The 57671-nt window shown below is 69.6% G+C and carries 45 protein-coding genes and 1 riboswitch (2 of these 46 cut by a window edge); of the genes, 33 read left to right on the forward strand and 12 right to left on the reverse strand.

All coding sequences use genetic code 11. The annotated features are described in order from the left end of the window. The 4 genes from ACWDZ6_RS13900 to ACWDZ6_RS13915 form a co-directional block, all read left to right on the forward strand. Positions 1–831 carry the 3' portion of an IucA/IucC family protein gene (locus ACWDZ6_RS13900; RefSeq protein ID WP_451503007.1) on the forward strand. Its footprint begins 1071 nt before the window's first position, so only the last 831 of its 1902 coding nucleotides appear in the window; its start codon lies off the left edge, out of view; the stop codon is at positions 829–831. A 41-nt stretch (positions 832–872) separates the two neighbouring features. Then, the gene (locus tag ACWDZ6_RS13905; protein ID WP_451503008.1) at positions 873–1604 is read left to right on the forward strand and encodes a GNAT family N-acetyltransferase; all 732 of its coding nucleotides are present in this window, start codon (positions 873–875) and stop codon (positions 1602–1604) included. Positions 1605–1666: 62 nt separating this feature from the next. Next, complete coding sequence (locus tag ACWDZ6_RS13910; RefSeq protein ID WP_451503140.1) at positions 1667–3472, forward strand: IucA/IucC family protein; 1806 nt, start codon at positions 1667–1669, stop codon at positions 3470–3472. A 52-nt stretch (positions 3473–3524) separates the two neighbouring features. Further along, entirely contained in the window at positions 3525–5495 is a 1971-nt protein-coding gene (locus ACWDZ6_RS13915; RefSeq protein WP_451503009.1) for an ATP-dependent DNA helicase, read from the forward strand. A 120-nt stretch (positions 5496–5615) separates the two neighbouring features. Here the strand turns inward: ACWDZ6_RS13915 and lexA are convergent, their stop codons facing one another. Next, on the reverse strand, positions 5616–6401 hold the full coding sequence (gene lexA / locus ACWDZ6_RS13920) for a transcriptional repressor LexA (RefSeq protein ID WP_326653047.1): 786 nt from the start codon (positions 6399–6401) through the stop codon (positions 5616–5618). Between the two features lie 565 nt (positions 6402–6966). Between lexA and nrdR the strand changes: the two genes are divergently transcribed. Together nrdR and ACWDZ6_RS13930 are read left to right on the forward strand one after the other, a co-directional pair. After that, entirely contained in the window at positions 6967–7479 is a 513-nt protein-coding gene (gene nrdR, locus ACWDZ6_RS13925) for a transcriptional regulator NrdR (RefSeq protein WP_366730263.1), read from the forward strand. Positions 7480–7650: 171 nt separating this feature from the next. Beyond that, on the forward strand, positions 7651–10536 hold the full coding sequence (locus tag ACWDZ6_RS13930; protein ID WP_451503010.1) for a vitamin B12-dependent ribonucleotide reductase: 2886 nt from the start codon (positions 7651–7653) through the stop codon (positions 10534–10536). A gap of 185 nt (positions 10537–10721) precedes the next feature. Here ACWDZ6_RS13930 and ACWDZ6_RS13935 read toward each other — a convergent pair whose 3' ends face one another. Continuing rightward, entirely contained in the window at positions 10722–11252 is a 531-nt protein-coding gene (locus ACWDZ6_RS13935; RefSeq protein ID WP_451503011.1) for a TerD family protein, read from the reverse strand. A 459-nt stretch (positions 11253–11711) separates the two neighbouring features. Between ACWDZ6_RS13935 and ACWDZ6_RS13940 the strand changes: the two genes are divergently transcribed. From ACWDZ6_RS13940 to ACWDZ6_RS13965, 6 genes are all read left to right on the forward strand, one after another. After that, complete coding sequence (locus ACWDZ6_RS13940; protein WP_451503012.1) at positions 11712–12554, forward strand: arylamine N-acetyltransferase family protein; 843 nt, start codon at positions 11712–11714, stop codon at positions 12552–12554. Further along, the gene (locus ACWDZ6_RS13945) at positions 12551–13393 is read left to right on the forward strand and encodes an arylamine N-acetyltransferase family protein (RefSeq protein ID WP_451503013.1); all 843 of its coding nucleotides are present in this window, start codon (positions 12551–12553) and stop codon (positions 13391–13393) included. Before ACWDZ6_RS13940 ends, ACWDZ6_RS13945 begins: the two co-directional genes overlap by 4 nt. A gap of 33 nt (positions 13394–13426) precedes the next feature. Then, complete coding sequence (locus ACWDZ6_RS13950) at positions 13427–14032, forward strand: YdbC family protein (RefSeq protein ID WP_351447300.1); 606 nt, start codon at positions 13427–13429, stop codon at positions 14030–14032. A gap of 91 nt (positions 14033–14123) precedes the next feature. Further along, the gene (locus ACWDZ6_RS13955) at positions 14124–14780 is read left to right on the forward strand and encodes a histidine phosphatase family protein (protein WP_366730270.1); all 657 of its coding nucleotides are present in this window, start codon (positions 14124–14126) and stop codon (positions 14778–14780) included. A 12-nt stretch (positions 14781–14792) separates the two neighbouring features. After that, a complete protein-coding gene (locus ACWDZ6_RS13960; RefSeq protein WP_451503014.1) occupies positions 14793–15701 on the forward strand; it encodes an ADP-ribosylglycohydrolase family protein in 909 nt (302 codons plus the stop codon). A gap of 167 nt (positions 15702–15868) precedes the next feature. Beyond that, complete coding sequence (locus tag ACWDZ6_RS13965) at positions 15869–17596, forward strand: DUF4153 domain-containing protein (protein ID WP_451503141.1); 1728 nt, start codon at positions 15869–15871, stop codon at positions 17594–17596. A gap of 77 nt (positions 17597–17673) precedes the next feature. Here the strand turns inward: ACWDZ6_RS13965 and ACWDZ6_RS13970 are convergent, their stop codons facing one another. Continuing rightward, the gene (locus tag ACWDZ6_RS13970) at positions 17674–19227 is read right to left on the reverse strand and encodes an MFS transporter (RefSeq protein WP_451503142.1); all 1554 of its coding nucleotides are present in this window, start codon (positions 19225–19227) and stop codon (positions 17674–17676) included. Between the two features lie 120 nt (positions 19228–19347). On the opposite strand from ACWDZ6_RS13970, the gene ACWDZ6_RS13975 reads away from it, so the two are divergent. The 3 genes from ACWDZ6_RS13975 (at position 19348) to ACWDZ6_RS13985 (ending at position 21453) form a co-directional block, all read left to right on the forward strand. Beyond that, a complete protein-coding gene (locus tag ACWDZ6_RS13975) occupies positions 19348–19974 on the forward strand; it encodes a TetR/AcrR family transcriptional regulator (RefSeq protein ID WP_451503015.1) in 627 nt (208 codons plus the stop codon). 74 nt (positions 19975–20048) lie between these two features. Further along, positions 20049–20750 (forward strand): ribonuclease HII, encoded by a 702-nt coding sequence (locus tag ACWDZ6_RS13980; RefSeq protein ID WP_451503016.1) that lies wholly within the window; start codon positions 20049–20051, stop codon positions 20748–20750. 82 nt (positions 20751–20832) lie between these two features. Further along, positions 20833–21453: a hypothetical protein gene (locus ACWDZ6_RS13985; RefSeq protein ID WP_451503017.1), complete on the forward strand. Its 621-nt coding sequence runs from the start codon at positions 20833–20835 to the stop codon at positions 21451–21453. 78 nt (positions 21454–21531) lie between these two features. On the opposite strand, the gene ACWDZ6_RS13990 is transcribed toward ACWDZ6_RS13985, so the two are convergent. Together ACWDZ6_RS13990 and ACWDZ6_RS13995 are read right to left on the reverse strand one after the other, a co-directional pair. Next, on the reverse strand, positions 21532–22161 hold the full coding sequence (locus ACWDZ6_RS13990) for a hypothetical protein (RefSeq protein WP_366730276.1): 630 nt from the start codon (positions 22159–22161) through the stop codon (positions 21532–21534). A 218-nt stretch (positions 22162–22379) separates the two neighbouring features. Further along, positions 22380–24551 (reverse strand): RecQ family ATP-dependent DNA helicase, encoded by a 2172-nt coding sequence (locus ACWDZ6_RS13995; RefSeq protein WP_451503018.1) that lies wholly within the window; start codon positions 24549–24551, stop codon positions 22380–22382. 110 nt (positions 24552–24661) lie between these two features. On the opposite strand from ACWDZ6_RS13995, the gene ACWDZ6_RS14000 reads away from it, so the two are divergent. The 6 genes from ACWDZ6_RS14000 (at position 24662) to ACWDZ6_RS14025 (ending at position 32682) form a co-directional block, all read left to right on the forward strand. Beyond that, a complete protein-coding gene (locus ACWDZ6_RS14000; RefSeq protein WP_451503019.1) occupies positions 24662–25984 on the forward strand; it encodes a DUF4192 domain-containing protein in 1323 nt (440 codons plus the stop codon). Positions 25985–26148: 164 nt separating this feature from the next. Further along, positions 26149–26913 (forward strand): NUDIX hydrolase, encoded by a 765-nt coding sequence (locus ACWDZ6_RS14005; protein WP_326653064.1) that lies wholly within the window; start codon positions 26149–26151, stop codon positions 26911–26913. Between the two features lie 113 nt (positions 26914–27026). Beyond that, positions 27027–28787, forward strand: coding sequence for an ATP-binding cassette domain-containing protein (locus ACWDZ6_RS14010; protein ID WP_451503020.1), 1761 nt, complete (start codon positions 27027–27029; stop codon positions 28785–28787). 159 nt (positions 28788–28946) lie between these two features. Further along, positions 28947–29834, forward strand: a complete 888-nt coding sequence (locus ACWDZ6_RS14015) for a FadR/GntR family transcriptional regulator (protein ID WP_326653066.1) — start codon at positions 28947–28949, stop codon at positions 29832–29834. Between the two features lie 339 nt (positions 29835–30173). Then, entirely contained in the window at positions 30174–31724 is a 1551-nt protein-coding gene (locus ACWDZ6_RS14020) for an RNA polymerase sigma factor (protein WP_451503021.1), read from the forward strand. Positions 31725–31863: 139 nt separating this feature from the next. Beyond that, the gene (locus tag ACWDZ6_RS14025) at positions 31864–32682 is read left to right on the forward strand and encodes a serine protease (RefSeq protein ID WP_389182028.1); all 819 of its coding nucleotides are present in this window, start codon (positions 31864–31866) and stop codon (positions 32680–32682) included. 132 nt (positions 32683–32814) lie between these two features. On the opposite strand, the gene ACWDZ6_RS14030 is transcribed toward ACWDZ6_RS14025, so the two are convergent. Continuing rightward, positions 32815–33045, reverse strand: a complete 231-nt coding sequence (locus ACWDZ6_RS14030; RefSeq protein WP_326653069.1) for a DUF7455 domain-containing protein — start codon at positions 33043–33045, stop codon at positions 32815–32817. A 432-nt stretch (positions 33046–33477) separates the two neighbouring features. On the opposite strand from ACWDZ6_RS14030, the gene ACWDZ6_RS14035 reads away from it, so the two are divergent. The 5 genes from ACWDZ6_RS14035 (at position 33478) to ACWDZ6_RS14055 (ending at position 39718) form a co-directional block, all read left to right on the forward strand. After that, positions 33478–35595 (forward strand): DNA gyrase/topoisomerase IV subunit B, encoded by a 2118-nt coding sequence (locus ACWDZ6_RS14035; protein WP_366730283.1) that lies wholly within the window; start codon positions 33478–33480, stop codon positions 35593–35595. A gap of 105 nt (positions 35596–35700) precedes the next feature. Beyond that, positions 35701–36861, forward strand: coding sequence for a sensor histidine kinase (locus tag ACWDZ6_RS14040; RefSeq protein WP_451503022.1), 1161 nt, complete (start codon positions 35701–35703; stop codon positions 36859–36861). Next, a complete protein-coding gene (locus ACWDZ6_RS14045; RefSeq protein WP_451503023.1) occupies positions 36858–37532 on the forward strand; it encodes a response regulator in 675 nt (224 codons plus the stop codon). The genes ACWDZ6_RS14040 and ACWDZ6_RS14045 overlap by 4 nt, the downstream gene beginning before the upstream one ends. Positions 37533–37631: 99 nt before the next feature. Next, complete coding sequence (locus tag ACWDZ6_RS14050; RefSeq protein ID WP_451503024.1) at positions 37632–38129, forward strand: DUF485 domain-containing protein; 498 nt, start codon at positions 37632–37634, stop codon at positions 38127–38129. After that, the gene (locus ACWDZ6_RS14055) at positions 38126–39718 is read left to right on the forward strand and encodes a solute symporter family protein (RefSeq protein WP_451503025.1); all 1593 of its coding nucleotides are present in this window, start codon (positions 38126–38128) and stop codon (positions 39716–39718) included. Before ACWDZ6_RS14050 ends, ACWDZ6_RS14055 begins: the two co-directional genes overlap by 4 nt. A 50-nt stretch (positions 39719–39768) precedes the next feature. Here the strand turns inward: ACWDZ6_RS14055 and ACWDZ6_RS14060 are convergent, their stop codons facing one another. The 3 genes from ACWDZ6_RS14060 to ACWDZ6_RS14070 all read right to left on the reverse strand — a co-directional run bounded on the left by ACWDZ6_RS14060 (position 39769) and on the right by ACWDZ6_RS14070 (position 43574). Then, a complete protein-coding gene (locus ACWDZ6_RS14060; RefSeq protein ID WP_451503026.1) occupies positions 39769–40497 on the reverse strand; it encodes a response regulator in 729 nt (242 codons plus the stop codon). Beyond that, positions 40494–42137, reverse strand: a complete 1644-nt coding sequence (locus ACWDZ6_RS14065) for a sensor histidine kinase (protein WP_451503027.1) — start codon at positions 42135–42137, stop codon at positions 40494–40496. The genes ACWDZ6_RS14060 and ACWDZ6_RS14065 overlap by 4 nt, the downstream gene beginning before the upstream one ends. 201 nt (positions 42138–42338) lie before the next feature. Next, complete coding sequence (locus tag ACWDZ6_RS14070) at positions 42339–43574, reverse strand: citrate synthase (protein WP_451503028.1); 1236 nt, start codon at positions 43572–43574, stop codon at positions 42339–42341. Between the two features lie 87 nt (positions 43575–43661). Here ACWDZ6_RS14070 and ACWDZ6_RS14075 point away from each other — a divergent pair, with 87 nt between their 5' ends. After that, positions 43662–44825, forward strand: coding sequence for a citrate synthase/methylcitrate synthase (locus ACWDZ6_RS14075; RefSeq protein ID WP_389182179.1), 1164 nt, complete (start codon positions 43662–43664; stop codon positions 44823–44825). Positions 44826–44954: 129 nt separating this feature from the next. Here the strand turns inward: ACWDZ6_RS14075 and ACWDZ6_RS14080 are convergent, their stop codons facing one another. Further along, a complete protein-coding gene (locus tag ACWDZ6_RS14080; RefSeq protein WP_451503029.1) occupies positions 44955–45632 on the reverse strand; it encodes a DUF6082 family protein in 678 nt (225 codons plus the stop codon). Positions 45633–45745: 113 nt separating this feature from the next. Between ACWDZ6_RS14080 and ACWDZ6_RS14085 the strand changes: the two genes are divergently transcribed. Next, positions 45746–46834 (forward strand): CobW family GTP-binding protein, encoded by a 1089-nt coding sequence (locus tag ACWDZ6_RS14085; RefSeq protein ID WP_451503030.1) that lies wholly within the window; start codon positions 45746–45748, stop codon positions 46832–46834. On the opposite strand, the gene ACWDZ6_RS14090 is transcribed toward ACWDZ6_RS14085, so the two are convergent. Then, the gene (locus ACWDZ6_RS14090) at positions 46831–49278 is read right to left on the reverse strand and encodes a DNA gyrase/topoisomerase IV subunit A (RefSeq protein ID WP_451503031.1); all 2448 of its coding nucleotides are present in this window, start codon (positions 49276–49278) and stop codon (positions 46831–46833) included. The two genes, ACWDZ6_RS14085 and ACWDZ6_RS14090, sit on opposite strands and share 4 nt — an antisense overlap. A gap of 202 nt (positions 49279–49480) precedes the next feature. Between ACWDZ6_RS14090 and ACWDZ6_RS14095 the strand changes: the two genes are divergently transcribed. The 4 genes from ACWDZ6_RS14095 (at position 49481) to ACWDZ6_RS14110 (ending at position 54271) form a co-directional block, all read left to right on the forward strand. Then, positions 49481–50836, forward strand: coding sequence for a M16 family metallopeptidase (locus ACWDZ6_RS14095; RefSeq protein WP_451503143.1), 1356 nt, complete (start codon positions 49481–49483; stop codon positions 50834–50836). Between the two features lie 17 nt (positions 50837–50853). Then, complete coding sequence (locus tag ACWDZ6_RS14100; protein WP_451503144.1) at positions 50854–52221, forward strand: M16 family metallopeptidase; 1368 nt, start codon at positions 50854–50856, stop codon at positions 52219–52221. 213 nt (positions 52222–52434) lie between these two features. Next, positions 52435–52596, forward strand: a riboswitch (cyclic di-AMP (ydaO/yuaA leader). Positions 52597–52609: 13 nt separating this feature from the next. Then, a complete protein-coding gene (locus ACWDZ6_RS14105; RefSeq protein WP_451503032.1) occupies positions 52610–53380 on the forward strand; it encodes a M23 family metallopeptidase in 771 nt (256 codons plus the stop codon). Positions 53381–53593: 213 nt separating this feature from the next. Beyond that, the gene (locus ACWDZ6_RS14110; RefSeq protein WP_389181998.1) at positions 53594–54271 is read left to right on the forward strand and encodes a GntR family transcriptional regulator; all 678 of its coding nucleotides are present in this window, start codon (positions 53594–53596) and stop codon (positions 54269–54271) included. Between the two features lie 176 nt (positions 54272–54447). On the opposite strand, the gene ACWDZ6_RS14115 is transcribed toward ACWDZ6_RS14110, so the two are convergent. Then, positions 54448–54729 carry an HPr family phosphocarrier protein gene (locus ACWDZ6_RS14115; RefSeq protein ID WP_351447237.1) on the reverse strand — a complete coding sequence of 94 codons (282 nt, stop codon included), beginning with the start codon at positions 54727–54729 and terminating at the stop codon, positions 54448–54450. 162 nt (positions 54730–54891) lie between these two features. On the opposite strand from ACWDZ6_RS14115, the gene ACWDZ6_RS14120 reads away from it, so the two are divergent. Next, positions 54892–57671: the 5' portion of a bifunctional acetate--CoA ligase family protein/GNAT family N-acetyltransferase gene (locus ACWDZ6_RS14120; RefSeq protein WP_451503033.1), read on the forward strand. Its footprint extends 106 nt past the window's final position; 2780 of the gene's 2886 nt are visible here — the first part of the coding sequence; the start codon lies at positions 54892–54894; its stop codon lies off the right edge, out of view.

A 57671-nucleotide genomic window follows, 5' to 3' on the forward strand; every position in this document is an offset into this window, starting at 1 on the left:
GTGCACCGGCTGCTCCGCACCGGCCTCGCCGAGCAGTGGCAAGCCGCCCACCCCGGCTTCGACATCGTGCGAGACCCCGCATGGCTCGCGGTCGACGCCGCCGACGTCGAAGCCGTACCCGGCCTCGACGTCATGCTGCGCCACAATCCCTTCGGCTTCGGCGACGACGCCGTCTGCATCGCGGGACTGACGTCACCCCGCCCTTGGCCGGACCGCCCCGGAATGCACTCGCGCCTCGCCGACGTGGTGGAACGGCTCGCCGCGCGCACCGGCCGGCCCACCGGCGCGGTCGCCGCCGAGTGGTTCCTGCGCTACCTCGACCACGTCGTTCGACCGGTGCTCTGGCTGGACGCCACGGCCGGCATCGCTCTCGAGGCCCACCAGCAGAACACGCTCGTGATCCTCGACCCCAAGGGCTGGCCCGTCGGCGGCCGCTACCGAGACAACCAGGGCTACTACTTCCGCGAGTCCCACCGTGCCCAGCTCGAGCGCCGCCTTCCCGGCATCGGCACCGCCAGCGACACCTTCGTCTCCGACGACGTCACCGACGAGCGCTTCGCCTACTACCTCGGCATCAACAATGTCTTCGGGCTGATCGGAGCCTTCGGCGCTCAACGCCTCGCCGACGAGCGCGTACTCATTGCCGCTTTCCGACAGTTCCTCACCGCGAACGCCGGCTTGGGATCGCCGCTGCCCGCCCAGCTTCTCGATGCCCCCACCCTGCGGTCCAAAGCCAATCTGCTCACGCGGCTGCGCGGCCTCGACGAACTCGTCGGTCCTGTCGACACCCAGTCCGTGTACGTCACCATCACCAACCCCCTTCGCCCTTGAGAGAACACAAACCGACCGCACTGCGAGAGGAGAGCGTGGCCGTGTCTCCCACCGATGCGAGCACCGACACCGGAGCCGGGCCGGTACCTCTGCTCGGCGGAGGCGCCGAGGACACCTTGGACCTGCGGCTTCCCGAGGAGCTCTTCGCGCTGTTCCGCGAGGACGAAATGACCCTCGTTCCCCAGCCCGCGGACGACGACGGCCACTTGCTGGACACCCCCGCCGGCTGGGGGCCGGCCACCACTCCGCTCGGGCACTTCCAGCTCGTCCCCGTCCGGATCGAACGCGATCTGGGGCTGGTCAGCCGGTGGATGAACGACCCTGCCGTGGCCGAGTTCTGGGAGCTGGCGGGACCCGAGTCGGTCACCGCCGGCCATCTGCGTGCCCAGCTCGACGGCGACGGACGCAGCGTTCCCTGTCTCGGCGTGCTCGGCGGCACCCCCATGAGCTACTTCGAGATCTACCGGGCCGACCTCGACCCACTGGCGCGGCACTACCCGGCTCGTCCTCATGACACCGGAATCCACCTCCTCATCGGCGGTGTCGCCGACCGCGGCCGCGGTGTCGGCTCCACCCTTCTCAGAGCCGTCGCCGACCTCGCTCTCGACAACCGACCTCGCTGTGCACGAGTCATCGCGGAACCAGACCTGCGCAACACCCCGTCCGTATCCGCCTTTCTGAGCGCCGGCTTCCGCTTCTCTGCCGAAATCGACCTCCCTGACAAGCGAGCTGCCCTCATGGTCCGCGACCGCGCCCTTCGCAACCTGCTGTGAACGACCCGCTGCCTTACTTACACCGCTCGACCCGCATCGGTTCCACTCGAGGAGTCCCCGTGCTGAAGTCCGCCGCCACCCATGACTCCGCGGAGCCGAGCGCGTTCCCGTTCACCCCGCCCGGGCTGAACCCACAGGGCTGGGACCGTGCGGCCGGCCGCCTCCTCGCCAAGATGCTCGGCGAGTTCTCCTACGAAGAGATCATCGAGCCGGTCCCCGGCGGGGGCGACCACTACACACTCGTGCTCGACGACGCCGGCAGCCTGTCCTTCCATGCCCGACGCGGGGCGTACGGAAGCTGGCGAGTCGATCCGCACTCCATCCAGCACGAGGGCCGGCGCTTCACCGATCCGCTTGCCTTCCTCGCCCGCGCCCGACGAATCCTCGCCCTCGACGGAGCCACCCTCGGGCATCTCCTCCGCGAGCTGTCCACCACCCTCGCCTCCGACACCAGACTCGATCAGACGGCGCTGACCTCGGCCGAGCTCGCCGATCTCGGCTATGCGGAACTCGAGGGCCACCAGACCGGCCACCCCTGGCTCGTCCTCAACAAGGGCCGCATCGGTTTCTCCGCCACCGACACCGCGCTCTGGTCTCCCGAGGCCCGCAGACCCGCCCGGCTCCCGTGGATCGCGGTCAGCTCCACCATTGCTGCCTACCGCGGCGTCCCAGGGCTCGCCGCCCCCGACGACCTGTACGTCCGCGAACTCGACGCTCCCGTACGCGAGTCCTTCGAGGCCACCCTGCGCGCCAGGGACCTCGACCCCGACACCTACTTCTTCCTCCCCGTACACCCCTGGCAATGGGACGAGGTGCTCCTGTCCCTCTTCGCGCCCGCCATCGCCCGGGGCGAGATCGTTCCGCTCCCCACCGACGGTGATCTGCGGCTGCCACAGCAGTCCATCCGTACCTTCGCCAACCTGGACCGCGCCGACCGGCACACCGTCAAGCTGCCGCTGTCGATCCTCAACACCCTCGTCTGGCGCGGACTCCCGACCGAACGGACTCTCGCAGCGCCCGCCGTTACTTCTTGGGTACACGGACTGCGCGACACGGACCCCTTCCTGCGCGACGAGTGCGGAGTGATCCTCCTCGGGGAAGTCGCCTCGATCACCGTCGAGCATCCCCTCTACGACCACCTCGCGGAAGTGCCGTACCAGTACAAGGAGCTCCTGGGCGCAATCTGGCGGGAGCCGCTCCAGCCCCGTCTCGCCCCCGGCGAGCGGGCCCGAACGCTCGCCTCGCTCCTTCACACCGACCCGGAGGGCCGCGCTTTCACCGCCGAGCTGGTCGGGCGTTCCGGGCTTGCCCCCACAGTCTGGCTCCAGCGCCTCTTCTCCGCACTGCTGCCGCCGCTGCTCCACTTCCTCTACCGCTACGGCACCGTCTTCTCTCCGCACGGGGAGAACGCCATCGTCGTCTATGACGAACAGGACGTCCCGGTGCGTCTCGCGATCAAGGACTTCGTCGACGATGTGAATGTCAGCGCCCGGCCGCTGCCCGAGCACGACTCGATGCCCGACGACGTACGCCGGATCCTCCTTACCGAGGACCCCTCCTTTCTCACCCAGTTCATCCACTCCGGGCTCTTCGTGGGTGTCTTCCGCTTCCTCGCCCCGCTCTGCGAGGAGCAGCTGGGCGTACCGGAGGAGGAGTTCTTCGCGCTCGTACGGGCGGAAATCCTGCGACACCAGGCCCGTTTTCCGGAGCTCAAGGACCGCTACGAGATGTTCGACCTGCTCACGCCGCGTATCGAGCGCCTGTGCCTCAACAGGAACCGGCTCCATCTCGACGGCTACCGTGACCGTCCCGACCGGCCGCACGCCGCCGTCCACGGCACCGTCCCCAACCCTCTGGGCCCCTCTTGATGAACGGACACCTGGTCGCGTTGTCAGTGGTGCCCCGTAGGGTGGTCGGGCTATGACGAAGCCATCCCTCCCCGAGCTCCTGCATGCCGCTGTCACCGCCGTCGGCGGCGTGGAACGGCCAGGCCAGGTCACCATGGCCGAGGCCGTGGCCGAAGCGGTCGACGACAGTGCGCACCTCCTCGTCCAGGCCGGCACAGGCACCGGAAAGTCCCTCGGCTATCTGGTGCCCGCGCTGGCGCACGGCGAGCGCGTCGTGGTGGCCACGGCCACCCTTGCCCTTCAGCGCCAGCTCGTGGAGCGTGATCTTCCGCGGACGGTCGACGCATTGCACCCGCTGCTGCGTCGACGGCCCGAGTTCGCGATGCTCAAGGGGCGTTCCAACTACCTCTGTCTGCACCGCCTGCACGAAGGCGTACCGCAGGAAGAGGAAGACGGGCTCTTCGACCAGTTCGAAGCCGCCGCTCCCACCAGCAAGCTCGGCAAGGACCTGCTGCGGATGCGCGACTGGGCCGACGAGACCGAGACGGGCGATCGCGACGACCTCACCCCCGGCGTCTCCGACCGGGCCTGGGCGCAGATCTCCGTCTCCTCCCGGGAGTGCCTGGGCGCGACGAAATGCGCGTACGGCGCCGAGTGCTTCGCCGAGGCGGCCCGCGAGCGCGCCAAGCTCGCCGATGTCGTCGTCACCAACCACGCACTCCTGGCGATCGACGCGATCGAAGGCGCCCCGGTGCTGCCTCAGCACGAGGTGCTGATCGTCGACGAGGCCCATGAGCTGGTTTCCCGGGTCACCGGCGTCGCCACCGGCGAGCTCACCCCCGGTCAGGTGAACCGGGCCGTGCGCCGAGCGTCGAAGCTGGTCAACGAGAAGGCCGCCGACTCTCTCCAGACTGCTGCCGAGACCTTCGAGCGGCTGATGGAGCTCGCACTCCCCGGCCGTCTCGAGGAGCTCCCCGAGGATCTCGGGTACGCATTGATGGCGTTGCGCGACGCGGCCCGCACGGTCATCTCGGCCCTCGGCTCCACCCGCGACAAGTCCGTCCAGGACGAGGACGCCGTACGCAAGCAGGCCCTCGCCTCGGTCGAGAACATCCATGACGTCGCCGAGCGCATCACGCAGGGCTCCGAGTACGACGTCGTCTGGTACGAGCGCCACGATCGATTCGGCGCGTCCTTGCGGGTGGCTCCGCTCTCCGTGGCCGGGCTGCTGCGAGAGAAGCTCTTCGCCGAACGCTCGGTGGTGCTGACCTCTGCCACGCTCAAGCTCGGCGGGGACTTCAACGGCGTCGGTGCCTCGCTCGGTCTCGCCCCGGAGGGCACCGAAGGTGAGGACATCCCGCAGTGGAAGGGCCTCGACGTCGGCTCGCCCTTCGACTATCCCAAGCAGGGCATCCTCTACGTGGCCCGCCATCTGGCGACGCCCGGCCGAGAAGGCTCCCGCGGCGACATGATGGACGAGCTCGCCGATCTGGTGGAGGCGGCAGGCGGCCGTACGCTCGGCCTTTTCTCCTCCATGCGAGGTGCCCAGGCGGCGGCCGAAGAGCTGCGCGGCAGACTCGACAAGCCGATCCTGTTGCAGGGCGAAGAGACCCTCGGCGAACTGATCAAGACGTTCGCCGCCGATCCGGAGACCTGTCTGTTCGGCACGCTCTCCCTGTGGCAGGGCGTCGATGTGCCGGGGGCCAGCTGCCAGCTGGTGGTGATGGACCGGATCCCGTTCCCACGCCCCGACGATCCGCTGATGAGCGCCCGCCAGAAGGCGGTGGAGGAGGGCGGCGGCAATGGATTCATGGCCGTCGCCGCGACGCATGCCGCCCTGTTGATGGCCCAGGGTGCGGGCCGGCTCGTCCGTGCCACGGGTGACCGGGGTGTCGTCGCCGTACTCGATCCGCGGCTCGCCAACGCCCGGTACGGCAGCTATCTGCGCGCCTCGCTGCCAGACTTCTGGTACACCACGGACCGAAACCAGGTGCGTCGCTCGCTGGCCACCATCGATGCGGCCGCCAAGGTGGACGGCAAGTAGTTCCCCTGCTGAACCGCATCTACCGAACGGCACTCAGTCGCACTCAACCGCCGATGGACACAGCAGGGCCCCGGGACCGGCGCAGTGGGTCCCGGGGCCCGGTCAGAGCCGGCGGGTCTGTCACACCCGCCGCAGTACCGCCACCACCTTGCCGAGGATCGTCGCCTCGTCACCGGGGATGGGCTGGTAGGCGGCATTGTGCGGGAGCAGCCACACATGGCCGCTCTCCCGCTTGAACCGCTTGACCGTGGCCTCGCCGTCCAGCATCGCGGCCACGATGTCCCCGTTCTCCGCGACGGGCTGGCGTCGCACCGTCACCCAGTCCCCGTCGCAGATCGCGGCCTCGATCATCGAGTCACCGACGACCTTCAGTACGAACAGCTCGCCGTCACCGACCAGCTGGCGGGGGAGCGGGAAGACGTCCTCGACGGATTCTTCCGCGAGGATCGGGCCGCCTGCCGCGATCCGGCCGACGAGTGGCACGTACGACGCGGCGGGCTTGCCGGTCGTGTCCGTCGGCTGGGTGCTGGGCTGGTCCGATCCTCGTACCTCGTACGCCCTGGGCCGGTGCGGGTCCCTGCGCAGGAAACCCTTGCGCTCCAACGCCATCAGTTGATGTGCGACGGATGAGGTGCTGGACAGGCCTACCGCCTGGCCGATCTCGCGCATCGACGGTGGGTATCCGCGCCGCTGCACGGAGTCCCGGATCACCTCGATGACGCGCCGCTGCCGATCCGTGAGGCCGGAGCTGTCTGCCCGGATCCCTGGAGGTCGGCCGGGCAGCGAACGCGTGGGCTTGGGACCCTCCGGGGTCGTGGCTGCGTCATTCATGGCATGCACCGGCTCGAATCGGTTCTGGGAGCGGTCCTGGGCAGTGATGGTGGCACTGTCTGCGGTGGTGGTCACGTCGGCCCCTCTCGAATGGTCTCCCTAGCTGGACAACGGTAGTTGGTTTCGAAAGGTTGCGCCAAACACACGTTCGAGTGAAAATTCGCAGATGGCCTGACGTGAGCGTCTGGCTGGGTGTATGTGCGAACGATCTGCCGGCGAGGCATTTCGGGCCACTACGCTAACCTTCAGCGCCGCGGTGCGGTGAAGCGGGGTGATTCCAGTCTGGCACCCGGCGGTCCGGAATCCACGGAGCCGCGCGTTTCCCGCCCTCCCGTGGCCGGTCCCGCGCCTCCCGGATGTCGCGGGGTGGGGCTGGTGCGCCGCTGGTGCGGCCTTCCCGCGGCGCGCCGCACCGCATTGCGGCGCGGCCCCCTCCGCGCCCCCGCCGTGCGACACGCGCTGCGACTCAAAAAGCGCAACCAAACCCCAGATCTAGTGGTTGGATTGTCTCTGTCGCCCAGAAGTTGTGGTCCCTGGTCCTCCAAGACCGTGGGCATCGCCTATGCTTGGGGCTGCTTCGGAGGGCTTCAATGTGCCCGCCGAGGCTATTCAGTCGTGCTGTGAAGGAGGGTTGGGAGCCATGCACTGCCCCTTCTGCAGGCACCCCGACAGCCGTGTCGTCGACAGTCGCACCACCGACGACGGAACGTCGATCCGGCGTCGCCGGCAGTGCCCCGACTGCTCGCGCCGGTTCACGACGGTGGAAACCGCCGCGCTGATGGTCATCAAGCGCAGCGGGGTGACTGAACCCTTCAGCCGTACCAAGGTCATCTCCGGCGTGCGCAAGGCGTGCCAGGGGCGGCCGGTCACCGAGGACGCCCTCGCCAAGCTCGGCCAGCGGGTCGAGGAAGCGCTGCGTGCCACCGGCAGCGCCGAGCTGACCACCCATGACGTGGGTCTGGCCATACTCGGCCCCCTGCAGGAACTCGACCTCGTCGCGTATCTGCGTTTCGCTTCCGTGTACCGGGCCTTCGACTCACTCGAAGACTTCGAGGCCGCCATCGCGGAACTCCGCGAGCAGCGGCCTCCCGCAGAGAAATGCGGGACCGGCGAGACCCTCGAGGTCCCCGTGCCCGCCACCGCCGCCGACTGAGCAGTACCGGCTGACCGGCCCGGGCCCGCGGAAATGGCCCGTCGGTCGGCAGCTGAGCGGCAGAAGACCTGTCGCGGGCGCCGTGTGCGGCGCCCGGGGCATCAGACACACAATGTGCCACGGGAAGATCTGGGCACTTCAGGGCGTTTTTGCCCATGTATGGGAGGCGGCATGACAGAGACGACGAGCGGCCCGGCACGAGGGTCCCGCGCCAAGGGATCCAAGGCGAGCAAGGGTCTGCGTATCGAGCGAATCCACACCACCCCCGGCGTGCATCCGTACGACGAGGTTGTCTGGGAGCGCCGTGACGTCGTCATGACCAATTGGCGCGACGGCTCGGTCAACTTTGAGCAGCGTGGCGTCGAGTTCCCCGACTTCTGGTCGGTGAACGCGGTCAACATCGTCACCAGCAAGTACTTCCGCGGGGCCGTCGGCACCCCGCAGCGCGAGACCGGTCTCAAGCAGCTCATCGACCGGATCGTGAAGACCTACCGGAAGGCCGGCGAGGACTACAGCTACTTCGCCTCGCCCGCCGACGCCGAGATCTTCGAGCACGAGCTGGCGTATGCCCTCCTGCACCAGATCTTCAGCTTCAACTCGCCGGTGTGGTTCAACGTCGGGACGCCCCAGCCGCAGCAGGTCTCCGCCTGCTTCATCCTGGCCGTCGACGACTCCATGGAGTCGATCCTCGACTGGTACAAGGAAGAGGGCATGATCTTCAAGGGCGGCTCCGGCGCCGGCCTGAACCTCTCCCGTATCCGCTCCTCCAAGGAGCTGCTCTCCTCCGGCGGCAACGCCTCCGGCCCGGTCTCCTTCATGCGCGGGGCGGACGCCTCCGCGGGAACGATCAAGTCGGGCGGCGCCACCCGCCGCGCGGCGAAGATGGTCATCCTCGACGTCGACCACCCCGACATCGAGAACTTCATCGAGACCAAGGTGAAGGAAGAGGAGAAGATCCGCGCCCTGCGCGACGCGGGCTTCGACATGGACCTGGGCGGCGACGACATCACGTCCGTCCAGTACCAGAACGCCAACAACTCGGTCCGTGTGAACGACGAGTTCATGAAGGCCGTCGAGGCCGACGGCAAGTTCGGGCTGCGCGCCCGGATGACCGGCGATGTGATCGAGGAGGTCGACGCCAAGTCGCTCTTCCGCAAGATGGCCGAGGCGGCCTGGGCCTGTGCCGACCCCGGCATCCAGTACGACGACACGATCAACAACTGGCACACCTGCCCGGAGTCCGGCCGGATCAACGGCTCGAACCCCTGCAGCGAGTACATGCACCTGGACAACACCTCGTGCAACCTCGCCTCGCTGAACCTGATGAAGTTCCTCAAGGACGACGGCAAGGGCAACCAGTCCTTCGAGGTCGAGCGCTTCGCCAAGGTCGTCGAGCTGGTCATCACGGCGATGGACATCTCCATCTGCTTCGCGGACTTCCCGACGCAGAAGATCGGCGAGAACACCCGCGCCTACCGCCAGCTGGGCATCGGCTACGCCAACCTCGGCGCCCTGCTGATGGCCACGGGTCACGCCTACGACTCCGACGGCGGCCGTGCGCTCGCCGGGGCCATCACCTCGCTGATGACGAGCACTTCGTACAAGCGCTCCGCCGAGCTCGCCGCTGTCGTCGGCGCGTACGACGGCTACGCCCGCAACGCAGAGCCGCATCAGCGGGTCATGAAGCAGCACGCCGACGCCAACACGACCGCCGTCCACATGGACGATCTGGACTCGCCGATCTGGGCCGCCGCCACGGAGGCCTGGCAGGACGTGATCCGCCTCGGCGCCAAGAACGGCTTCCGCAACGCGCAGGCCTCGGTCATCGCGCCCACCGGCACCATCGGTCTCGCGATGTCCTGCGACACCACCGGCCTCGAGCCCGACCTCGCCCTGGTCAAGTTCAAGAAGCTGGTCGGCGGCGGCTCGATGCAGATCGTCAACGGCACGGTCCCGCAGGCCCTGCGCCGCATGGGCTACCAGGAGGAGCAGATCGAGGCGATCGTCGCCCACATCGCCGACCACGGCAATGTGATCGACGCTCCCGGTCTGAAGACCGAGCACTACGAGGTCTTCGACTGCGCGATGGGTGAGCGCTCCATCTCCGCGATGGGCCATGTCCGCATGATGGCGGCCATCCAGCCGTGGATCTCCGGCGCGCTCTCCAAGACGGTCAACCTGCCGGAGACCGCCACTGTCGAGGACGTCGAAGAGGTCTACTTCGAGGCGTGGAAGATGGGCGTCAAGGCGCTCGCGATCTACCGCGACAACTGCAAGGTCGGCCAGCCCCTCTCCGCCAAGACCAAGGAGAAGGAGAAGGCCGCGGTCACCGAGAAGACCGAGGAGACGATCCGGGCCGCGGTCGAGAAGGTCGTCGAGTACCGCCCGGTCCGCAAGCGTCTTCCGAAGGGCCGTCCCGGCATCACCACCTCCTTCACGGTGGGCGGCGCCGAGGGCTACATGACCGCCAACTCCTACCCGGACGACGGTCTCGGCGAGGTCTTCCTGAAGATGTCGAAGCAGGGTTCCACCCTCGCCGGCATGATGGACGCCTTCTCCATCGCCGTCTCGGTCGGTCTGCAGTACGGCGTCCCGCTCGAGACGTACGTCTCGAAGTTCACCAACATGCGCTTCGAGCCGGCCGGTATGACGGACGACCCGGACGTGCGGATGGCGCAGTCGATCGTCGACTACATCTTCCGCCGCCTGGCGCTGGACTTCCTGCCCTTCGAGACCCGCTCGGCGCTCGGCATCCACTCGGCCGAGGAGCGTCAGCGTCACCTGGAGACCGGTTCGTACGAACCCTCCGACGACGAGATGGACGTCGAGGGCCTGGCCCAGTCCGCACCGCGTCAGCAGGAGACGCTGAAGGCCGTCGCCGTCCCGAAGGTGGAGGTCCCGGCTCCGAAGCAGGCGCACACCTCGGCGGAGCTCGTCGAGATGCAGTTGGGCATCAGCGCGGACGCGCCGCTGTGCTTCTCCTGCGGGACGAAGATGCAGCGGGCCGGCTCCTGCTACATCTGCGAGGGCTGCGGCTCGACCAGCGGCTGCAGCTGAGAGCGAGCGCCCTCGGGCGTGACAGCACTTGATCGAGCCGGGGAGCCGACGCGCATGTCGGCTGCCCGGCTCTTTCTGCTGCGCGGGTTTCGATCTTGCGAGCCGTAGCACCCGACGGAACGGGAGGAGGGGCGTCGGTACTGTGCCGACGCCCCTCACTCATGCGTACGGGATGCAGCGCGTGCTCAGTAAGTACTGCCGCCCATGACCTCGACGAAGGACTGCGGGTCGGCGTCGAATCCGCGGACGGCCAGGTGGAATTCCCACTCGCCCGCCTCGCTCCGGATGAACTCCCCGACGACTGCGGCGGTGGATCCCAAGACGCTGGCGAAGTCGCTCTTCCCCAGCTCGGTGTGCCCTTCGAGTACGCGGACGAGGGTGTTCGCTATGTCGGCGAACACCCTCCGTCCCTCCCGCTGCTGGATGGCCACACCCACGACGACGCGCCCGTACGTGGCCGCCAGCCGGTCGAACTCCAGCGTCATGACCTCGTCGGAGCCGAAGCCCTGTCCGGTCGTGCTGTCCCTGGTCAGGATGATGGTGCCGTCCGGCGACCGGCTGTCGAAGTGCACGACGTACGCCGGTTCACCATGCGTGGCGTCCGCCCGGTACGTCGCGGCGACGATGTCGAGATCATGTGCCGGCTCGCCCAGGGGGCTCGGATCCCACCTGAGTGTTACCTCGGCCTTCCGGACCCCCTTGTTGAGACTGCTCACCAGATTCCCCTTCCCCGTGCCCCGCAACCGCCCGGATATTTACGTCGGTTGACCATGCTGTCACGGTTACGCTCCCGCACCACGGGTAGTTGCGCACGCTCCGTTCGGGATGTGCCGCGCCGGTCGTTGTCGCACGACTTCCTCGCGCAAGGCCTCGATGGCGCTACTGACCCGACGGATCAGACGGGTGCTGTCGATCCGGTCCAGACAGCGGCAGGTCCTCGATCACGCTGAACGACAGGTTGGCCAGATGCACCTCCTTGCCCTGGTGCAGGAGGGAGAGCGCCACCGGAAGCTGGCGTACACGTCGAATCCGCCGCCCGCACCTGCGACCTGCGACCGGAATGCGTTCCGCGGACCCGGGGCGCGCGAACAAAGGGTTGGTGCCCAGCGCTGTTATGACGATCATTGTGCAGGCCGGGCCGCTTGGGTCGTCGGCGTTCAAACGGGGTGGGAAGCATGATGTGGAGTAGTGAAGAACTGGACCTGGACGCGTACTTGGCGCGGACCGGGTACGCCGGGGCGGCGCTCGCGCCGGATCTGGAGACGCTGCGGGCGCTCATGCGGGCGCATGTCGCATCGATTCCCTTCGAGAATCTGGAAGTGGCGCTCGGCCGGAGTGTGCCGCTGGATCTGAAGAGCCTGCAGGCGAAACTGGTTGGCCGACGGCGCGGCGGCTACTGCTACGAGCAGAACTCCCTGTTCGCCGCCGTGCTGGAGCGGATCGGCTTCCAGGTGGCGGGGCGCGGCGCCCGCATTCGGGCGAGTGGGCCCGGACTGCGGCCGGTTACCCATGCGGTCCTGGTGGTGACGGTGGACGGCGAACCCTGGCTCGCCGACACGGGGTTCGGCGCGTCCGGAATTCTGGAGCCGGTGCCTCTGCGGCACGGGGCCGAGGTGGTACAGGGCGGATGGACCTTCGGGATCACCCTGGAGGACGAGGGGATTCACGTACTGCGGACTCTTGGCCCCGAAGGGTGGGCCGACCTGCACGCGTTCGCTCCGGCATCGCTCTATCCCGCAGATTTCACGGTCATGAACCACTACAGCTCAACCCATCCGCAGTCGCGATTCGTCGGTCAGGTGGTGGCGCAGCGCCCTGGCCCACACGTGCGTCGCGCCCTTGTACGTGACGAACTGAACGTGTCGCGCACGGACGGTACGCACGAGCGGCGCATCGTGCCGGCGGATGAGCTGACGTCCGTACTGGAAGAGGTCTTCGGTATCCACGTGGATGCCGAGGATGCCGCGCGGCTGCGGGCCCTGCGCGCACTGAACGAGCGGAGTCGGGGCTGCCGGTGAGGACCGGGACCGTGTGGAGCGGTGGCGAGCTGGACCTCGCCGCGTACCTGCGGCGCACCGGCTGTACGGAGTACCTGGAGGGCGCCGAGCCCGACGGCGCGACGCTGCGTACCGTCCACCGGGCGCATGCGGCCGCGATTCCCTTCGAGAATCTGGATGTCGCGCTGGGCCGGCCGATCTCACTGGATATCGCGTCTCTGCAGGACAAGCTGGTTGGCCGGCGGCGCGGCGGCTACTGCTACGAGCAGAACCTGCTGTTCGCGGCTGTGCTGGAGCGGATCGGCTTCGCGGTGACGGGACTTGGCGCCCGGGTCAGGATGGGCGAGAGGAAACTGCGGCCCGTCACGCACATGGCGCTGAGGGTCGAGGCCGACGGTGAGCCGTGGCTCTGTGACGTCGGGTTCGGCGGGGAAGGGCTGTTGGAGCCGATTCCGCTGCGGGACGGCGCCGAAGTGCGGCAGGGAGGGTGGACGTTCTCCATCGCGCGCGAGGACAACGAGGTCCGGGCGCTGCGCGCGCTGCATCCGGACGGCTGGTTCGATCTGTACGGCTTCACAATGGAGGAGTGTTTCCCCGTCGACTATGCCGTGATGAGCCATTACACGTCGACTCATCCACGCTCGCCCTTCGTCTCGCGGGCGGTGGTGCAGCGGACGGGGGAGGGCGTACGCCACGGTCTGGTGGGCGCGCGGCTGTCGGTCGCGCGCCCTGACGGTACTGGGTCGGAACAGCAGATTCCGGCGGGGGAGTTGCCCCGGACCCTGGCCGATGTGTTCGGGATCGAACTGGACGCGGAGGAGTCGGTCGAGCTGGTACGGGTGCACTCCGCCCGAGAGTGACCGGGGCCACCTTCCGCGCCGTACGATGGCGCGGTGCTGGTCAAGTGGATTCGCTGCACCGTGGTGGACCGTCGAGGGTTCGAGCGGGGGCAGCGGAAGTGGGCGGGGCTGCTGGGTGAGCCGGGATTCCGGGGGCAGGGCGGTGGGTGGAGCAGGGGGCGGCCGCATGTCGCCCATGTATTCGCGTTCTGGGAGAGCCGGGCGTTCTACGACTCGTTCATGGCGCGCTCCCACGACCGGCTGGCGGCCGGTCAGTCTGGGACGTACAAGGATATACAGGTCAAACTCTTCGATTACCGTTTCGATGTGAAGACGGGGTTCGAGCCGCGGTTCACGGACGCCGACGTGGTGCGGGTCGCGCACTGCCGGGTGCACGAGGACCGGGTCGACCACTACGCCCTGATGCAGGAGAAAGTGTGGAACCCGGCGATGGCCGGGTCGCCCGGGATGGTGCGCGGGGTGTTCGGCGAGGCGCCGGGGAGCGAGTTCCTGGTGATGTCGATGTGGCGGTCGGAGGCGGAGCACGGGAAGTACCGGAGGGAGCGGGTGGAGCGGCTGCTGCTGCGCGCGCAGACCGAGGCGGATGTCGCGGCGCTCGCCGGTGACGTGGTGCAGCTCGAACCGTCCTGGACGGTCTGAGTCCGGCTCCGACGGGTCGTGGAGCTGCGGATTCGCCGTCCGGACCCGGCCCGACTGCTCGGCCGCGTCCGGACCGATCTACTGTCATGGCATGGCACGACCGCAACGCATTGTTCTCGTCCGGCACGGCGAGTCGGAGGGCAACGCCGACGACACCGTCTACGAACGCGTGCCCGACCATGCGCTGCGGCTGACCGCGACCGGCCTGGCGCAGGCCGAGGAGACGGGTGCGCGCCTGCGTGAGCTGTTCGGGCGCGAGCCCGTCAGCGCCTATGTCTCGCCCTACCGCCGCACGCATGAGACCTTCCGGGCGTTCCACCTGGACCCGGAGCTGGTGCGGGTCAGGGAGGAGCCACGGCTGCGCGAGCAGGACTGGGGGAACTGGCAGGACAGGGAGGACTCCCGGCTGCAGAAGGCCTACCGGGACAGCTACGGCCACTTCTTCTACCGCTTCGCCCAGGGCGAGTCGGGGGCGGACGTGTACGACCGGGTCGGGGCGTTCCTGGAGAGCCTGTACCGGAGCTTCGAGGCGCCGGACCATCCGCCGAACGTGCTCCTGGTCACGCACGGACTGACCATGAGGCTGTTCTGTATGCGGTGGTTCCACTGGTCGGTGGCGGAGTTCGAGTCGCTGTCCAACCCCGGCAACGCCGAGACCCGGATACTGCAGCTCGGCGACGACGGGCGCTACACACTGGACCGGCCGTTCGAACGCTGGCGCACCCCCGAGCCGTACGGCGCCGGATAGAGTGGCAGGAAGATGACCGCTGATTCCTCTCGCGACCGGCGCTTCGAACGCGCCCTGGACAGTCTGCGCGGACTGTCCGTGGGAGACGCCCTGGGCTCCCAGTTCTTCGTACCCTCGAACTATCCCCTGCTGAAACAGCGCGAGCTGCCGCCAGGCCCTTGGCAGTGGACCGACGACACCGAGATGGCCTGCTCGGTACTTGCCGTGCTGGCGGACCACCAGCGGGTGGACCAGGACGCGCTCGCGCGGTCCTTCGCCGAGCACCACGACTTCGACCGCGGCTACGGCCCTGCCGTCAACCGGATGCTCCGGCTGATCAGGGAGGGCGGCGACTGGCGGGAGCTGGCCGCCGAGCTCTTCAACGGCCAGGGCTCGTGGGGCAACGGCTCGGCGATGCGTATCGCGCCGCTCGGCGCCTGGTACGCCGGCGACCCGGAACAGGCCACCCACCAGGCCGAAATCTCCTCGTACACCACGCACCAGCACCGTGAGGCCGTCGTCGGCGCCATGGCCGTCGCGGCGGCCGCCGCGATCGTCGCGGATCCCGCGGGCCCGCCCGGGCCCGAGGAACTGCTCGACGGCGTCGTCGCGCTCGTGCCGCGCAGCGCGGTGGGAGCCGGTCTGCGCCGGGCACGGGACATGCTCGACTACAAGGATGCCGGGACCGTCGCCGCCGTCCTCGGCAGCGGTCGGCGCACCAGTGCGCACGACACCGTGCCGTTCGCACTGTGGTCCGCGGCTCGCTCGCTCAGCGACTTCGAGCGGGTCTTCTGGACGACCGCACAGGTGGGCGGGGACGTCGACACCACGTGCGCCATCGCCTGTGGCGTGGTGGCTGCGGGCAAGACCGGGCAGCCGTCGGCCGCCTGGCTGGAGCAGACCGAACCGCTTCCGGAGTGGGTGCCCGGCCGGCCCCGCTGAGTTCCTGCCACCGGGGCCGTTGAGCGTCCCGGCGGTCACGGTCCGGCCTCGCGCCCGTATACAGGGGCGTGGATCCGGCGTGCCCCGGCTAGCCTGTCCGACACGCCGCGTTGATCATCACGGGCGTGCGCAGACGAACACCGGGTCGTACGCACCGTCCTGCCGACGTGCACCGCGCCCGGTCAGGAGGGGGTCCCGTGTCAGACATACGCGCCACACCGCCCTCGGCCTCCGAGCCCGCTCCGGGCACGGAACCGAGCGTTTCGGTCGCGGAGCCGAAGCAGGCGCCGAAGCGGGTGGCGGCCGATCCGTACAAGCCGCCACCCCAGTGGCAGCAGTGGCAGTCCAACGAGCCGGCCGCCTGGGTCGTACGGATACGCCCCAGGCAGCCCGCCGGGGTCGGGGTCGCCACGCTCTGGTCGGTCCTGGCCACGGCCCTGCTCAGCGCGTTTCTGCTGGGCGACGGAGCGGGCGTGAACCTGCTGATCGTGGCGGTGCCCGCCGCCCTGGGCGCGTACTTCGCAGCCCGCACGGCCGGTCGCCGACTGCGTCCCTGGACCTGTGTGTGGGCGGCCGGCGGGGTGGTGCTGCTGGCGGTTCCGGTGCTGAGAGACGCAGGCTGGCCGACGTTCCTCGCCGTCGTCGCCGCGCTGGCGGCCGGGTCCCTGGCTCTGCACGGCGGCCGCAGCTGGCCGGGCGTACTCCTCGGCTCGCTGGGACTGCTGGGCGCGATCGGTTCCGGCATGGCCTGGGGAGCGCGCGGACTGCGCGAGCGTACGGGCAGTTCGCGCGGCCGCTGGGGCCCGGTGGTCCGTAGCGCAGCGGTCGCGGCGGTGCTGCTGATCGTCTTCGGCGCGCTCTTCGCCGGCGCCGACGCGGCCTTCGCCGATCTGCTCGGCGGTCTGATCCCGGATGTCTCGGTTGCCGACGCTCCCTGGCGCTTCCTTCTCTTCCTGCTCGGTCTGGTCGGAGCGCTCGCCGCCGCACACACCGCAGCGGCTCCGCTGCGCTGGGACCGCCTCACCGTGGGTCCCGGCCGGGCCCGCGCACGCTGGGAGTGGGCGCTGCCGCTCATCGTGCTGAATCTGCTCTTCGCCGCGTTCATCGCCGTCCAGCTCGCCGTTCTCTTCGGCGGCTACGACACGGTGTTGCGCGAGACCGGACTGACGTACGCGGAGTACGCGCGGCAGGGCTTCTGGCAGTTGCTCTGGGCCACACTGCTCACGCTGCTCGTGATCGCGCTCGCGCTGCGCTGGGCCCCGCGCGACGGTGCCCGCGACCGCACTCTGGTCCATGCCGTCCTCGGCACCCTCTGTCTGCTCACCCTGGTCGTGGTCGCCTCGGCGCTGCGCCGGCTGGATCTGTACGTCGACGCGTATGGGCTGACGCGGCTGCGGGTGTCGGTGGCGGCGATGGAACTCTGGCTCGGTCTGGTGATCGTCCTGATCATGGCCGCGGGGGTGTTCGGCGTGAAGTGGCTGCCACGCGCCGTCGCGGCGAGCGCCGCGGTCGCCGTGCTCGCCTTCGGCCTGCTCTCCCCGGACGGAATGGTCGCCGAGCGGAACGTACAGCGTTACGAGAGCACCGGAAAGATCGACGTCCAGTACTTTCAGGAGCTGTCGGCCGATGCCGTACCGGTCCTGGACAGGCTGCCGGAGCCCCTTCGCTCCTGCGCCCTGAAGGGCATCGCGGCGAACCTCGAGGGCACGCACAAGCCCTGGTACGCGACCAGTTGGGGCGAGTGGCGGGCGCGGAGGATCCTGGCGGAGCGGAAGGTCGACACCTTCAGGTATGCCTGCGCGGATCAAGGGCTGCCCGGTATGGAGCGCGATCAGTACGACGAGGACGCCCAGTTCGGCCAGGAGGGCGAGATCAGCCCGTCCGACGCCCCGTGAGATTCACCGCTCAAGGAGGCTGAGGTACGGGCCGTGCCCCCCGCGCACGGCCCGTACTCCGGATCGATGCGGCGGATCTACGCGGCCGGGCCACCTGCGCCCGCCGCCCCGCTGAGCGCCTCCAGGTCACTCTTGCGTACGCGGACGACGAACACCGCGGCCAGCACGGCGAGTCCGACGAGACCGACTCCGGCCCAGAACGCCGTCGCGATGCCCTCGGCAAGCACCTGGTGCCCCCAGGGCGGCGGCAGTTCGTGCGTCCTGGCGAAAAGTTCCTTCTGCGCAGGTGTCGAATCCGCGAGAAACGACGGCAGTTGCCGTTCGGCCTCGTTGCGGCCGGCGGTGCTGAAGACGGTCATGAGAATCGACAGGCCCAGGGAACCACCCACCATCTGTGTGGCGTTGAGCAAACTGGAGGCCGCGCCCGATTCGTGCTGCGCCACGCCCGAGACCGCCGTGAGTGTCGCCGTCACGAACACCAGCCCCATGCCGAAGCCGAAGAGCAGCATCGGCCCCAGCACCCCGCCCGCATACGAGCTGCCGGGATCGAGCGCGGTCAGCCATGCCATGCCGCTGCCGGTGAATATCGCGCCGGCCGCCAGGAACGGTTTGGGCCCGAGCACCGGCAGCAGCTTCGAGGAGATTCCCGCAGCCGTCACGATCATCACCGTGACCGGGAGGAAGGCGAGGCCGGAGTTGATAGGGCTGTAGTCCAGCACGTTCTGCACGAACAGGACGATGAAGAAGAACATGCCGAACATCGCCGCGGCGAGGCTCATCATGATCAGATATGTACCGGAGCGGTTACGGTCGGCGAACATCCGCAGCGGAGTGATCGGTTCCCGCGCCCGACGCTCGGTCAGTACGAAGGCGGTGAGGAGCACGATCGCCGCCGCGAACGCGGCGAGAGTCAGCCCGTCGCTCCAGCCGTCCTCGGAAGCCCGGATGAAGCCGTAGACCAGGGAGGCCATGCCCGCGGTCGAGGTGAGCGCACCCGCTATGTCGAACCGGCCGGAGTGCTGTTCGGACTCGTTGATGAAGACCGGAGCGAGCACCGCGATCAGGATTCCGATCGGCAGGTTGACATAGAAGACCCAACGCCAGTTCAGCCACTCGGTGAGCATGCCGCCGGCGAGCAGGCCGATGGCCGCGCCGCTGGCCGATACCGCGGCGAAGATGCCGAACGCGCGGTTGCGCTCGGGACCTTCGCGGAAGGTCGTGGTGATGAGAGCGAGCGCCGTGGGTGAGGCGATGGCGCCGCCGACGCCCTGGAGCGCCCGGGCCGCGAGCATCTGCCAGGGCTCCTGGGCAACGCCGCACAGCAGTGAGGCGAAGGTGAAGAGCAGCACACCGAAGACGAACACGCGCCGGCGGCCGAGAATGTCGCCCGCGCGGCCGCCGAGCAACAGCAGCCCCCCGAAGGTGAGGGTGTACGCGTTGACCACCCATGACAGCTGGGTCGTGGTGAACTCGAGAGCCCCTTGGATGTGCGGGAGCGCGATATTCACAATCGTGGTGTCGAGGACCACCATGAGCTGGAGCGCGGCAATGACGGCCAGGGCTATCCCGGAGCGTCCCTGTCTGCGGGCCGCTCCTGGTTTGCTTGGAGCAGTTAATTGAGAGGTTGTCACCATCGTCCCCCACAAGTGAGTTAGTGAACGCAGCCGTTCACTGTCCCGTCAACCGTAGAGAGTCCCCCTCAGTGAACGCAAGCGTTCACTGCAGCTCCTGTCCCCAACGGAGAGAAGAAGATGGTCAATTCGCGCTGGGCGGCCGCCGCCGAGACGCCCCGGGTCTCGCTGCGCCGTCGGGGACCCGTGCTGGAGCGCGCGATCCTCGACGCCGCTCTGGAGCAGTTGAGTACGGTCGGCTGGAGCGGGCTCACCATGGAGGGTGTCGCCGCCGGGGCCCAGACCGGGAAGGCTGCCGTCTACCGGCGCTGGCCGTCGAAGGAGGACCTCGTCGCGGACGCCCTGCAGGCCGGGCTGCCGGTACTCGACGAGGCTGCCGATCACGGCAGCATCCGCGAGGACCTCTTTCAGCTCTGCCGGCAGGTGCGGGATGCGATGTACTCCAGGTCCGGCTTTGCGCTCCGCTCCGTGCTTTACGAGTGCGACACCTCCACCGCCGAGCGCTTTCACGGGGTGATCGTGCGTCGTGTGATCGAGCCGTCGAACCAGCTCTACCGGGAGGTGGTACGCCGTGGTGTCACACGCGGTGACGTCCGTTCCGACGCCACCAGTGAGCTGGTTTTCGATGTGATTCCGGGGCTGATGATGTACCGCTCCAAGGTGTGCGGCAGCGAATGGCCGGACGAGGACATCGCCGAGATGATCGATCAGGTCATGGTGCCGCTGCTGCGCCCGGGCGCCGACTGACCGCGGGCCCCGCGGCCCCTGAGCGGAAACCGGTTGTCGCCCACGGGGTCCGGCGGCGTAACCTTGCTGGCGCCATGCCGTACGAACCCCCCACCCACACAGTCGAGCGCTCGATCCGAGCCACCACCGGCGCCAAGATCGTCGCAGGTGTCGACGAGGTTGGACGCGGGGCGTGGGCCGGTCCGGTCACGGTGTGCGCGGCGGTCACCGGACTGCGCAGACCGCCCCCCGGGCTGACCGACTCCAAACTGATCACCCCGAAGCGCCGTACGGAGCTGGCCGGGCGGCTGGAACAGTGGGTCACGTCGCACGCCTTGGGGCACGCGTCGCCGGAGGAGATCGACGAACTGGGTATGACCGCGGCGCTGCGGCTGGCTGCCGTCCGTGCGCTTGATGCGCTTCCGGTCCGTCCGGACGCCATCATCCTCGACGGCAAGCACAACTACCTGGGATTGCCCTGGCAGGTCCGTACGGTCATCAAGGGCGACCAGTCCTGTGTCGCCGTCGCGGCCGCTTCGGTGATCGCCAAGGTGCGCAGGGACGCGATGATGGCCGAACTGCAGGGGGAGTTCGCCGACTTCGGCTTCGCCGCCAACGCCGGCTATCCCTCGCCCGTGCACAAGGCGGCGCTCGAGGAATGGGGTCCCACGCCCTATCACCGGCTCTCGTGGTCCTACCTCGACGCGCTGCCCCAGTGGCGGCACCTCAAGAAGGTCCGCGTCTCCGCCGAGGCGACCGCACTGGAAAGCGGGGGCCAGCTCGGCTTCGAATTCTGAACTCGCCCCCTCCGCAGCAGGGGGGCACATATGTGCCCACCCGCCGATGCCATCCGCAACGGCGTTTGATAGACATCCATTCATGCCTCTCATCCCCGAGGAGCCTCAGATTCACGAGAGTGCCCAGGGTCCCCGCGCAACTCCGGCCGCAGGCCGCACCGCGCCGACCCCCCGTCCCGTACCCGGTCCGCGTTCCGCGGCCTCGCCGCGTCCCGGGCACCCGGGCTCCGGTACCGCCCGGCCCGCACCGCCGGCGCAGCGCACGCACACCTCTGCCGGACAGCCGCAGGCGCCCCGGCCGGAGAATCGCGCTGTGCCGCAGATCCAGCTGATCCCCGCCCCCGCCGACGGCGCGCTCGACGCCGCCGACGAGGCGGTCGACCTGCTGCTCGACTCCGGCCGCACCCCGGGCGACGTCCTGGTGCTCACCACTGGCGAGCAGCACCCGTGGGCCGCGCATGAGCTGTCCTTCGGCGAGGCCGCCTACTGGGCTCAGCACGACGCCCGAGACGACGTCTTCTACGCCGACGCCGCCGCGGTGGGACGTGCCTCGGCCCGTCCCGTGGTGGTCGTCGCGATCAGCGGAGGCAGCGCCGACTCAGCCGCTCGTGCGCTGCCGGCGGCCCTGGCGAAGGCGACCGCACTGCTGATCGTGTGCGGAGATCCCAAGCAGATCAACGCGGTGCTCGGCACGGACGTCTGACCTGTACGGCCTGTACGGACCGCCTGGTCCGGTCGTGACCCGGCTGCCCAGCACCTGGGCAGCCGGAGAGTGGCACCTTCAGCGTGCCGCCGTGCGCCGAAGCGCCTCAGCCGCGCCGCTCGCCGTGCGCAGCGGCTGTATCTCGGCCTCGGCCGCACCGTCGAGGAACGGGCCGGGCGACGACGTGGAGTTGGGTCGGCGTCCGCCCCGTCCCTCGCCCAGAACCTGCCAGCCGCCGCGTGTCAGCGTGATGTACGCGCCACAGCGCAGCCCGTGCAGAGTGCAGGCGTCCCGCAGCCCCCACATCCACGCCCCGTCCTCCTCCGTCCAACGCTCGTCGCCCTCACGGCAGTAGAGCAGCACGGCGGTACGCACGGGCGCGCGCAGACGCAGATCGTGCGGGATGACCCGGCGCAGATGCGCCAGCAGCACGTTGCGGAACTCCCAGCCGTCCACGGGCGTGGAACGCCGTGAGAATGACGCACTGGCAGCGAGCCGGTCCTCGTGGTCGAGCACGGCGACGACGGCTGTCGCAGGTGCCGGCGCATGCCGCGTGTGCAGTCCACTGACCACCTCGCGGGGGTTGCGGAGCAGCGGGATCCCGGCTGATGCCCACTCGGCGGGCTCGAGCATCCTGGCGAGGCGGTTGGCAGAGCCGGCTGACGTCGTGATCGAAGTGGCTGCGGACGGAGCGAATCCGAAGGTCACGGTCCTCCCTTCACATTCGCGCCCAGGGTGCGGGCAGGGTGGGGTGAGGGCGCACCGCGGCACGGCCTTTCCGGACCGCGAACGGACCGTGCGGGGAGCATTCCAATTCTTGCTGCCCTCGTGGGCATGCGGCAACGAGCAATTTGGCGCCACCGACAGGAATCGGCGGTTATGACGCTCATTATCCCTGCCCATTTGCGGCCCCGGTGACCCTCCTGTCACGTCTGAATGGCAAGGACCAGGGGAAACACCCCCCTCGCACCCGCCCTGCGCAGCAGTCGCGCCGCCACCGCGAGGGTCCAGCCACTGTCTGAAAGATCGTCCACCAGAAGCAAGGGCCCGTCGGTTTCGGCCAATGTCTCGGCCAGCTGGGGAGGCACCGTGAACGCCTCGTGCAGCGCCCGCACCCGCTGGGCGCTGTTGGTGCGCGAGATCCGTGCCTCCAACGCCTCGGGCACATACTCGACAGAGCCCAGCAGCGGCATCCTGCCGACCTCGGCGATGCGGTTGCCCAGGGAGCCGACCAGCTGGGGCTTGCTGCGGGAGGCGATGGTGACCACACCGACCGGCCGGGGCGGTGCGTCCGCCGCGCCGGAGGCCCAGCCGCCGGGTCCCTTGGCCCAGTCGGCGAGCACGGTCACCACAGCCTTCACCACCTCGTCCGGCACGGGACCGTCGGGAGCCTGCGCCGCGAGCATCGGCCGCAGCCGATTGCCCCAGCCGATGTCGGAGAGGCGCCCCAGCGCACGTCCCGGGAAGGGCTGCTCCCCTTCGGGGATACGGCCCTTGAGGCCGACACCCACCGCCGCCAGCCCGGTCGGCCACATCTTGCGCGGTTCCACGTCCACACCCGGCCTGCCCAGCTCCCCGCGCGCGGCATCCAGAGCCGCCGCGGACACCTTGTCGCTGAACCGAGCTCCCGAGCAGTTGTCGCAGCGGCCGCACGGCGCCGCTTCCTCGTCGTCCAACTGCCGTCGCAGGAACTCCATCCGGCAGGCCGTCGAGGTCGCGTAGTCACGCATCGCCTGCTGCTCGGACTCCCGCTGCCGGGCGACCCACGCATACCGCTCGGCGTCGTACGACCAGGGTTGCCCGGTGGTCGTCCAGCCGCCTTTCACCCGGCGCACCGCACCGTCGACGTCGAGGACCTTGAGCATGGTCTCCAGCCGGGTGCGCCGCAGTTCGACCAGCGGCTCCAGCGCGGGCAGCGAGAGCGGACGGCCCGCTTGCGCCAGGACATCGAGAGTGCGTCGCACCAGTTCTTCCGGAGGGAAGGCGACCGAGGCGAAGTACTGCCAGATCGCCTCGTCCTCCCTACCCGGCAGCAGCAGTACTTCCGCGTGCTTCACACCACGTCCCGCACGGCCCACCTGCTGGTAGTAGGCGATGGGGGAGGAGGGCGAACCCATGTGCACGACGAAACCGAGATCGGGCTTGTCGAAGCCCATCCCGAGCGCGGAGGTGGCGACCAGGGCCTTGACGCGGTTGGCGAGCAGGTCCTCCTCGGCCTGCTGCCGGTCGGCGTTCTCCGTACGGCCGGTGTACGAGGCCACCGTGTGCCCGCACTGGCGCAGATACGCCGTGACCTCTTCGGCGGCCGCGACGGTGAGGGTGTAGATGATCCCGGAGCCGGGCAGCTCGCCGAGATGATCGGCGAGCCAGGCCAGCCGGTTCGCGGCATCGGGCAGCTGGAGCACACTCAGGCTGAGGCTCTCCCGGTCCAGTGCGCCACGCAGTACGAGGGCGTCCGTGCCCGCCCCCGTACCCAGCTGTTCGGCGACGTCCGCGGTCACCCGGGCATTGGCCGTGGCGGTGGTGGCGAGCACCGGGACCCCGGCCGGCAGCTCCGCGAGCATGGTGCGCAGCCGTCGGTAGTCGGGCCGGAAATCATGGCCCCAGTCGGAGATGCAGTGCGCCTCGTCGACCACCAGCAGACCGGTGGCGGCGGCCAGCTTGGGCAGCACCTGGTCACGGAAGTCGGGATTGTTCAATCGCTCGGGGCTCACCAGCAGCACATCCACCTCGCCGGCGGCCACCTCGGCCTGGACCGTGTCCCACTCGTCCGTGTTGGAGGAATTGATGGTCCGGGCGCTGATGCCGGCCCGCGCCGCGGCCTCCACCTGGTTGCGCATGAGCGCGAGCAGGGGAGAGACGATCACGGTCGGTCCGCTGCCGCGCTCGCGTAGCAGCGAGGTCGCGACGAAATACACCGCGGACTTGCCCCACCCGGTCCGCTGCACGACCAGCGCCCGGCGCTTGTCCGCCACGAGCGCCTCGATCGCCCGCCACTGGTCCTCGCGCAGCCGGGCCGCGCCCGTCGGGTCCGACACGAGGCGGGCGAGGACGGAGTCGGCCGAGGCCCTGAGATCTGCGCGGTCTGCGTTGGTCATGCCCCCATGCAACCCGATCCCACTGACAAAGCGCGAACGAGGCCGCGGGCCTGTGGACAAAGTTATCCACAGGGGTCGCGGTGCCGGAGCCGTCACGAGACCGTCGTGCCATGAACAAGCACCACGAACACACCGGTCCGACCGACGAGCAGCAGATCACCCTGCGTGGCCCCGGCGAACTGGCCGATGCCCTCCCGTACATGATGGGCTTCCACCCGAACGATTCGATCGTGCTCGTCGCGCTTCACGGCAGCCACGGCCGCTTCGGCGGGCGACTGAGGCTCGGTATTCCACGCTCGCCGCGCGAATGGTCACCCGTGGCCGAGCAGCTCGCCCAGTGTCTGATCGAAGGCAGCGAACGTCGCGGTTCGCGCCCCGACGGCATCGTCGTCTTCCTCTGTCAGGATCCGGCGGACGGCGAGACGAGCGGCTCGGTGATGGAGCGGCTGCGCCCGCTCGCTCAACGGCTGCGCACCGCCTGCGGCACCTTCGAGGTGCCGGTCTACGAGGCCCTCTGTATCTCCGACGGCCGTTACTGGTCCTACTGCTGCCCCGACGCGCGCTGCTGCCCTCCCGAAGGCAGCACGCTTGCCCTTCCCGGCACTTCGGTGATGGCCGCGGCCGCCGCTTACGCGGGCGTCCAAGTGCGGGGCTCCCTGCGGGAGATGGAGGGGCGGCTCGCGCCGTGGACGACCCTGGCCGCGTCCGGCCAGGAGAAGGCCCTGGATACCGCGGGTTCCGCGCTGCTGCCCAGGATCCTGGACGGAACGGGGCGTGAGCAGGTCGCCGCGGAGACGCTCGCACTGGCCCGCCGGCTGATGAAACGCATCGGGGAGACATCACAGGATGGCGGCCCGGCCGAGTCGGATGTCGCGGACGACCGGCTCGTCACGCACGACGAGGCAGCCGCTGTGATTCTGGGCCTGCAGGACCGGGACACCCGCGACCGGGCCGCGGAGTGGATGGAGGGAGCCGACGCGGAACCGGCGCTACGGCTCTGGCGGACGCTGGCCCGCCGATGTGTCGGCCCGTACTCCGAGCACGCGGCGGCGCCGCTCACCCTCGCCGGCTGGGTCGCCTGGTCCACCGGCGACGAACCCGGCGCGCGGGTCGCCCTCGGACTCGCCCTGCGTGTCGACCCCGAGTACGTCTTCGCCCGGCTTCTGCACCAGGCCTGCAACGAGGGCCTGGATCCGGAGGCGCTGCGCAGCTGTCTGCGGCGCACGGAGCGCGCCACACCGGACTCCCCGGCGGGCCGCCCGGGCGCCCCGCGCTGTTCGCGCCCGCAGCGGGTCCGGCCGGCCACTCGCAAGCCGGGCGCCGACAGGAAGGATCTCCCGTCCGCCGGGACGCGCCCCGGCGGACGGGAGCCCGGGAACCGCAGCCGCGCGCGCAGGCGCAGCGGGCAGCGCGGCACCCGGAGCGGGCGGTGACGCCCTCCAATCTCGGTCTCGAGATGGTCGGGCAGGCCGCGGACGGACCTCAGTTGGGGGTGTGAGCCGGGCGGGTACGCAGGGCGGGAGAGGCGGGTGAAGAAAGAGTCGGCGCAGGTGAAGAAGGGAGTGTTTATCGTCAGGCAGACGACTATGATCACGGCATGTCGCCCTACGACCCGTCGGCCTATCCGCCCTTTGCTGTCACCGTCGACCTGGTCGTGCTCACTGTGCGCCGCCATGCGCTCTGCGCGCTGGTCGTACGCCGCGGAGAGCCGCCGTTTCAGGGTCGGTGGGCGCTGCCCGGCGGCTTCGTCAGGGGCGACGAGGATCTGGCGGCGGCCGCAGCGCGCGAGCTCGCCGAGGAGACAGGTCTGTGCGCGCACGACCCCACATCCCCGGCACCCGGCAACGGCGCACATCTCGAGCAGCTGGCCACCTACGGTGACCCCAAGCGGGACCCTCGCATGCGGGTCGTCAGCGTCGCCCATCTGGTGCTGGCGCCCGACCTGCCCGCACCGCGCGCGGGCGGCGACGCGAACAGCGCCCGGTGGGCCCCCGTCGAGGAGCTGCTGGGCCAGGAGAACGGCTTCGGCCGCGAGGAGGATCAGCCCGCAGCGCTCGCCTTCGACCATGCGCGGATCCTGGCGGACGGGGTGGAGAGGGCCCGCTCCAAGATCGAGTACTCCTCACTGGCGACTGCCTTCTGCCCGTCGGAGTTCACGGTCGGCGAGTTGCGGCGGGTGTACGAAGCGGTCTGGGGCGTCGCTCTCGATCCACGGAACTTCCACCGCAAGGTGACCGGCACCCCGGGCTTCCTGGTTCCGGCCGGCGGGACCACCACCCGACAGGGCGGCCGCCCGGCCCAGCTCTTCCGGGCAGGCGGCGCCACCGTGCTCAACCCACCGATGCTGCGCCCCGAGGTCTGAGCGAGGTCTGACACCCGGGTCCTCGCGGCTGCGTAAAAAGTCGGAATTGTCGCGCTATCTTTCTGCGGTACCCGCCATGCCGCCGAGCGGTCTCACCTACCGCGAGAGAAACGATGCTCCAGGCCATCGGACTCACCAGCATCCACCGCCGAGACCTATCGCCGGCCGTCGACGACCTCACCTTCGAAGCCAGGTCCGGCTCCGTCACGGCCCTCCTCGGCGCCCCCGGTTCCGGCAAGACGGCGGCGCTGCGCCTGATGCTCGAACTCGACTCGGGCCGGGGCGTCACCTACTTCCGCGGTAGCCCCCTCCACCGCATCGCCCATCCCGCCCGTGAGGTCGGGGTGCTCCTCGGCGACGTACCGGGCCATCCCGCTCGGACCGCCAGGGGGCAGCTCCGCATGCTTTGCGCGGCCGCCGGAGTGTCCGCGTCCCGCGCCGAAGAGATGCTCGATGTCGTCGGTCTCGCCGCCCTCGGCGGCCAGCGCCTCGACATGCTCTCGCTGGGCATGGACCGCAGACTCGGGCTGGCCTCCGCCCTGCTGGGCGACCCGCAGACGCTGATCCTCGACGAGCCCTGCCGAGGCCTCTCGCCCGGTGAGAACAGCTGGCTGTACGGGCTGTTGCGCTCCCGCTCCTCGTGCGGCGGAACCGTTCTGCTCACCACCAGTGATCCCAAGGAGGCCGCCCGCCTCGCCGACCGTGTCATCACCCTCGACGAGGGTCGCCTCGTCGCCGACCAGGACGCCGCCGCTTTCGCCCGCACCAGGCTCCGCTCCCGCGTCGCCGTCCGCACCCCGCACGCCGTCCGTCTCGCCGCCGCCGTCGCCCGCGAGGCACGCGTCGCCCAGCGATCCGTCGAAGTGGTCACCGAGGAGGGCGGCCTCCTGTCCGTCTATGGCAGCAACTGCGCCGAGATCGGCGAAACCGCCTTCCGGCACGGTGTGCTCGTCCACCGGCTCAGCGAAGAGGTCGGCGACACGGGCCCGGCAGTGACGCCGACACCTGACCCCGCACCTGTCCCCGAGGCTCAGAAACGGCCCGTACCGGCCGCGGCGGAGCGCCCCGGACCGCTGGGCCCCCCACCCCCGCCGCGCCCGGTACGCAGCCCCCTGAGGCCGCTGCGCTATGAAATCCGCCGGCTCCTCGGAGTCCGCACCGCCGCGCTGATCGCTGCGGCCGCGCTCGTCGCGTCCCTCGCTCTGTGTGTTCTGCTCGCCCGCATCAGCGACACCCCGCTACCGGCCCTGCTCGCCGCCTGGCCCGATTACCTCCCGCTCCCGCCCGCCGCCTTCGGCGCAGGCCTGGTCGGAGCGCTCTCCTACGGTGAGGAGTTCCGCTACCCGGCGCTCGCCGCCGCCCGCGGCACCGTTCCCCGCCGCCTCGGCCTCCTCCTCGCCAAACTGACGGTGACCGCCGTGTTCGCGCTGCTGCTCGCGGTGCTTGTCGCTGTGGCCGACTCCCAGGCCCTGCGCCTTGTGTACGGAACGGATATGACTCCGGCGCCGCGGAACTGGCCAGTCCTCGTGGCCAGTTGGGGCGGGCTCGCGGTCGGCTGTGCCTGGGCCGGGCTGCTCGCCGCCGGAGTCTTCCGGGTCACGGCCGCCGGAGTGGCCGCGGTGCTCGCCGTACCGGTCCTCATCGCCCCCCTTGTGCAGGCGGCGCTCATCGTCCCGTCAGCGCGTTCGATCGCCGGGCTGCCCGGCAGGCTGCGTGAGCTGGCCTGGGTGCAGCTGCCGCAGCAGGCCGACCTTTGGCTGATGGTCGCCGTACGCCTCGTCGCCCAACCCTTCGGCGCGGCACTGGCGTTGTCACTCTCGGCCCTGATCTGCGCATATCTGTTCACGGGACTTCGCCGCAGGGCACGTTGGTGAGCATGATCGACCGGGTCTCGGTGAAGTGTCCACAACTCCCTTGAAGACGCCCGTTTCTTTCCGATAAGGCGTCAATTGCGAGGCGAGCGCCGATCACCCTTTCGTGTGCTTTTCACCAAAGACCTCAAGGGCCGTGGGAGCCACGCCGACAAAGGATGCGTGAGTACCCTTGCGCACACCATGATGACCGCCGCCCGCCCCGCCGAGTCCGGCCTCGCCGGCCCGGGCGAACTCGACCGATACCCCTACGCGGAGTCGCCCGGCGCCGACCGCGTCAGCCCTCCCTCCTGGGACGGCGCCGATGCCGAGTTGGGCCGGGTCGGCCGCCGCGCGGCAGGCAGCCGGGGCCGCGGACTGCACGGCCAACTCGTCCAACAGCTTGGTCAGATGATCGTCTCGGGAGACCTCGGCGCCGACCGCCCGTTGGTCCCCGAGGAGATCGGCCAGCGTTTCGAGGTCTCCCGTACCGTCGTCCGTGAATCCCTGCGCGTTCTCGAGGCCAAGGGCCTGGTCAGCGCCCGCCCCAATGTCGGCACCCGGGTTCGTCCGGTCAGCGACTGGAATCTGCTGGATCCCGACATCATCGAATGGCGTGCCTTCGGCCCGCAGCGCGACGATCAGCGACGGGAGCTGAGTGAGCTGCGGTGGACCATCGAGCCGCTCGCCGCTCGCCTCGCCGCGGGTCACGGGCGCGAGGACGTCCAGCAGCGGCTCAGTGACATGGTCGAGATCATGGGTCATGCCCTCGCTCAGGGTGACGGAATCACCTTCTCGCGGGCCGACGCCGAGTTCCACTCCCTCCTCATCCAGCTCGCCGGCAATCGCATGCTCGAGCACCTCTCCGGGATCGTCTCCGCCGCCCTCCAGGTCTCGGGCGGCCCGGTCACCGGCTGTGACCGCCCTACCGAGGTCTCCATGGCCCATCACGCGCGGATCGCCGACGCGCTCGGCACCGGCGACGCGCACGCCGCCGAGTCGGCCATGCGTCAACTGCTGACCGTCCACCCCGAGGTGGAGCGAGTCGTGCCCGCGCCGCGCGAGCACTGACCGCAGGACGCGGTCAGGGAGTACGGAGGCGTACGCATCGCGTGTCGCCGGATTCCATGGGGATCCGGCGACACGATTGTGTGGTGAACGCACCTTATGTTTGTTTCGTCGTAAATGAGGTGTGACTCGGGCCACGCGGATTGGGCGTAACACTCCTCGAAACAGCGCGATGACCTAAGAGGTGACAGCCGAAGAGGGAATACAGCAGCCGTTCACGGCGCTGTCCAGCTCCCAGGTTCATCCCGCGCCACCGGCACATCCGCAGTCCGGTGGTCGTCGGCTCCGGCCCGATCATGGGTGGGGCCGGAAGCCGTTTTCCATCGTTCCGAGAGGTTGTTCGTGTCGGCCAGCACATCCCGTACGCTCCCGCCGGAGATCGCCGAGTCCGAGTCTGTGATGGCGCTCATCGAGCGGGGAAAGGCTGATGGGCAGATCGCCGGCGATGACGTGCGTCGGGCCTTCGAGGCTGACCAGATTCCGCCAACCCAGTGGAAGAATGTTCTGCGCAGCCTCAACCAGATCCTCGAGGAAGAGGGTGTGACGCTGATGGTCAGTGCCGCGGAGTCGCCGAAGCGCGCCCGCAAGAGCGTCGCAGCGAAGAGCCCGGCAAAGCGCACCGCCACCAAGGCCGTCGCGGCCAAGACCGCCACGGCGAAGACCGTCGCGGCCACCGCGGCGCCGACGGCCGAGACCGTCGACGTCCCGGCCGACGAGGCCTCGGCGACAGCGCCTGCCAAGAAGGTGGCCGCCAAGAAGACGGTGACCAAGAAGGCGGTGGCGAAGAAGACCGCCGCCAAGAAGACAGTGGCCAAGAAGACCGCGGGCAAGAAGGACGCCGACGAGGCCGAGGGCGAAGAGCTCGATGAGGCCCAGCCCGGTGCAAAGGGCGAGGAGGAAGAGGCCGAGGGCGAGAACAAGGGCTTCGTCCTCTCCGACGACGACGAGGACGACGCGCCTGCCCAGCAGGTCGCCGTCGCCGGCGCCACGGCAGACCCGGTCAAGGACTACCTCAAGCAGATCGGCAAGGTCCCGCTCCTCAATGCCGAGCAGGAGGTCGAGCTCGCCAAGCGCATCGAGGCGGGTCTGTTCGCCGAGGACAAGCTGGCGAATTCCGACAAGCTCGCGCCGAAGCTCAAGCGTGAGCTGGAGATCATCGCCGAGGACGGCCGCCGTGCCAAGAACCACCTGCTGGAGGCCAACCTCCGACTGGTCGTCTCGCTGGCCAAGCGCTACACCGGTCGCGGCATGCTCTTCCTGGACCTGATCCAGGAGGGCAACCTCGGTCTGATCCGCGCGGTCGAGAAGTTCGACTACACCAAGGGCTACAAATTCTCCACGTACGCCACCTGGTGGATCCGTCAGGCGATCACCCGCGCCATGGCCGACCAGGCCCGCACCATCCGTATCCCGGTGCACATGGTCGAGGTCATCAACAAGCTCGCCCGCGTGCAGCGCCAGATGCTCCAGGACCTGGGCCGCGAGCCCACCCCGGAGGAGCTGGCCAAGGAACTCGACATGACCCCCGAGAAGGTCATCGAGGTCCAGAAGTACGGCCGCGAGCCGATTTCGCTGCACACCCCGCTCGGTGAGGACGGCGACAGCGAGTTCGGTGACCTGATCGAGGACTCCGAGGCGGTCGTGCCGGCCGACGCGGTCAGCTTCACGCTTCTGCAGGAGCAGCTGCACTCGGTGCTCGACACCCTGTCCGAGCGTGAGGCGGGCGTCGTCTCCATGCGCTTCGGTCTCACGGACGGCCAGCCGAAGACCCTGGACGAGATCGGCAAGGTCTACGGCGTGACGCGTGAGCGCATCCGTCAGATCGAGTCCAAGACCATGTCGAAGCTGCGTCACCCGTCGCGTTCGCAGGTTCTGCGCGACTACCTCGACTAGGTCGTCACAGCAGTACGCAGTCGGCGAAGGGCCCGGTTCCTGTCAGGGAACCGGGCCCTTCGCCGTGTGGCGCGGGTGCGGGCGGCGGCTCGCTGGCTGACTCTGAGTGGACGGAATTCACACAGAGTCAGGAGGCCGTATGCGTCGACCCATCATTCGAGCCCTGATCAGGGCGTCGGCCCTGATCGCAGCGGCGGCCGTGGCGCCGTTCGCTTTGTCCCTTCCCGCGGCTGCCGACAGCGTGGTCATCGGCGGCTATACGGCACAGGTCGCCGACAGCCCGTGGGTCGTGGCGCTGTCCAGCCGTGACCGGTTCGGCGGAACGCGCGCAGGTCAGTTCTGCGGCGGAGTGGTGGTGGCGCCGACAAAGGTCATGACGGCCGCCCACTGCGTGAGCCGGACCGTACTCGGAGGAGATGTGCGCGACGTGCGTGACCTGACGGTCGTCTCGGGGCGCGCGCAGCTGCTCGGCGCCGGAGGCCGGGAGATCCCGGTGAGCGGCACCTGGGTTGCGCCTGGGTACAACGCGCAGACCAACAGCCCGGATGTGGCGGTGCTGACGCTGGCCGAGGCGCTGCCCGCCTCCTACGTGATCCCTCTGGCCGGCGCCGGCGACCCGGCGTACCAGCCGGGTACGAGCGCCACCGTCTATGGCTGGGGGGATACGACAGGGAACGCCACCTATGCGTTCTCCCTGCGCGCAGCACCCGTGACGGTGCTGTCGGACGCGGCGTGTGGGCAGGCTTATCCGGGAGGACTGGGCGGGCAGTATCTGAAGGCCACGATGCTCTGCGCCGGAGACCCGCAGGGCGGGCACGACGCCTGTCAGGGGGACAGTGGAGGCCCGCTGGTGGCCGGCGGGCGGCTCATCGGACTGGTCTCCTGGGGTGGTGGCTGCGGCCGGGCCGACAGCCCCGGGGTGTACACGCGAATCTCGGCGGTGGCGGCGCCTTTGTAGGCCGTCTTGCGATTGGGTTCATCGGTCCCGTGGCGGTCACGCTACGAGAGCGGGCGGCCGCCCCTGGTATTCAGGGGCAGCCGCCCGTCAGCCGATCCTGGACCGGCCATGGCTCGTCGTGGATGCGAGGTGTCAGTGTTCCTCTTCACCAACGCTGGCCGGCACGGCCGTCAGTCGGTCGGTCTCATCCTGTATTTCCGCGGCGATCTTCTTGAGTTCCGGCTCGAACTTGCGCCCGTGGTGGGCACAGAAGAGCAGTTCACCGCCGCTGCTCAGGACGACGCGCAGATAAGCCTGGGCGCCGCAGCGGTCGCAGCGGTCAGCGGCCGTCAGTGGGCTCGCGGGGGTCAGAACAGTAGTCACGTCGCCTCTTCTCTAGCTCGACGAGCTGTCGTACCAGGGTCAACATCCAACCAGGCCGAAAACGTTCCCGCTCGTGGCTTCTCCTGGAAACTTCTTTCCTAGGTGGCTGTCTGCTGCCGGTTGGCGGCGAATGAGCCGTATTGCTTCGCTCTACGGATTTCGCGTTGCTTGTCTCTATTGGCCCTCCCGGCTGGGTGCCGGTTGTTCATGAGGACGTGCCCGGAGCCTAAATGGTTCATGCCTGGAAGGGAACGTGATGTGCACGTCACTCCATCGAGGGATCGAACATGTATACGACGCTGGACTAGCATAAGAAATCATGAGGGTGGCGTTACATCGGCTCTACCAGGCCTCGGTACCCTCTGACCGTCGACCGACGCCGGGCCCCTACCCCACTGGGCCACATCTCAAATTCAGCGAGGAGCGAACCGCGTGACCGCCGAAACGTCCGCGCCGTCCACAGCGCTGCTGACAGCAGACCGTGACGGTTCCAACTACACAGCGCGGCACCTGCTCGTACTCGAAGGGCTCGAGGCGGTCCGCAAGCGCCCGGGCATGTACATCGGGTCCACCGACAGCCGCGGCCTGATGCACTGCCTCTGGGAGATCATCGACAACTCCGTCGACGAAGCCCTCGGCGGCCACTGCGACCACATCGAGGTGATCCTTCACGAGGACGGATCCGTCGAAGTCAAGGACAACGGCCGAGGCATCCCTGTCGACGTCGAGCCCAAGACCGGCCTGTCCGGTGTCGAGGTCGTGATGACCAAGCTGCACGCCGGCGGCAAGTTCGGCGGCGGCTCGTACGCCGCGTCGGGCGGACTGCACGGCGTGGGCGCCTCGGTCGTCAATGCCCTCTCCGCCCGCCTCGATGTCGAGGTCGACCGCAGCAGCGCGACCCACCTGATCAGTTTCCGCCGCGGTGTCCCCGGCATCTTCACCGAGTCGGGACCCGACGCGCCCTTCGACCCGGCGAGCGGGCTGCTCAAGGGCAAGCGGGTGCCCAAGGCCCGCACCGGCACGCGCGTGCGGTACTGGGCCGACCGGCAGATCTTCCTCAAGGACGCAAAGCTCTCACTGGACCACCTCCACCAGCGCGCCCGTCAGACCGCCTTTCTGGTGCCCGGTCTCACGATCGTGGTCCGCGACGAGCGGGACCTGGCGGGTGAGGGCAAGAGCGAGGAGATCTTCCGCTTCGACGGTGGCATCAGCGAGTTCTGCGACTACCTGGCCCAGGACAAGGCCGTCTGCGACGTGCAGCGCCTGACCGGGCAGGGCATCTTCAAGGAGACCGTCCCGGTCCTCGACGACCGCGGCCATATGACGCCCACCGAGGTCACCCGCGAGCTCGGCGTCGACATCGCCCTGCGCTGGGGCACGGGATACGACACCGCGGTCAAGTCCTTCGTCAACATCATCGCCACCCCCAAGGGCGGCACCCATGTCACCGGCTTCGAGCGCTCCATCACCAAGACGATGAACGAGGTGCTGCGCTCGGCCAAGCTGCTGCGCGTCGCCGAGGACGACATCGTCAAGGACGACGCTCTGGAGGGCCTCACCGCGGTCGTCACGGTCCGGCTGGCGGAGCCGCAGTTCGAGGGCCAGACCAAGGAGGTGCTGGGTACCTCCGCGGCCAACAGGATCGTCGCCAATGTCGTCGCCAAGGAGCTCAAGGCGTTCCTGACCTCCACCAAGCGCGACGACAAGGCGCAGGCCCGTGCGGTGATGGAAAAGGCCGTCGCCGCCGCCCGTACGCGCATCGCGGCCCGTCAGCACAAGGACGCGCAGCGCCGCAAGACGGCGCTGGAGACCTCCTCGCTGCCGGCCAAGCTCGCCGACTGCCGCAGCGACGACGTGGAGCGCAGTGAGCTCTTCATCGTCGAGGGGGACTCGGCACTGGGCACCGCCAAGCTCGCGCGGAACAGCGAGTTCCAGGCGCTGCTGCCGATCCGGGGCAAGATCTTGAACGTCCAGAAGGCGTCCGTGACGGACATGCTCAAGAACGCCGAGTGCGGCGCGATCATCCAGGTCATAGGAGCCGGGTCCGGGCGGACCTTCGACATCGACGCCGCCCGCTACGGCAAGATCGTCCTGCTGGTCGACGCCGACGTCGACGGCGCCCACATCCGCATCCTGCTGCTCACGCTCTTCCAGCGCTATATGCGGCCGATGGTGGAGGCGGGCCGGGTGTTCGCCGCCGTGCCGCCGCTGCACCGGATCGAGCTGGTCCAGCCCAAGAAGGGCCAGGACAAGTACGTGTACACGTACTCCGACAGCGAGCTGCGGCAGACGCTGCTGGAGTACCAGCGCAAGGGGGTCCGTTTCAAGGACTCCATCCAGCGCTACAAGGGTCTCGGCGAGATGGACGCCGACCAGCTGGCGGAGACCACGATGGACCCGCGCCATCGCACTCTGCGCCGGATCAACATCGGCGATCTGGACTCCTCCGAGCAGGTCTTCGACCTGCTGATGGGCAATGAGGTCGCGCCCCGCAAGGAGTTCATCACCAGCTCGGCGGCGACGCTGGACCGCTCGCGGATCGACGCCTGACGGCGGCCCCGCCCACCCAGGGGTGGAGCCACATGCTCCACCCCTGGTCCGATCCCGGTCCGGCTCCTGCTCCGTAGCATCGGCGGCGACGGAGGAGGACGTGACGTGCCCAGCAGCAAGTGGACCGCGTGGCCCACCCGGGAAGCGCTGTCCCGCCTCGGCATACCGCGCGTTCGAACGGTCCTCGACGTCACACTGCTCGCCGGGCTGTCGGCCTGGGCGGTGTACAGCGCGTACGACGCGGATGTCTTCCACGGCCGGGGCGCGGTGCTCCCACCGCTGGGCCTGCTCAGCTGCGTCCTGGCAGCCCTGGGCTTCCAGCGGACGACCCTCGCCAACAGGCTGCTGCCGTCGCTCGGACTGGTCGGCGGCATCGTGGCTGTCGGAATGGGGGCGTACGCCGCAGGGACCTCGGTTCCCGCGATGGTGCCGTTGATCTCGGCTTCCCTCATGGCCATGGAGCGCCTGCCGCTCATGGCCGGCCTCGCTTCGGTCGCGGTGATGTCTCCAGGTTTCGCGCTGACCGCTGACAGTGACCTGGGGGCTGTTTGCGCCATCGCCGCCGTGCTGCTGGGCGGCTGTTCGCTGCGCCTGGACGCCCAGGCCCGAGGCGCCGGTTTCCGGCTGCTCGCCCAGGAACGGGCAGCCCGCGAGGCCGAGGCCACCTCCGCCGCGCTCGCCGAACGGGCCCGTATCGCACGCGAGATCCATGACGTCCTCGCGCACAGCCTCTCCGCGCAACTCGTGCATCTGGAAGCGGCCCGGCTGCAGATCGAGCGAGAACCGGAAGGGCCCTTCCGCGCACAGATCCTGGAGCGGGTGGTGGCGGCACGCTCAATGGCGCGCGAGGGCCTCGCGGAGACCCGGCAGGCGCTCTCCGCGCTGCGTGGAGAGATGGCCCCTGTCGAGGACTACCTGCGGGAACTGGCCGTCGCGGACGGCGCGGAGACCGGGGTGAGGGGTGAGCGGCGGCAGCTGACCGCCGAGGCCTCGCAGGCCGTACGGCGGGTGGCCCAGGAGGCCCTGACGAATGTGCGCAAGCACGCGCCGGGCGCCGGGGTGCGCATGCTGCTCACGTACGCGGAGGCCGAAGTGGCCCTGGAGATACGGGACTCCGGCACGACGACGAAGACCGGCGAGCTCGGGGCCACCGGCGCCGGGTACGGTCTGCTGGGGATGCGCGAGCGGGCGGAGCTGCTCGGCGGCACCCTGGAGGCGGGACCGGAGGGGGAGGGCTTCGTGGTACGGCTGCGGGTGCCGGCATGACCGCGCACATTGCCAGAGTGGTCGTCGCCGACGATCAGGCGGTGGTGCGCGAGGGCATTGTGATGCTCCTGGGACTGCTGCCCGGTATCGAAGTCATCGGTTCGGCGAAGGACGGCGAGGAGGCGGTCGCCCTTGTCGCCGAACTCGCCCCCGATGTCGTCCTGATGGATCTGCGGATGCCCCGATGCGACGGGGTGGAGGCGACCCGCCGTATCCGCGGCGAACACCCCGGCACCCAGGTGGTCGTGCTCACCACCTACGCCGACGACGACTCGCTCTTTCCCGCGCTGCGGGCCGGAGCGCGCGGCTATCTCACCAAGGACGCCGGCGGCGACGAGATCGTACGGGCCATCCAGGAGGTCGTCGCAGGCCGGGCCGGGCTGTCACCGGTCGTACAGCGGCGGCTCCTTGAGCAGGTCACCGCCACGCCCGAACAGCCCGGGCCGAAGCTTCCGGACGGCCTGACCGCGCGCGAGGGCGAGGTGCTGACCCTGATCGCGGAGGGGCTCACCAACGTGGAGATCGCGCGCCGGCTCCACATCTCCACGGCCACCGTGAAGACCCACATCAACAACCTCTTCGCGAAAGCCGGCATCCACGACCGCGCCCAGGCGGTGCGGTACGCCTACCGCGAGGGACTCGCGCAGCCACCCGGGACAAGTATCACCTGATGGGGTGAAGTCGGGCGGGAGAAGAGTCCGGGATCTTCCCGCTCTGTCCATCCTTGGGCATGCGAGCCGAAACGGTTCGCTGACAAGGAGAGTTGATCGGTGGAGAAGCAGGAAGGGCGCGACGCGGCTGCGGTGCGGCTCGACGACCCGTGGTACGACGCGCTGGCCTCCGGCTGGGGTGAACTGGACGGCACGGGCGCCCTCGCACCCGTTGTGCCGGACCCGCCCACGGACCCGGAGAACGCCGGACCCGGCGCGGCCGGCATCTACGTGGAAGTGCAGCGCAGCGCCGCCTTCCAGGAGGTGCGCAGCCGCTACCGGAGGTTCGTCGGCCCCGCCGTTCTCGTCTTCCTCGTCTGGTACTTGGCGTACGTCGTCGCGGCGACCACGGCTCCCGGACTGATGGCCAGGCCGGTCGCGGGAGCGGTGAATGTGGCGATGGTCGCGGGCCTCGGACAGTTCCTCACCACCTTCCTGCTGACCTGGGCGTACGCACGCCACGCCCGGCTGCGAAGGGACCGCGCGGCCCTGGATCTGCGCTGGACCGTGTTCGATCAGACGAGGGCACAGGAGACGGCGCGAGGTGCCGGGCGTTGAGCGGCGACCACCAGACCCTGGCGCTGCTGCTCTTCAGCGCGTTCATCGCGGTCACTCTCGGCATCACCAGCTGGGTGAGCCACAACAGGCATGGCTCGGCGGAGGAGTTCTACGTCGGCGGGCGGCTCTTCTCCCCCATGGAGAACGGGTTCGCCATCGCAGGCGACTACATGTCCGCCGCCTCCTTCCTCGGAATCTCCGGCCTCATCGCTCTCTTCGGCTACGACGGAATGCTCTACTCCGTGGGCTTCCTGGTCGCCTGGCTGGTTGTCCTGTTCCTGGTCGCCGAACTCGTACGCAACTGCGGCCGCTTCACCCTCGCCGATGTCATCGCCTCGAGGATGAGGGAGCGACCCGTCCGTATCGCCTCGGGAACTTCTTCGGTCACCGTGTCCGTTCTCTATCTGGTGGCGCAGATGGTGGGAGCCGGGAGCCTGGTCGCGCTGCTGCTCGGTGGTACGAGCGAGGCCGCGCGCTCGTGGACCGTGATCGGCGTGGGCGCCCTGATGGTGATCTATGTGTCGTTGGGAGGGATGCGAGCCACCACCTGGATCCAGATCGTGAAGGCCGTGCTGCTGATGGCGGGCGCGATCGTGATGACCGTGCTCGTACTGACGCGCTTCCACGGTGACTTCAACCAACTGCTCAACACCGCGGCCGAACGCAGCGGACACGGCAAGGACTTCCTCTCACCCGGCCTCAAGTACGGCGGGAACTGGACCGCGCGCCTCGACTTCATCAGCCTCGGCCTGGCGCTGGTTCTGGGCACGGCCGGCCTGCCGCACATCCTTGCCCGCTTCTACACCGTGCCGACCGCGCGGGCCGCCCGCCGCTCGGTCGTCTGGTCGATCGGTCTCATCGGCAGCTTCTATCTGATGACGATCGTGCTCGGCTTCGGTGCGGCCGCGGTGGTCGGCACCGACGAGGTGCGGAAGTCGAGCGCCGCGGGGAACACCGCCGTTCCGCTGCTCGCGCTGAACCTCGGCGGAGGAGCGGGATCCACCGGTGGCACGGTGCTCTTCGCGGTGGTCGCGGCCGTGGCCTTCGCGACCATCCTCGCCGTCGTCGCCGGAATCACCCTCGCCTCTTCCGCCTCCGTCGCCCACGATCTGTACGCCTCGCTCCGCCGACGCCACGCCAGACAGCGCAGCGAGGTAGCGGTCGCCCGTCTCGCCGCGGCCGGCATCGGCGTGGCCGCCATCGCGCTCGGCCTGCTCGCCCGGGACCTGAACGTCGCGTTCCTGGTCGGCCTGGCCTTCGCGGTCGCGGCCTCCGCCAATCTGCCCGTACTGCTCTACTCGCTGTTCTGGCGGAACTTCACCACGCGCGGGGCGGTCTGGTCGGTGTACGGGGGGCTGATCCCAGCCATGCTCCTCGTGGTGCTTTCGCCGGTCGTCTCGGGCAGCCCGGAGGCGCTCTTCCCCGGCGTGGACTTCCATGTCTTCCCACTGCAGAACCCCGGCCTGGTCTCCATCCCGCTGGGTTTCCTGGCGGGATGGATCGGCACCGCCACCTCGGCGGAGCCGCCGGACGCGGCCAGGCACGCCGAGACGGAGGTGCGGGCGCTGACGGGTGCGGGGGCGGTCTGAGGGCTCCGAGACGCCGCCGGAGGCCCGGGCCTCCGGCGGCGGTTCTGTCCTCAATCGCCGGACGGCTTTGAAAATCCCCAGAGGTAGCGGTGCTCCGGACGGCCGGTCTCGCCGTACTTGAGACTGAGCCGCACCCTGCCCGTCCGCTCCAGCAGCTTCAGATAGCGCTGCGCGGTCTGCCGGCTCACGCCCGCCCGTTCCGCGGTCTCCTGAGTGGAGAGCGGCCCCTCGGCGGCCAGCAGCACCTGGCGTATCAGCTCGGCTGTGGTCGGCGAGTGGCCCTTGGGCAGGTCGGGCACGACGGACCCTGCCGACAGCGCCCCGAACATACGGTCCACCTCCGCCTGTTCCGCCTCGCCTCCGCCCTCCAGAGTGCGGCGCAGCGCGGAGTACGCCTCCAACTTGGTGCGCAGACCGGCGAAGTTGAACGGCTTCACCAGATACTGGAGTGCGCCATGGCGCATAGCCGCCTGGACAGTGGCGACATCACGCGCCGCCGTCACCATGATCACGTCGGTATGGTGGCCGAGCCGGCGCAGCTCCCGTACGACGGCAAGACCGTTCCCGTCCGGCAGATAGTGGTCGAGGAGGATCAGATCCACCGGCCTGTCGGAGATCCGGGCGAGCGCATCGGCGGCCGAATGCGCCGTCGCGGAGACCCGGAAGCCCGGCACCTTGGACACATAGGCCGCGTTGATCTCCGCGACCCGGACGTCGTCGTCCACCACCAGTACGTCGACCTGCTCCATGGCCGCCTGTTCGGCACGTTTCTCAGTCATCGCGTCTCCCCGGCGGTGGCCAGCCCCGGCTCGGTCAGCGCCTCCGGGAGCACGACGGTGAATTCGGCGCCCCCGCCCGCCGCGTCGCGTACTTGCGCGCTGCCGCCCTGCCGTTCCGCGAGCCTGCGCACCATCGCGAGCCCGAGACCGCGCTTGCCGTGGACCGGGGGTTCCTTGGTGGACCAGCCCTCAGTGAAGATCAACTCTCTCCGCTCGGACGGGACTCCGAGACCGCTGTCCGTGACCCGGAGCACGGCCGTACGGCCCTCTGTACGAAGTTCGATCTCGATCCGCGGATCGTCCGAGCCGCCGGCCGCGTCCAGAGCGTTGTCCACGAGATTGCCGACGACCGTCACCAGACCGCGCGGGTCCACCAGCCGGTCCGGCAACAGCGTGCCGGGCGCGATGCGCAGCGATACGCCCCGCTCCGCCGCCACGGTCGCCTTGCCCACCAGCAGCGCGGCGAGCAGCGGGTCGTGGATCTTCTCGGTGATCTGTTCCGCGGTGGCCCGGTGCACCCCGACCACCTCGGTGACGAACTCCACCGCGTCCTCGTGCATCTCCAGCTCGAGGAGCCCGAGCAGGGTGTGCATCCGGTTGGCGTGCTCATGGTCCTGCGCCCGCAGGGCGTCGATCAGGCCGCGGGTGGAGTCCAGCTCGCGGCCCAGCTGCTCCAGCTCGGTGCGGTCGCGCAGCGTGGCGACTGCGCCGCCGTCGTCGGTCGGCATCCGGTTGGCGATCAGTACCCGGCTGCCCCGTACGGTCAGCAGATCCTCGCCGGTGACCCGGCCCGCCAGTACATCGGTGGTGCGGCCGTCGCCGAGGACCTCGTCGAGCGGCAGCCCCATCGCTTCGTCGCCGAGGCCGAGCAGCCGCTGTGCCTCGTCGTTCATCAGCCGGATCCTGCCCGTGGCGTCGAGCGCCACGACCCCTTCCCGGATGCCGTGCAGCATCGCCTCGCGCTCCGCCAGCAGCGCGGAGATATCGGAGAAGGCCAGGTCGTGGGTCTGCCGTTGGAGCCTGCGGGAGATCAGACAGGCGGCCAGAGCTCCGACGGCCAGGGCCCCACCGGCGTATGCGAGCAAGCCGGGGATCGCCGCCAGCAGCCGGGCGCGCACGCTGTCGTACTCGATGCCGACCGAGACCGCGCCGACGATCGTGCCGTTCTCCTCGCGCAGTGGCACCTTCCCGCGGGCGGAGCGGCCCAGCGTTCCGCTGTCGATCTCCATCACCTTGTTGCCCGCGAGGGCGTCACTGGGGTCGGTGGAGACGACCCGGCCGATCTCCCCGGGGGCGGTGTGGGACCAGCGCACACCGCGCCTGTCCATGATCACGACGTACTCGGCGCCGGTCGCCTGCCGTATTCGCTCGGCCTTGGCCTGAACCGGACCGTCGGCCGTCGGCCGCGAGCCGAGCAGTTCGTCGGCGACCTCCGGAGATGCGGTGGTCTCGGCGATCGCGAGCGCGCGGCGCATCGCCTGATCGTCGAGCTGAGCGCTGAGGGGCGCGAGAAAGAGGCCGGTGGCCAGCACGGTGACACCGGCGGCGATGGCCAGCTGCATCAGCAGGACCTGCGAGAAGACCCGCTGCGGCCAGCCGAACCGCCGGCGCCGGGCGGGGGTGGTCGGTACGGGGCTCATGCCTAGGCACGGTAGAGGGCGGGCGGCCCATTCTGAAATTTCCGGTTTACGTACATCGATGCCGGCCGGCGCCACGACGCGGCATGCCCGGCTCACGGTCACGGTCGGCACTGGCCGGCCGGTGGCGCGGTTCGGCGAAGTGGAGGCCCACCACCCCTGACGTCCGGGCACCACCCCTGAGGTCCGGGCGCCTCCCCGCGATCATGGCAACGGCCTGGGCGGGCGGGGGCCGTTGTAGTGCCCGCTCGGCCGCATCCGCAGCGGACGCTCCTCGTACTCCTCCAGTGCGTGCGCGATCCAGCCGGCCGTACGCGCCACCGCGAAGACCGTCTCGCCCGCCTCGGCCGGCATTCCGGAGGCCACCGACAGCACCGCGAGCGCCAGGTCGACATTGGCGCGCAGCTCCACATGGCGGGCAGTCGTGGCCTCCACCTCAAGCGCCGCCTCGAGAGCCGGACGGGCGCCGGGAAGCTCCTCGAGCGCGCCGAACAGTGCCACCGCACGCGGGTCCCGGCCCGGGTAGAGCCGGTGGCCGAGCCCCGGCACCCGCCGCCCCGCCCGCAGGTGGTCCGCCACGACGGCCGCCGCGCTGCCCCGTTCCAGCACCTCGGCGAGCATCCGGTGCGCGAGCCCGCTCGCGGCTCCGTGCAGCGGGCCCTCCAGCGCGCCGAGTCCCGCGGACACCACGGCATACGGATGGGCGCGCGCCGAGGCCGCGACCCGTACGGCGAGGGTCGATGCGGCCAGATCGTGGTCGATCAGCAGGGAGAGCGCCATGTCCAGTACCCGAAGGGATGGTTTGTCCGGGTGTGCGGGAGTCAGCCGCGTCCAGAGCCGCTGCGCGAGCCGGGCCTCGCCGCGCTGCGGCCGGCCCACCACGGGGAGGGCGTCGACCAGGGTGGGAATCAAGGTGCGGGCGCTGCCCAGCACCGCCTCCCGGTCGAGGTCGAAACGGAGCGGATCGGCGACGGCCGCGGCGATCGCGGCCACCCGCAGCCGGTCCGTCGAGCCGCTGTGCGCGGGCAGCGCATCGACCGCCCGGCGAGCGGCGGCCAGCGGCTCGGCGGGGGCGGTGAACCGGACGCCCGCGTGCATGGTGCCGGTCCACAGCCAGTCGGCGATCTCCTCGTAGCCGTAGTGGCGGGCGAGTTCGGTCGCGTCCACGCCGCGGAAGTAGTAGCGCTCCTTGTCGATGAGGGTGATGCCGGTGCGGATCCGCTGGGTGACATCGCTCCCCGCGGAGGGCTCTCGGCGGCCCTTGCGGACGAGCGCGTCGACCTCTTTCGCGTCGAAGGTGCTGCCGCGCCCGGCGGGATCGCGTCGGCTGGAGAGCTGTCCGCGGCTGACATACGCGTACACCGTCTCCGGCTTCACACCCAGCCGCTCGGCTGCTTCCCGGGTGGTCAGCCGCTCACCGTCCGCTGCCTGGTCCGTCATGAGGTCACCGTACACATATTGATCCAATCAATATTGACAGTGATTGAGTCAAGCATGGACAGTCGAATCAAGTTCAGGGAGGACACCATGCAGAGCACCGGGACCACCGCACCCCTCGACATACCGCGCGGACTCGCGGGCGTCGTCGTCACCGACACCGCGCTCGGGGACGTCAGGGGGCGCGAGGGCTTCTATCACTACCGTCAGTACTCGGCCGTCGAGCTCGCCGAGAGCCGCGGCTTCGAGGACGTCTGGCACCTGATGTTCCACGGCGAACTGCCGGACGCCGCGCAGCGGACCGAATTCCTGGCGCACACCGCGTCGCTGCGTCATCTGCCCGGCGACGTACGCGCTGCGCTGCCCGCCATCGCCCGCTCATGCGCCCTGTCGGGCCCGCTGGCCGGTCTGCGTACCGCGCTCTCCCTGCTGGGGGCGTCCATGGGTATGCGTCCGGTGTACGACCTCGACGCCGGGCGCCGCAAGGCGGACGCGCTTGCTGTCTGCGCGGCGGTTCCCACACTTCTGACGGCGCTGCACCGGCTGGGTCAGGGGCTCGATCCGGTCGAGCCGCGCGACGACCTGCCGTACGCCGCCAACTACCTCTACATGCTGACCGGTTCGGAGCCGGAACCCGACCGCGCCCGGGCGATCGAGCAGTACCTCGTCTCCACGATCGACCATGGCTTCAATGCCTCCACGTTCACTGCCCGGGTGATCACCTCCACCGGAGCCGACGTCGCGGCCTGCCTGGTCGGCGCGATCGGCGCACTCTCGGGCCCGCTGCACGGCGGCGCCCCCAGCCGTGCCCTCGACACGCTGGATGCGATCGGCACCGAGGACCGCATCGACTCCTGGATCAGGGAACGGGTCCTGGCGGGGGAGCGGATCATGGGCTTCGGGCATCCCGTGTACCGCACCGAGGACCCACGCTCGCGCATGCTGCGCCAGATCGCCGAGAGCTTCGGCGGACCGCTGGTGGAGTTCGCGGTACAGGTGGAGGCACACGTCGAGGCGATCCTCGCGGAGCTGAAGCCGGGGCGTGAGCTGCACACCAATGTCGAGTTCTACGCTGGCGTCGTCATGGAGCAGTGCGGTCTGCCGCGCGAGATGTTCACCCCGACGTTCTGCGCTGCGAGGGTGGTCGGCTGGAGCGCCAACATCCTGGAGCAGGCGGAGGACTCCAAGATCATCCGCCCGGCGGCGCGGTATGTGGGACCGCCGCCGCCTCAGCCGCTGCCGGTGGTGTCCTGACACAGGTATGCCCGGCACCTCACCGGTGCCGGGCTGTGGCCGGCTGCGGCTGGGCGTCGGGGACACCGGCTTGTTCACGCCGCCGCGCTCGCGTGGGGCTGCACAGACTCGCCGCACCATTGTCGTGCGTCACGGCGCCGGACGCGTGGCCGTGATCGCGGCGTCCATGATCTCGGCCAGCCTGCGTTCGTGGCTGTCCTCCGGCAAGGTCAGCTTCCGTGCGCGGGAGAGGTCCCAGTAGCGCCGGAACGGCTCGCTGGACTGCAAGGACTGCGCATGGTGCATGAGTTCCTCGTCGGTGTACCGGTTCCAGTCGTGTGCGAGCACGAAGTGCGCGTAGATGAGGTTGGCGTAGAGGTTCTGCCGGGTCTCTTCGACGGAAACACCCGGGTAGTCGTTCCAGACAGCCGCAAGGTCCGGGTCGTCCATGGCCATCCGCATCAGTTGCATGTGCAGCGAGCGCAGGCCTGCCTCCGCGTTGCGGTGCAACGCCTCCCTGGACCTCGTCAGCTCGTCGCGCTGGTCCGCCAGCTCCCTGCGCTGCATCCGCAGTTCCTGGTACTGCAGGAGCAGAGCAACCACCAGGCTCAGGAACGCCAGCCCGGAGAAGATCGCGTTCGCGCCGCCGAAGTAATTGCCCACCTGGCTGCGCGCCGCGGCGTCGGCCAGTCCGCCCTCTCGGCTCTCCACAGCCTGGATGAGCCACGTGCTGACCGCTATGGCGGCCAGGGTGATGAGGGCTGTCCCGCCGAGCGCGGCGGTGGCCCATAAGGCAAGTCGTCCGGTCCTGCCTGAGTGTGCCGTCATCGTGTCCTCCCTGAGGTATGGACACGTACCCTTCCCAAGTAGAGGGACCATGACGCGGTGTCGCCACCTGCTCATGAATGACGCGCGCCGGCAGGGGGCTAGGCTCGTCGCTCATGGCCAGCAAACCCGTACCCGTCGTCGTCCTCGCGGGCTTTCTGGGATCCGGCAAGACCACCCTCCTCAACCACCTGCTCCGGCGCAACGGCGGCACCCGCATCGGCGTCGTCGTCAACGACTTCGGCTCCATCGAAATCGACGCCATGACCGTCGCGGGACAGGTCGGCTCCACCGTGTCCCTCGGGAACGGCTGTCTGTGCTGCGCCGTCGACGCGAGCGAGTTGGACGACTATCTGGAGAAGCTCACCCGGCCCGCCACGCGCATCGACGTCATCGTCATCGAGGCCAGTGGGCTTGCCGAGCCGCAGGAGCTGGTACGGATGCTGCTGGCCAGCGACAATCCGCGCATCGTGTACGGGGGACTGGTCGAGGTCGTAGACGCCGCAGAGTTCGACGCGACCCGGGCGCGGCACCCCGAGATCGACCGGCATCTCGCGATCGCGGATCTGATCGTTCTGAACAAGGCGGACCGGGTGGAGCCGGACGCTCTGGAACGGGTGCTCGGGACACTCGGCGAGTTCGGCGCGGGCACGCCCGCGATCACCGTGGAACATGGGCGGGTCGACCCGCAGATGCTCTTCGACCCCGCCGTGCGGCCGGAGCGGGAGGAGAAGGTACGCCAGTTGTCCTTCGAGGATCTGTACGCGGACGAGTACGACCACGGCCATGCGGACCATCTGCACACCGCGTACGAGAGCCTCGCCTTCATGGCGGATGCGCCCATGCACCCGCGCCGGCTCATGGACTTCCTCGACTCCAGGCCCGAAGGGCTCTACCGGATCAAGGGATTCGTCGACTTCGGGGCCGCCGATCCGGACAACCGGTACGCCGTCCACGCCGTCGGCCGGTTTCTGCGGTTCTATCCGTCACGCTGGGCGCCCGGGGAGGTGCGGCTGACGCAGCTCGTGCTGATCGGCTCGGGCATCGACGCCGGGGCGCTGCGCAAGCAGTTGGAGTCCTGCGCGCAGACCGGCCCGCAGGACGCCCCCGACGAGCGGAGCATGTGGGGCGTCCTGCGGTACGTACCGGCCGAATCGGATGGGACAGCGGAGACGGCCGAGACCGCCGAGCCCGCGCTGGACTAGCTCGACGGGCCCGCCAGCACCGCCACTTTCGACGTCACCGGGGTACCCGAGCCGTCACGCCGCGGATCCGGCTCCGGAAGCTCGGCCGGTGTGCCGTTCTTCTGCGCCGCATGGGCCGGTGCCGCGCCCGCCCATGCCAGTACCAGCACGTCCTCGCCCTTGAGGAAGCGCTGGCAACGCACGCCGCCCGTGGCCCGTCCCTTGCGCGGGTACTGGTCGAACGGCGTGAGCTTCGCCGTCGTCACCGAATCGTCCAGCGTGCCGTGCGAGCCCGCGATGGTGAAGACCACCGCGTCCCCGGCCGGATCGACAGCCGTGAACGAGATGACCTCGGCGCCCTCCGTCAGCTTGATCCCGGCCATGCCGCCGGCCGCCCGGCCCTGCGGCCGCACCTGCGACGCCTGGTAGCGCAGCAACTGGGCGTCGGAGGTGATGAAGACCAGGTCCTCCTCGCCCGTACGCAGTTCGGCACCGCCGACGATCCGGTCACCTTCCTTGAGAGTGATGACCTCCAACTCGTCCTTGTTCGCCGGGTAGTCGGGTACGACGCGCTTGACGACACCCTGCAGCGTGCCGAGTGCGAGGCCCGGCGAGGACTCGTCGAGCGTGGTGAGGCAGATGACCGACTCGTCCGGCTCCAGCGACAAGAACTCAGCGACCGGCGCACCGCCCGACAGATTGGGCGCGGACACCGTGTCCGGAAGCTGCGGAAGGTCGATCACCGCGAGCCGCAGCAGCCGCCCGGACGAGGTCACAGCGCCCACGTCACCGCGCTGTGTCGCAGGCACCGCCGAAACGATCACATCGTGCTTGGCGCGCTTTCCCTCGTGCGCCAGGGGCTCGCCGTTGGCGGTACGGGCCAGCAGGCCGGTCGAGGACAGCATCACCCGGCACGGGTCGTCCGCGACCTCCAGCGACGCCGCGGCGACCGGCGTACCCGCCGACTCCAGCAGCACCGTGCGCCGCTCGGTGCCGAACTTCTTCGCCACCGCGGCCAGTTCGGTCGAGACCAGCTTGCGCAGCTCGGTGTCCGAATCCAGGATCCCGGTCAGCTCGTCGATCTCGCCGTTGAGCCGGTCGCGCTCGCTCTCAAGCTCGATCTTGTCGAACTTGGTCAGCCGGCGGAGCGGAGTATCCAGAATGTACTGAGTCTGGATCTCGCTGAGCGAGAAGTGCTCGATCAGCCGCTCTTTGGCCTGCGCGGAATTGTCACTCGACCGGATGAGCCGGATGACCTCGTCGATGTCGAGAAGTGCGACAAGCAGGCCCTCGACCAGGTGCAGCCGGTCGCGCCGCTTGGTCCGCCGGAACTCGCTGCGCCGCCGCACGACCTCGAAGCGGTGATCGAGATAGACCTCGAGCAGTTCCTTGAGCCCCAGGGTGAGCGGCTGCCCGTCCACCAGCGCCACATTGTTGATACCGAAGGACTCCTCCATCGGCGTCAGCTTGTAGAGCTGCTCCAGCACGGCCTCGGGGATGAAGCCGTTCTTGACCTCGATGACCAGTCGCAGACCGTGCTGCCGGTCGGTGAGGTCCTTGACGTCCGCGATGCCCTGGAGCTTCTTCGCCGAGACCAGGTCCTTGATCTTCGCGATCACCTTTTCCGGGCCGACCGTGAAGGGCAACTCGGTGATCACCAGCCCCTTGCGGCGCGCCGTGACGTCCTCCACCGAGGCCGTCGCGCGGATCTTGAAGGTGCCGCGGCCGGCCTCGTACGCGTCCTTGATGCCTCCGAGACCCACGATCCGGCCGCCGGTCGGCAGGTCGGGCCCGGGGATGAAACGCATCAGCGTGTCGAGGTCCGCGCCGGGGTGCTTGATCAGATGCCGGGCGGCGGCGATGACCTCGCCGAGATTGTGCGGCGGCATGTTCGTCGCCATGCCCACGGCGATCCCGGACGCGCCGTTGACCAGCAGATTCGGATAGGCGGCGGGGAGCGCGACCGGCTCCCGCTCCTGACCGTCGTAGTTCGACTGGAAGTCGACGGTGTCCTCGTCGATCGACTCCGTCATCAGGCTTGTGGCGTCCGCCATCCGGCACTCGGTGTACCGCATGGCGGCCGGCGGGTCGTCGTTGCCCAGGGAGCCGAAGTTTCCGTGGCCGTCGACCAGCGGCAGGCGCATCGAGAACGGCTGCGCCATTCGCACCAGGGCGTCGTAGATCGACGCGTCGCCGTGCGGGTGCAACTTACCCATGACCTCGCCGACGACGCGGGCGCACTTCACATAGCCGCGGTCGGGGCGCAGGCCCATCTCGTTCATCTGGTAGACGATGCGGCGGTGCACCGGCTTCATACCGTCGCGGGCGTCCGGCAGGGCCCGGGAGTAGATCACCGAGTACGCGTACTCGAGGAAGGAGCCCTGCATTTCGTCGACGACGTCGATGTCGAGGATCTTCTCCTCGAAGTCGTCCGGCGGCGGGGTCTTCGTGCTGCGGCGGGCCATCGCGGCTGCGGCTCCTTCTCGCTCTTGTGCGGGCTTGTGCGGGGCAGGACTCAGGTTCTGACGCGGACCATTGTGGACCGAGCCACTGACAAGGCTGACCTCGACCCGTCGTTGGGCCGTTCTCGGCCGGGAACTTCGCCAGGTGTCAGATGGCTTGCATACAGTGGCAGGACTTCTCCATATCGCGATCGAAGGGACGTACATGCCCATGGGTCACACGGCCACAGCGCAGGCCGGTTCCGGCGGCCTGACAGCGACCGAGCACCGCCTGGCCAACGGCCTGCGCGTGGTGCTCTCCGAGGACCACCTGACCCCGGTCGCCGCGGTCTGCCTCTGGTACGACGTCGGCTCGCGCCACGAGGTCAAGGGCCGTACCGGCCTTGCTCACCTTTTCGAGCATCTGATGTTCCAGGGCTCGGGCCAGGTGAAGGGCAACGGCCACTTCGAGCTGGTTCAGGGCGCCGGCGGCTCCCTGAACGGCACCACCAGCTTCGAACGCACCAATTACTTCGAGACCATGCCCACCCACCAGCTGGAGCTCGCCCTCTGGCTGGAAGCCGACCGGATGGGCTCGCTGCTCGCGGCTCTCGACGACGAGTCGATGGAGAACCAGCGCGATGTCGTCAAGAACGAGCGCCGCCAGCGGTACGACAATGTCCCGTACGGTACGGCCTTCGAGCGGCTGACCGCTCTCGCCTACCCCGAGGGCCATCCGTACCACCACACGCCGATCGGCTCGATGACCGATCTGGACGCGGCGACCCTCGAGGACGCGCGCACCTTCTTCCGTACGTACTACGCGCCGAACAACGCCGTGCTGTCGGTCGTCGGCGACATCGACCCGAAGCAGACGCTCGCCTGGATCGAGAATTACTTCGGCTCCATCCCGGCCCACGACGGCAAACAGCCCCCGCGCGACGGCTCCCTTCCGGAGACCATCGGCGAGCAGCTGCGCGAGGAGATCGTCGAGGAGGTCCCGGCCCGGGCGCTGATGGCCGCCTACCGCCTGCCGCACGACGGCACGCGCGAGTGCGATGCCGCTGACCTGGCGCTCACCGTCCTCGGCGGCGGTGAGTCCTCGAGGCTGCACAACCGCCTGGTGCGCCGTGACCAGACGGCCGTCGCGGCCGGCTTCGGTCTGCTGCGGCTGGCCGGTGCCCCCTCGCTGGGCTGGCTGGACGTCAAGACGTCCGGCGGTGTCGAGGTGCCGCAGATCGAGGCCGCGGTCGACGAGGAGCTGGCGCGGTTCGCCGCGGAAGGCCCCACGCCCGAGGAGATGGAGCGGGCGCAGGCCCAGTTGGAGCGCGAGTGGCTGGACCGGCTCGGCACGGTCGCAGGCCGCGCCGATGAACTGTGCCGGTACGCCGTGCTCTTCGGCGACCCGCAGCTGGCGCTGAGCGCCGTGCAGCGGGTGCTGGACGTCACCGCCGAAGAGGTGCAGGCGGTCGCCAAGGCCCGGTTGCGCCCGGACAACAGGGCGGTGCTGGTCTACGAGCCCCTCTCCGCGGACAACGGCGACAGCGACGAGAACGACGAGCACGAAGGGGCGGACCAGTGAGCGACGCTGCCGTGACCATGGAGTTCCACCCGCAGCCGACGGCCGGACCGGCCCGCCCCTGGGCGTTCCCGGCCCCCGAGCGCGGCACGCTGGACAACGGCCTCACCGTGCTGCGCTGCCATCGCCCCGGCCAGCAGGTGGTGGCCGTCGAGATCTGCCTCGACGCCCCGCTGGAGGCCGAGCCCGAGGGCATCGACGGCGTCGCCACGATCATGGCGCGCGCCCTGTCGGAAGGCACCGACAAGCACACCGCCGAGGAGTTCGCCGCCGAGCTGGAGCGCTGCGGCGCCACCCTCGACGCGCACGCCGACCACCCGGGTGTCCGCATCTCCCTGGAGGTGCCGGTCTCCCGGCTGCCGAAGGCGCTCGGCCTGCTCGCCGAGGCGCTGCGCGCGCCCGCCTTCGCCGACAACGAGGTGGAGCGGCTGGTACGCAACCGGCTGGACGAGATCCCGCACGAGACGGCCAACCCGGCCCGCCGTGCGGCCAAGGAGCTCTCCAAGCAGCTCTTCCCGGCCTCCCTGCGTATGTCGCGCCCCCGCCAGGGCACGGAGGAGACCGTGGCCCGGATCGACTCCGCGGCCGTGCGCGCCTTCTACGAGGCGTACGTCCGGCCGGCCACGGCCACCACGGTGATCGTCGGCGACCTCACCGGAGTCGACCTTGACGCCGTGCTCGCCGAGACCCTCGGCACCTGGACCGGCAACAGCGCCGATGCCCGTCCCGTACCGCCGATCACCGCCGACGACACCGGCCGTGTGGTCATCGTGGACCGCCCCGGCGCCGTCCAGACACAGCTGCTGATCGGCCGCATCGGCCCGGACCGCCATGACCGCGTCTGGCCGGCCCAGGTGCTCGGGGCGTACTGCCTGGGCGGCACCCTCACCTCGCGCCTCGACCGCGTGCTGCGCGAGGAGAAGGGCTACACCTACGGCGTACGGGCCTTCGGCCAGGTGCTGCGCTCCGCTCCCGACGGGTCGGGCGCGGCGATGCTCGCCATCAGCGGCTCGGTGGACACCCCGAACACCGGACCGGCGCTGGACGACCTCTGGAAGGTGCTGCGTACGCTCGCGGACGGGGGTCTGACCGACGCCGAGCGCGATGTTGCCGTGCAGAACCTGGTGGGTGTCGCCCCGCTGAAGTTCGAGACAGCCGCCTCCGTCGCGGGCACGCTCGCCGACCAGGTCGAGCAGTTCCTCCCGGACGACTACCAGGCGCAGTTGTACGTGCGCCTGGCCGAGACCGGCACCGTCGAGGCGACGGCCGCGGCCGTCAGCGCCTTCCCGGTGGACCGACTTGTCACGGTGCTTGTCGGCGATGCCTCGCAGATCGAGGAGCCGGTCAGGGCGCTCGGCATCGGCGAAGTGACGGTTGTCACAGGCTGATTGGGCTTATCCGGCAAACAATTCAAAACAGGCAAACGGAACCCCGGCCTCCCTGGTGATGCCGGGGTTCTGCTTTATGCCCGTTTTATTGGAGAGCCTGCCTGTCTGGCCTGTGGCATGCGCTACAAAAAGAGCTGTCTGTTTGGTGATTGAAAGACGGCCCGCCTAGCGTCGGTCCGGCTGTCCGCCGTAGCCCGCCGCATCCGCGGCATCGGACAGTCATCGCCGAGTCCCCGTCAGGCGCGAGCCTGGGGAGCCGGGGACCCACTCAGTCCCTGGGGTGAATCGGGCGCCTTCGCACCTGCGGAGGGGCCTGTAGGAGACCTTCCTGCTCCGAACCCGTCAGCTAACCCGGTAGGCGAGAAGGAAGGAAAGGACCAGCCACTTCATGGCGTTCACCCGTGCCACCGGGAAGCACCGTGCCCCGAGCCGAATGACGCGCAAGAAGGCGAACATCGCCGGCGTCGCCGCTCTCGCCACCACCGGCGTCATCGGAACCCTCGCTTCCCCGGCACTCGCCGCCGACACCGGCGCCGCCACCGTCGAGGACACCGGCCTGACCCAGATCGTGGCCGCCGACTCCCTCGCCGAGCAGATCGCCGACCAGGCCGCCGCTCAGAAGCAGGAGGCCGCCGAGGCCGTCGCCAAGGCGAAGGCCGAGGCCGAGGCGAAGCGGAAGGCCGAGGCCCGCGCCAAGGAGGCCCGTGAGGCCAAGGAGCGCGCCGCGCGGGCCGCCGAGCGCAAGCGCCTCAACTCCTTCGTGGCCCCGATCTCTCACTCGTACGTCTCCACGGGCTACAAGACCGGCGGCGCCATCTGGTCCTCCGGCAGCCACACCGGCATCGACTTCCACGCCGCGTCCGGCACGACCGTGCACGCGGTCGGCTCCGGCACCGTCGTCGAGGCCGGCTGGGGCGGCGCGTACGGGAACAACATCGTGATCAAGATGAAGGACGGCTCGTACACGCAGTACGGCCACCTCTCGTCCATCGGCGTCTCGGTCGGCCAGTCGGTGACCCCGGGCCAGCAGATCGGCCTCTCCGGCGCGACCGGCAACACCACTGGACCGCACCTCCACTTCGAGGCCCGCACCAGCCCCGAGTACGGCTCCGACATCAACCCGGTCGCGTACCTGCGCGCGCACGGCGTCAGCGTCTGACCCGACGGCGGGGCCGCTGTCCGGTCCCACGTGCTTCCCGAAGGCCCCGGCTCACCGCCGGGGCCTTCGGTGTTTGCCCGCTCCGCCGGAGTTCTGGCCAAAAGATATCCATGGATTCCGGTCTCCCATCGGAAAATCCCGCGCATTGCAATAGAGTCACTGAACAGACGTCAGTCGGCTGCGTTTCGCGCGGATTAAAGCGGAGGTTCGGTCATGCGCATTCCCGCGCACTCGGTATGCACGGCGATCCGCGACGACATCGTCTCCGGTGTATTCGAGCGCGGCAGCCGGCTCACCGAGGAGCAGCTGGCGCGCCGCTACGGCGTCTCCCGGGTCCCGGTGCGCGAAGCTCTGCGCACGCTGGAGTCCGAGGGCTTCGTCACCACCCGCCGCCACGCCGGCGCCTGTGTCGCCGAGCCCACCGAGCAGGAGGCCGCCGACCTCCTGGAGATCCGGATGCTGCTCGAGCCCATGGGTGCGGCGCGCGCCGCCCAGCGGCGCACCGAGGCACATCTGAAGGTGCTGCGGGGCCTGGTCAGGCTGGGTCAGGAGCGGGCCCGCCGTGGTCAGGGCGAGGACCTGCGGTCACTGGGCGGCTGGTTCCACGAGACGCTCGCCCAGGCCTCCGGCAGTCCGGGCCTGATCGCTCTGCTCACCCAGCTGCGGCACAAGATCGCCTGGATGTACACCGTCGAGCAGCCGGCCACGCCCGTCGAGTCCTGGATCGAGCACGGCGCGATCGTGGACGCGGTGGCGCGCGGCGACGCGGAACGGGCGCGAGGGCTGACGGCCGTGCACGCCGAACGGGCCGCCGCCGCGCACCGGCTGCGCCGTCCCGAGCGCGTGAGGACTTCGCAACATGCCGTAAACATCGCGAGTGCCCGCCATTAACAGGCGCGCCGTATACAAAGGATAGATATTCGCGGGGCTTCTTTTCTGCTGCCCATATTCAAGCGTCGGGCCGCGGAAATCAACGGCCAGAAAAACTGCGTCCGGAAAAGACGAAGCCGCGATATCCGAGAATCCGGGACACCGCGGCTTTGCCGTGGGTAATGGGCCTGTTCGGCTCAGACGGTTTCGGGAAGCTCTTCGAGACCCTCGGCGACAAGTCGGGCGAGACGGTCCAGCGCGGCGTCGGAGCCCTCGGCCTCGGAAGCGAGCACGATCTCCTCGCCCCCCTGGGCGCCCAGGCCGAGCACCGCGAGCATCGAGGCGGCGTTGACCGGGGTGCCGTCCGCCTTGGCGATCGTCACGGGGACGCCGGCGGCCGTGGCGGCACGGACGAAGATGGAAGCGGGGCGGGCGTGAAGGCCCTCGGCCCAGCCGACATTGACGCGGCGCTCAGCCATGGTGTTGCCCTTCAAGTCTTAGCGGTTGTCTAGACCAGTCTCTCATGTGTTGCTGCGTTGCTCGCACCGGCCCCGGACCCGGGATCGGCCGCCGGTCGGCTTCCTCAGACTGCCCCGCGGCAACCTCCTCCGCGACCCGTGAGTGAGCCGTACGCTTTCCCCATGCAGACCTCGTCGGATCACGCCTACCCCGACCACTGGGAAGCAGACGTGGTGCTGCGCGACGGCGGTATCGCGCGTATCAGGCCCATCACCACCGAGGACGCCGACCGTCTGGTCAGCTTCTACGAGCAGGTCTCCGACGAGTCGAAGTACTACCGCTTCTTCGCGCCCTACCCCCGGCTCTCCGCCAAGGACGTGCATCGCTTCACCCATCACGACTACGTGGACCGGGTGGGTCTCGCGGTCACGGTGGGCGGCGAGTTCATCGCCACCGTCCGCTACGACCGGATCAATGGACAGGGCCGGCCCGCGAGCGCCCCCGCCGACGAGGCCGAGGTCGCCTTTCTCGTCCAGGACGCCCACCAGGGGCGCGGCGTGGCATCCGCCATGCTCGAGCACATCGCCGCGGTCGCCCGCGAACGCGGCATCAGGCGCTTCGCCGCCGAGGTGCTGCCCGCCAACAATAAAATGATCAAGGTGTTCCGGGACGCCGGCTATACCCAGAAGCGCAGCTTCGAGGACGGCTCCGTCCATCTCACCCTCGACCTCGAACCGACCGAGGAGTCCCTGGCCGTCCAGCGCGGCCGCGAGCAGCGCGCGGAGGCCCGCTCTGTGCAGCGCCTCCTCGCGCCCGGTTCGGTCGCAGTCATCGGCACCGGCCGCACGCCCGGCGGCGTGGGCCGCACCGTCCTGCGCAACCTCCTCGACGCCGGATACACGGGACGCACCTACGCCGTGAACCGCGCCTTTCCCGGGGATCAGACCGAGGTGGACGGCGTCCCGGCCCACCGCTCCGTCGGCGAGATAGAGGAGACCGTCGACCTGGCGGTCGTGGCCGTCCCGGCGGAGCGGGTGCCCGAAGTGGTCGCCGACTGCGGTGAGCACGGCGTCCAGGGCCTGGTCGTTCTCACCGCCGGATACGCCGAGAGCGGGGCCGCCGGACGGGAGCGCCAGCGCGAACTGGTGCGGCAGGCCCGCTCGTACGGGATGCGCATCATCGGCCCGAACTCCTTCGGCATCATCAGCACCAGCGACAGCGTCCGCCTCAATGCCTCGCTGGCCCCCCAGTCCCCGGCGGCCGGCCGCATCGGCCTGTTCACCCAGTCCGGCGCCATCGGCATCGCACTGCTCGCCGGCCTGCACCGGCGCGGGGCCGGGCTCTCCTCCTTCATCTCGTCGGGCAACCGCGCGGATGTTTCCGGCAACGACTTTCTGCAGTACTGGTACGAGGACCCGGACACCGATGTGGTCCTGCTGTACCTCGAATCGATCGGCAACCCGCGCAAGTTCACCCGCCTGGCCCGGCGTACGGCGGCGGTGAAACCGGTGGTCGTGGTGAAGGGCGCCCGGCACAGCGGCAGTGAGCCGCCCGGACACGCGGTGCCGGTCACCGGGATCCCCGACACCACGGTCGGGGCGCTGCTCCGCCAGGCCGGCGTGATCCGCGTCGACACCGTCACCGAACTGGTCGACGCGGGCCTGCTGCTGGCCGGCCAACCGCTGCCCGCCGGACCGCGCGTGGCGATCCTCGGCAACTCCGAGTCGCTCGGCCTGCTCACGTACGACGCCTGTCTCGCCGACGGCCTCCGTCCCCTGCGGCCGCGCGACCTCACGACGGCCGCCACACCCGCGGACTTCCGTGCCGCCCTCGCCGAGGCCCTGGTGGACGACGCCTGCGATGCGGTGGTGGTGACGGCGATCCCGTGGGTCGGCGAGAACGGCGTCACGGAGTCGGGTGACGGCGAGGTCCTGGCAGCAGCGCTGCGCGACGCGGTCACGACGGCCCCGGCCAAACCGGTCGCGGTGGTCCATGTGGAAATGGGCGGTCTGGCGGAGGCGCTGGCGGCGGCGACGAGTACGCGTACGGTCCCGGCCCCCGAGACCGACGCCGGGGGACCGGGCCCCGGCCACGAGGCGCGGCGGGCCGTCCGCACTCCTCCGCCCGCCCCGAGCTCGTCCGCCGTTTCGGCGGCTGTCCGTTACGCGGCCCCGGCCCCCGCGACCGCCCCGCACGCCTCCCGTATCCCCGCCTACCCCGCCGCCGAGCGGGCCGTCCGAGCCCTTTCCGAGGCGGTCAAGTACGCCCAGTGGCGTCGGCAGGCCGCCGAGCCCGGCAAGGTGCCGCAGTACGAGGACATCGACGAGGCGGGTGCCGCCAGGCAGATCGAGGCGCTGCTCGGCGGGGTCACCGACCCTCGCGGCAGCACCCTCGGACCCGGTGCCACCCAGGAGCTGCTCGGCCGGTACGGCATCTCCGTACGTTCGGCCCTCCCCGCGCCCGGCCCGGACGACGCCGTGGCCGCCGCCACCCGCCTCGGCTACCCCGTCGCCCTCAAGACCACCGCCCCGCACCTGCGCCACCGTGCCGACCTCGGCGGCGTACGGCTGGATCTGGCCAACGAGGCGCAACTGCGGCAGGCCTACCGCGAATTGACCGACGTTCTCGGCAAGCCCGAGGAGCTGCAGCCCGTCGTCCAGGCGATGGCTCCGCGCGGCGTCGACACCGTCGTACGCGCCGCCATCGACCCCGCCGCCGGCGCGGTGCTCTCCTTCGGGCTGGCCGGAGCCGCCTCCGAGCTGCTCGGTGACACGGCCCACCGGCTCGTGCCCGTCACCGACCGGGACGCCGCCGAGTTGATCAGGACCATCCGGACGGCCCCACTCCTCTTCGGCTGGCGCGGCTCGGCGCCCGTCGACACCCCGGCCCTCGAAGAGCTGCTGCTTCGGGTGTCACGTTTGGTCGACGATCACCCGGAAGTGGTCGGAATCAGCCTCGAACC

The organism is Streptomyces sp. NPDC002926 (genome assembly GCF_053591755.1).

Coding starts and splice junctions, on each gene's coding strand:
- ACWDZ6_RS13995 (WP_451503018.1), bottom strand. CDS start 24,551: ATGACCAACGCAGACCGCGCAGATCTCAGGGCCTCGGCCGACTCCGTC.
- ACWDZ6_RS13960 (WP_451503014.1), top strand. CDS start 14,793: ATGACCGCTGATTCCTCTCGCGACCGGCGCTTCGAACGCGCCCTGGAC.
- ACWDZ6_RS14060 (WP_451503026.1), bottom strand. CDS start 40,497: ATGACTGAGAAACGTGCCGAACAGGCGGCCATGGAGCAGGTCGACGTA.
- nrdR (WP_366730263.1), top strand. CDS start 6,967: ATGCACTGCCCCTTCTGCAGGCACCCCGACAGCCGTGTCGTCGACAGT.
- ACWDZ6_RS14005 (WP_326653064.1), top strand. CDS start 26,149: ATGTCGCCCTACGACCCGTCGGCCTATCCGCCCTTTGCTGTCACCGTC.
- ACWDZ6_RS14045 (WP_451503023.1), top strand. CDS start 36,858: ATGACCGCGCACATTGCCAGAGTGGTCGTCGCCGACGATCAGGCGGTG.
- ACWDZ6_RS14080 (WP_451503029.1), bottom strand. CDS start 45,632: ATGACGGCACACTCAGGCAGGACCGGACGACTTGCCTTATGGGCCACC.
- ACWDZ6_RS13915 (WP_451503009.1), top strand. CDS start 3,525: ATGACGAAGCCATCCCTCCCCGAGCTCCTGCATGCCGCTGTCACCGCC.
- ACWDZ6_RS14075 (WP_389182179.1), top strand. CDS start 43,662: ATGCAGAGCACCGGGACCACCGCACCCCTCGACATACCGCGCGGACTC.
- ACWDZ6_RS14010 (WP_451503020.1), top strand. CDS start 27,027: ATGCTCCAGGCCATCGGACTCACCAGCATCCACCGCCGAGACCTATCG.
- ACWDZ6_RS14070 (WP_451503028.1), bottom strand. CDS start 43,574: ATGACGGACCAGGCAGCGGACGGTGAGCGGCTGACCACCCGGGAAGCA.
- ACWDZ6_RS14105 (WP_451503032.1), top strand. CDS start 52,610: ATGGCGTTCACCCGTGCCACCGGGAAGCACCGTGCCCCGAGCCGAATG.
- ACWDZ6_RS14095 (WP_451503143.1), top strand. CDS start 49,481: ATGCCCATGGGTCACACGGCCACAGCGCAGGCCGGTTCCGGCGGCCTG.
- ACWDZ6_RS14085 (WP_451503030.1), top strand. CDS start 45,746: ATGGCCAGCAAACCCGTACCCGTCGTCGTCCTCGCGGGCTTTCTGGGA.
- ACWDZ6_RS13955 (WP_366730270.1), top strand. CDS start 14,124: ATGGCACGACCGCAACGCATTGTTCTCGTCCGGCACGGCGAGTCGGAG.
- ACWDZ6_RS13930 (WP_451503010.1), top strand. CDS start 7,651: ATGACAGAGACGACGAGCGGCCCGGCACGAGGGTCCCGCGCCAAGGGA.
- ACWDZ6_RS14110 (WP_389181998.1), top strand. CDS start 53,594: ATGCGCATTCCCGCGCACTCGGTATGCACGGCGATCCGCGACGACATC.
- ACWDZ6_RS13940 (WP_451503012.1), top strand. CDS start 11,712: ATGATGTGGAGTAGTGAAGAACTGGACCTGGACGCGTACTTGGCGCGG.
- ACWDZ6_RS13980 (WP_451503016.1), top strand. CDS start 20,049: ATGCCGTACGAACCCCCCACCCACACAGTCGAGCGCTCGATCCGAGCC.
- ACWDZ6_RS13975 (WP_451503015.1), top strand. CDS start 19,348: ATGGTCAATTCGCGCTGGGCGGCCGCCGCCGAGACGCCCCGGGTCTCG.
- ACWDZ6_RS14115 (WP_351447237.1), bottom strand. CDS start 54,729: ATGGCTGAGCGCCGCGTCAATGTCGGCTGGGCCGAGGGCCTTCACGCC.
- ACWDZ6_RS14025 (WP_389182028.1), top strand. CDS start 31,864: ATGCGTCGACCCATCATTCGAGCCCTGATCAGGGCGTCGGCCCTGATC.
- ACWDZ6_RS14000 (WP_451503019.1), top strand. CDS start 24,662: ATGAACAAGCACCACGAACACACCGGTCCGACCGACGAGCAGCAGATC.
- ACWDZ6_RS14100 (WP_451503144.1), top strand. CDS start 50,854: ATGGAGTTCCACCCGCAGCCGACGGCCGGACCGGCCCGCCCCTGGGCG.
- ACWDZ6_RS13985 (WP_451503017.1), top strand. CDS start 20,833: ATGCCTCTCATCCCCGAGGAGCCTCAGATTCACGAGAGTGCCCAGGGT.
- ACWDZ6_RS14065 (WP_451503027.1), bottom strand. CDS start 42,137: ATGAGCCCCGTACCGACCACCCCCGCCCGGCGCCGGCGGTTCGGCTGG.
- ACWDZ6_RS14090 (WP_451503031.1), bottom strand. CDS start 49,278: ATGGCCCGCCGCAGCACGAAGACCCCGCCGCCGGACGACTTCGAGGAG.